This is a genomic window from Pedobacter sp. KBW06, assembly GCF_003852525.1.
Lineage (GTDB): Bacteria > Bacteroidota > Bacteroidia > Sphingobacteriales > Sphingobacteriaceae > Pedobacter.
On the sequence record NZ_QAJL01000006.1, the window covers coordinates 1,501 to 59,171 of the forward strand.

General features: G+C 42.0%; 42 protein-coding genes (1 of these 42 running past the window's edge). 7 read left to right on the forward strand and 35 right to left on the reverse strand.

Annotation, left to right across the window (positions count from 1 at the left end):
* The 3 genes from DBR43_RS30010 to DBR43_RS30020 all read left to right on the forward strand — a co-directional run.
* Positions 1 to 3,384, forward strand: a 3,384-nt coding sequence (locus tag DBR43_RS30010) for a condensation domain-containing protein (RefSeq protein WP_158622634.1), incomplete at its 5' end; no start/stop codon positions are given.
* Positions 3,381 to 4,259, forward strand: a complete 879-nt coding sequence (locus DBR43_RS30015; protein WP_124587044.1) for a glycosyltransferase family 10 domain-containing protein — start codon at positions 3,381 to 3,383, stop codon at positions 4,257 to 4,259. The genes DBR43_RS30010 and DBR43_RS30015, both read left to right, overlap by 4 nt.
* A gap of 46 nt (positions 4,260 to 4,305) precedes the next feature.
* Entirely contained in the window at positions 4,306 to 5,055 is a 750-nt protein-coding gene (locus DBR43_RS30020; protein ID WP_124587045.1) for a glycosyltransferase family 2 protein, read from the forward strand.
* Here the strand turns inward: DBR43_RS30020 and DBR43_RS30025 are convergent.
* The 13 genes from DBR43_RS30025 to DBR43_RS30085 all read right to left on the reverse strand — a co-directional run bounded on the left by DBR43_RS30025 (position 5,023) and on the right by DBR43_RS30085 (position 23,614).
* Positions 5,023 to 5,754, reverse strand: a complete 732-nt coding sequence (locus tag DBR43_RS30025) for a thioesterase II family protein (RefSeq protein WP_124587046.1) — start codon at positions 5,752 to 5,754, stop codon at positions 5,023 to 5,025. The two genes, DBR43_RS30020 and DBR43_RS30025, sit on opposite strands and share 33 nt — an antisense overlap.
* A gap of 21 nt (positions 5,755 to 5,775) precedes the next feature.
* Positions 5,776 to 6,555, reverse strand: a complete 780-nt coding sequence (locus DBR43_RS30030) for a glycosyltransferase family 2 protein (protein WP_124587047.1) — start codon at positions 6,553 to 6,555, stop codon at positions 5,776 to 5,778.
* A gap of 12 nt (positions 6,556 to 6,567) precedes the next feature.
* The gene (locus DBR43_RS30035; RefSeq protein WP_124587048.1) at positions 6,568 to 13,608 is read right to left on the reverse strand and encodes a non-ribosomal peptide synthetase; all 7,041 of its coding nucleotides are present in this window, start codon (positions 13,606 to 13,608) and stop codon (positions 6,568 to 6,570) included.
* Between the two features lie 3 nt (positions 13,609 to 13,611).
* Positions 13,612 to 14,802, reverse strand: coding sequence for a nucleotide disphospho-sugar-binding domain-containing protein (locus tag DBR43_RS30040; RefSeq protein WP_124587049.1), 1,191 nt, complete (start codon positions 14,800 to 14,802; stop codon positions 13,612 to 13,614).
* A gap of 2 nt (positions 14,803 to 14,804) precedes the next feature.
* Positions 14,805 to 15,086 (reverse strand): phosphopantetheine-binding protein, encoded by a 282-nt coding sequence (locus DBR43_RS30045; RefSeq protein WP_124587050.1) that lies wholly within the window; start codon positions 15,084 to 15,086, stop codon positions 14,805 to 14,807.
* Positions 15,052 to 16,458, reverse strand: coding sequence for a class I adenylate-forming enzyme family protein (locus tag DBR43_RS30050; protein ID WP_124587051.1), 1,407 nt, complete (start codon positions 16,456 to 16,458; stop codon positions 15,052 to 15,054). The genes DBR43_RS30045 and DBR43_RS30050 overlap by 35 nt, the downstream gene beginning before the upstream one ends.
* Before the next feature lie 427 nt (positions 16,459 to 16,885).
* Positions 16,886 to 17,530 (reverse strand): hypothetical protein, encoded by a 645-nt coding sequence (locus tag DBR43_RS30055; RefSeq protein WP_124587052.1) that lies wholly within the window; start codon positions 17,528 to 17,530, stop codon positions 16,886 to 16,888.
* A gap of 140 nt (positions 17,531 to 17,670) precedes the next feature.
* The gene (gwsS, locus tag DBR43_RS30060; protein WP_124587053.1) at positions 17,671 to 18,786 is read right to left on the reverse strand and encodes a grasp-with-spasm system SPASM domain peptide maturase; all 1,116 of its coding nucleotides are present in this window, start codon (positions 18,784 to 18,786) and stop codon (positions 17,671 to 17,673) included.
* 213 nt (positions 18,787 to 18,999) lie between these two features.
* Positions 19,000 to 19,983: a grasp-with-spasm system ATP-grasp peptide maturase gene (gwsG, locus tag DBR43_RS30065; protein ID WP_124587054.1), complete on the reverse strand. Its 984-nt coding sequence runs from the start codon at positions 19,981 to 19,983 to the stop codon at positions 19,000 to 19,002.
* 82 nt (positions 19,984 to 20,065) lie between these two features.
* Positions 20,066 to 20,251 (reverse strand): hypothetical protein, encoded by a 186-nt coding sequence (locus DBR43_RS30070; RefSeq protein ID WP_124587055.1) that lies wholly within the window; start codon positions 20,249 to 20,251, stop codon positions 20,066 to 20,068.
* Between the two features lie 261 nt (positions 20,252 to 20,512).
* Positions 20,513 to 21,568, reverse strand: coding sequence for a hypothetical protein (locus DBR43_RS30075; RefSeq protein WP_124587056.1), 1,056 nt, complete (start codon positions 21,566 to 21,568; stop codon positions 20,513 to 20,515).
* A 69-nt stretch (positions 21,569 to 21,637) separates the two neighbouring features.
* Positions 21,638 to 22,516: an AraC family transcriptional regulator gene (locus DBR43_RS30080; protein ID WP_124587057.1), complete on the reverse strand. Its 879-nt coding sequence runs from the start codon at positions 22,514 to 22,516 to the stop codon at positions 21,638 to 21,640.
* Positions 22,517 to 22,636: 120 nt separating this feature from the next.
* The gene (locus DBR43_RS30085) at positions 22,637 to 23,614 is read right to left on the reverse strand and encodes an NmrA/HSCARG family protein (RefSeq protein WP_199757171.1); all 978 of its coding nucleotides are present in this window, start codon (positions 23,612 to 23,614) and stop codon (positions 22,637 to 22,639) included.
* Positions 23,615 to 23,725: 111 nt separating this feature from the next.
* Here DBR43_RS30085 and DBR43_RS30090 point away from each other — a divergent pair, with 111 nt between their 5' ends.
* A complete protein-coding gene (locus DBR43_RS30090; protein WP_124587058.1) occupies positions 23,726 to 24,079 on the forward strand; it encodes a winged helix-turn-helix transcriptional regulator in 354 nt (117 codons plus the stop codon).
* Between the two features lie 33 nt (positions 24,080 to 24,112).
* Here the strand turns inward: DBR43_RS30090 and DBR43_RS30095 are convergent, their stop codons facing one another.
* From DBR43_RS30095 to DBR43_RS33095, 12 genes are all read right to left on the reverse strand, one after another.
* Entirely contained in the window at positions 24,113 to 24,418 is a 306-nt protein-coding gene (locus DBR43_RS30095) for a hypothetical protein (protein ID WP_124587059.1), read from the reverse strand.
* Positions 24,419 to 24,445: 27 nt separating this feature from the next.
* Positions 24,446 to 24,961, reverse strand: a complete 516-nt coding sequence (locus DBR43_RS30100) for a hypothetical protein (RefSeq protein ID WP_124587060.1) — start codon at positions 24,959 to 24,961, stop codon at positions 24,446 to 24,448.
* 64 nt (positions 24,962 to 25,025) lie between these two features.
* Positions 25,026 to 26,441 (reverse strand): hypothetical protein, encoded by a 1,416-nt coding sequence (locus DBR43_RS30105; protein ID WP_124587061.1) that lies wholly within the window; start codon positions 26,439 to 26,441, stop codon positions 25,026 to 25,028.
* Between the two features lie 145 nt (positions 26,442 to 26,586).
* Positions 26,587 to 27,072 carry a CAP domain-containing protein gene (locus DBR43_RS30110; RefSeq protein WP_124587062.1) on the reverse strand — a complete coding sequence of 162 codons (486 nt, stop codon included), beginning with the start codon at positions 27,070 to 27,072 and terminating at the stop codon, positions 26,587 to 26,589.
* A 78-nt stretch (positions 27,073 to 27,150) separates the two neighbouring features.
* On the reverse strand, positions 27,151 to 27,951 hold the full coding sequence (locus tag DBR43_RS30115; protein WP_233603281.1) for a glycoside hydrolase: 801 nt from the start codon (positions 27,949 to 27,951) through the stop codon (positions 27,151 to 27,153).
* Between the two features lie 335 nt (positions 27,952 to 28,286).
* Positions 28,287 to 28,733 carry a hypothetical protein gene (locus DBR43_RS30125; RefSeq protein WP_124587064.1) on the reverse strand — a complete coding sequence of 149 codons (447 nt, stop codon included), beginning with the start codon at positions 28,731 to 28,733 and terminating at the stop codon, positions 28,287 to 28,289.
* A gap of 246 nt (positions 28,734 to 28,979) precedes the next feature.
* Positions 28,980 to 39,908, reverse strand: coding sequence for a LysM peptidoglycan-binding domain-containing protein (locus DBR43_RS30130; RefSeq protein ID WP_124587065.1), 10,929 nt, complete (start codon positions 39,906 to 39,908; stop codon positions 28,980 to 28,982).
* 21 nt (positions 39,909 to 39,929) lie between these two features.
* On the reverse strand, positions 39,930 to 41,264 hold the full coding sequence (locus DBR43_RS30135; protein WP_124587066.1) for a hypothetical protein: 1,335 nt from the start codon (positions 41,262 to 41,264) through the stop codon (positions 39,930 to 39,932).
* 31 nt (positions 41,265 to 41,295) lie between these two features.
* A complete protein-coding gene (locus DBR43_RS30140; protein ID WP_124587067.1) occupies positions 41,296 to 45,015 on the reverse strand; it encodes a hypothetical protein in 3,720 nt (1,239 codons plus the stop codon).
* 30 nt (positions 45,016 to 45,045) lie between these two features.
* Positions 45,046 to 45,450, reverse strand: a complete 405-nt coding sequence (locus DBR43_RS30145) for a hypothetical protein (protein ID WP_124587068.1) — start codon at positions 45,448 to 45,450, stop codon at positions 45,046 to 45,048.
* A gap of 17 nt (positions 45,451 to 45,467) precedes the next feature.
* Positions 45,468 to 45,809: a hypothetical protein gene (locus tag DBR43_RS30150; protein ID WP_124587069.1), complete on the reverse strand. Its 342-nt coding sequence runs from the start codon at positions 45,807 to 45,809 to the stop codon at positions 45,468 to 45,470.
* A 28-nt stretch (positions 45,810 to 45,837) separates the two neighbouring features.
* Positions 45,838 to 46,053: a hypothetical protein gene (locus tag DBR43_RS33095; protein WP_158622637.1), complete on the reverse strand. Its 216-nt coding sequence runs from the start codon at positions 46,051 to 46,053 to the stop codon at positions 45,838 to 45,840.
* Between the two features lie 209 nt (positions 46,054 to 46,262).
* Between DBR43_RS33095 and DBR43_RS30160 the strand changes: the two genes are divergently transcribed.
* Together DBR43_RS30160 and DBR43_RS30165 are read left to right on the forward strand one after the other, a co-directional pair.
* Positions 46,263 to 46,790 carry a hypothetical protein gene (locus tag DBR43_RS30160; RefSeq protein ID WP_124587071.1) on the forward strand — a complete coding sequence of 176 codons (528 nt, stop codon included), beginning with the start codon at positions 46,263 to 46,265 and terminating at the stop codon, positions 46,788 to 46,790.
* 235 nt (positions 46,791 to 47,025) lie between these two features.
* The gene (locus tag DBR43_RS30165; RefSeq protein WP_124587072.1) at positions 47,026 to 47,847 is read left to right on the forward strand and encodes a hypothetical protein; all 822 of its coding nucleotides are present in this window, start codon (positions 47,026 to 47,028) and stop codon (positions 47,845 to 47,847) included.
* Positions 47,848 to 47,870: 23 nt separating this feature from the next.
* Here the strand turns inward: DBR43_RS30165 and DBR43_RS30170 are convergent, their stop codons facing one another.
* The 7 genes from DBR43_RS30170 to DBR43_RS30205 form a co-directional block, all read right to left on the reverse strand.
* The gene (locus tag DBR43_RS30170) at positions 47,871 to 48,857 is read right to left on the reverse strand and encodes a DUF4407 domain-containing protein (RefSeq protein ID WP_124587073.1); all 987 of its coding nucleotides are present in this window, start codon (positions 48,855 to 48,857) and stop codon (positions 47,871 to 47,873) included.
* Entirely contained in the window at positions 48,858 to 49,433 is a 576-nt protein-coding gene (locus DBR43_RS30175; protein ID WP_124587074.1) for a hypothetical protein, read from the reverse strand. It lies immediately after the preceding gene.
* 408 nt (positions 49,434 to 49,841) lie between these two features.
* Entirely contained in the window at positions 49,842 to 51,395 is a 1,554-nt protein-coding gene (locus DBR43_RS30185) for an ATP-binding protein (protein ID WP_124587075.1), read from the reverse strand.
* Positions 51,396 to 51,397: 2 nt separating this feature from the next.
* The gene (locus DBR43_RS30190) at positions 51,398 to 51,919 is read right to left on the reverse strand and encodes a hypothetical protein (protein ID WP_124587076.1); all 522 of its coding nucleotides are present in this window, start codon (positions 51,917 to 51,919) and stop codon (positions 51,398 to 51,400) included.
* A complete protein-coding gene (locus DBR43_RS30195; RefSeq protein ID WP_124587077.1) occupies positions 51,919 to 52,110 on the reverse strand; it encodes a hypothetical protein in 192 nt (63 codons plus the stop codon). The genes DBR43_RS30190 and DBR43_RS30195 overlap by 1 nt, the downstream gene beginning before the upstream one ends.
* 18 nt (positions 52,111 to 52,128) lie before the next feature.
* Positions 52,129 to 53,829 carry a hypothetical protein gene (locus tag DBR43_RS30200; RefSeq protein ID WP_124587078.1) on the reverse strand — a complete coding sequence of 567 codons (1,701 nt, stop codon included), beginning with the start codon at positions 53,827 to 53,829 and terminating at the stop codon, positions 52,129 to 52,131.
* A gap of 21 nt (positions 53,830 to 53,850) precedes the next feature.
* On the reverse strand, positions 53,851 to 54,303 hold the full coding sequence (locus DBR43_RS30205; RefSeq protein ID WP_124587079.1) for a hypothetical protein: 453 nt from the start codon (positions 54,301 to 54,303) through the stop codon (positions 53,851 to 53,853).
* 160 nt (positions 54,304 to 54,463) lie between these two features.
* On the opposite strand from DBR43_RS30205, the gene DBR43_RS30210 reads away from it, so the two are divergent.
* Positions 54,464 to 56,053, forward strand: a complete 1,590-nt coding sequence (locus tag DBR43_RS30210) for a DUF6119 family protein (RefSeq protein WP_124587080.1) — start codon at positions 54,464 to 54,466, stop codon at positions 56,051 to 56,053.
* Between the two features lie 103 nt (positions 56,054 to 56,156).
* On the opposite strand, the gene DBR43_RS33555 is transcribed toward DBR43_RS30210, so the two are convergent.
* The 3 genes from DBR43_RS33555 to DBR43_RS30225 all read right to left on the reverse strand — a co-directional run.
* Positions 56,157 to 56,372 carry a SymE family type I addiction module toxin gene (locus DBR43_RS33555; RefSeq protein WP_124587081.1) on the reverse strand — a complete coding sequence of 72 codons (216 nt, stop codon included), beginning with the start codon at positions 56,370 to 56,372 and terminating at the stop codon, positions 56,157 to 56,159.
* Positions 56,373 to 56,862: 490 nt separating this feature from the next.
* A complete protein-coding gene (locus DBR43_RS30220; RefSeq protein ID WP_317126015.1) occupies positions 56,863 to 57,198 on the reverse strand; it encodes a type I restriction enzyme endonuclease domain-containing protein in 336 nt (111 codons plus the stop codon).
* Positions 57,199 to 57,375: 177 nt separating this feature from the next.
* On the reverse strand, positions 57,376 to 57,671 hold the 3' end of the coding sequence (locus DBR43_RS30225; protein ID WP_124587082.1) for a hypothetical protein. It continues 1,549 nt past the right edge of the window; 296 of the gene's 1,845 nt are visible here — the last part of the coding sequence; its start codon lies off the right edge, out of view; it ends in the stop codon at positions 57,376 to 57,378.

The window sequence follows — 57,671 nt, forward strand, 5'->3', positions numbered from 1 at the left end:
CTCTCCTCGCCTGTTTTTGATGCAGCTACGCTGGAAATATGGACACCGCTGTTGAAGGGTGCCCTTCTGGCAATACATCAGGATGTGAGAACACTGGTCTCCAATCCTCAATACTTCGCCAGGTTCCTTGCAGAAAACCAGGTATCCGTTCTGTGGCTTACAAAAACACTTTTCGACGGACTCTTCCTCCTTGATCAAACCCTCTTTGCCAGGCTCAGGTACCTCATCATCGGAGGAGAAGCACTGGACAAGACCGTGGTCAACAGGATGCTGGCCAGTCCGCATAAACCGGCCATATTCCTCAACGGATATGGCCCCACAGAAAGCACCACCTTCACCTGCACCTATGTCCTTGAACATCAGGTAACCGGCAGTACCGTGCCCATCGGCAAGCCCATCACCAACAGGAAGGTCTATGTGCTGGACAGCAGTCAACAACCTGTTCCCGTTGGTGTACCCGGAGAACTCCACATTGCCGGTGCAGGACTGGCAAGAGGTTACCTCAATGACCCTGAACTGACCGCAGAGCGGTTTATCCGCAGTCCTTTTGCCTCTGAAACTGAAAAACAAACGGGCGCTGACCGGATGTACAAAACCGGAGACCTGGTCAGGTGGCTGCCCGACGGAAACATTGCCTTTATCGGCAGGAATGACGAGCAGGTAAAGATCCGCGGATACAGGATTGAGCTGCCGGAAATTGAACATGCAATCGTTCAGATCCCCGGTGTCGCTCAGGCCAGCGTGCTGGTCAGGGAAAGGCAGACTTCCTCCGGCCTCTCCAAATTCCTAACCGGATATTATGTCCTGGATCCGGGCCATACCCCTAAAAATGATGCAGGAATCCTCGATGGATGGGAAGACCTTTATGATATAGAATACGGAAAACATCCTGAAGCCGCCAATACAGAAACAGATTTCTCCGGATGGAACAGTTACATCACTGCTGAGCCCATACCCTTACAAGAGATGCAGGCATGGAGAAAAGACATCCTGGAGATCATCCATTCCCTTGAACCTAAAAACGTTCTGGAAATAGGTGTCGGTTCCGGATTGCTCATGTATCCCCTCTTGGATACCGTACAGCAGTACACGGGTCTAGATATATCCAAAACCGTAATCAACAGGCACATCCGTTACCTGGAAGGTAAAAACACCAACCTGCAGCTCTTTCACCTGAAAGCAGACCAGGTCGATCAGGTACCGGCAGAACAACCCTTTGATACGGTCATTGTCAACTCTGTATCCCAGTATTTTCCGGGCATTGCCTATTTCGAAGACATGCTCCTGAAAGCATTTGACAAACTGGGTGAAAACGGGGTCATCTTCCTTGGCGACATCCGGAACTATGACCTGCAGAAACAACTGATTACAGAAAAACTACAATATGCAGGAAAAACATACCAGCAGCAGGACATCGACAGAATTGCCCTGAGAGACAACGAATTCCTGCTCTCGCCAACCTATTTTACCCGCCTGCCCGAGCGTTATGCGGATATGGAAGTCAGCCTGCTCCTAAGAAATGGCAGTTATGACAATGAGTTGAGCAGATACAGGTACGATGTACTCATTACCAGAAGAACAACAAATAAAACGACAATAAACAAAAGCCAGGCACCGCCTCAGGGAACCTACAACCTCCCATTCCTCAACCAGCTCACCAACGAAGACATCCTCTCGGCAGTCAGAAAGGTATTGCCTGATTATATGGTGCCCACAGCACTGGTTCAGATGGACAGTTTCCCGCTAACCACCAACGGCAAACTGGACAGAAGAGCACTGCCTGACCCGGAAACCGGAGATGGCGATAAATATGTGGCGCCACAAAACGAAACTCAGACCGGCATCTGTAACATCTGGCAGGAAGTTCTGGGCATCTCAAATGTCGGTATTGACGACGATTTCTTCCAGGTTGGAGGAAATTCAATCCTGGCCATTCAAACCATATCCAGGATCAAAAAAGAATTCTCCGTGCTATTGAGCCCTAAAGACCTGTTTCAAAATACAACGGTAAGGCAAATTGCAGCGCTCCTGCTGACCTCAGCTGTTCAGGAACAGGCGATCTCAGAGGAGGAATCACCCAATAGCCAACACCATGCAGCTATAGACAGTGACCATATCGTGGCCGATGTCTTAAAAAGCCAGGCCTGGCGGTATCTGGACTATAAAGCAGGAATCCGCGTCCCTAAAAATGCGGTGTTGTACATCAGCTATCATCAGCTGGATAAAAAAGCTTTAAACAGCGCAATGGACAGCCTGGTGATGAGACACGACAACCTCAGGGCACGGTTCTTTGACTGCGAGGACGGAAAGGTCCGGCAGCAGATCAAAGTCAGCAATATCATGCCAACCGACATTCAGGTACAGGACCTGTCAGACCTTGCAGATGTAGATGCTGGCATTCGGGACAACATTATGGAAATGTCGAAATCTGTGTTTGATTTCCGGAACGAACCCGCTTTCAAATACAGACTGCTCCAGCTAAACGAAAACAAACACCTCCTTGTGTTCGTGATTGACCATATCATCTACGATGCACATTCCCTTAAGCTCATCAAAGAGGAATTGTCCATACTGTACGATGCCTACGCTGCCCAACAACCCAATCCTTTAATCCCGTTGAAACTGCAGTTCAAAGATTATGTAAAGGACCACAACAGTCATTATACCGGAGAAAAATTACAATACCATCAGGCATATTACGACAACATCTTCAGCCATCCTCCGGCAAAACCAACCCTAAAAAGGGAACAAAATGAATCCGGATCAGCGCCGGAAACTGCTGGAGCAGCCTATACCTTTTTTATTGAAAAAGAACTGCTCGATGAGATCGTTTTACTGACCACGCAACTCAAGTTAAGCTTCTTTAATTATATGCTGGCCACTTATAGCGTTTTGCTCAGCGAAATCAGCGATCAAAATGATTTCCTCATCGATTCCCCAATGTCTACACGTCTGGGCGAAGACTATGCTAAAATTGTCGGCTGGCTCACCGGAGCGCTTGTTACCCGGATTAAAACCCGGGAAGACAGCGATTTTAAAGCACTGCTGTTCAAATGCCGGGAGGCGGTTGTCGATGCCATGGATCACATTTATTACCAGAGTCTCCACTTACATCTGCCCAAACAATGGAACGAGCTGGCTACTCAATTAAATGTCATTAACGACATCCATACTGCAGATGGCTACATCGAAGACTTCAGCGATTTCCATTCCGGGCTTGACTATATTTATTTTGATATCGCATTTGCAGTAAGGGTCTATCAGAATGGCATTTCCGTAGAAATCATTTATAAACCAGAGGTATTGGACAAAAACGATCTGCCATTGATCGCCCAAAAATTTACAGCTATTTTAAAAGAAAATATAAATTCAGTAGCGATATGACCCGACGCAAAATACTTTTATACAACAGACCCTGGGGGCAGGAAAACGACGAAGATTATACCGTTCCGATTACAGACGAATTTGAGCTTACAGTAAAACGGGAGAATCTGGACGAAGCTGTTGCCGTCATATTTCATATGCCCACCTTAGAAAGGGAGGACGAATTGTTAAATAAAGGCAGGAAGAAAGGTCAAATCTGGATTTACTGGTCAAGAGAATGTGAAGAACACTATACCTGGCATCGTGCCCCTGAAATCACCCGTTTATTCGATTTAACCGTTTCATACCGGTTAGATTCCGATGTTCCGTATCCTTATTTTGAAACAGGCTATAAGGCGCTTTTAACGGCTCCCCCAAAACCAAAACATCACTTTACCAATGCTTTTATATCCAGCAATTTTAACCACAGCAAACGGATTGAATACCTGCAGGAACTCATGTCCTATATCAAAGTCGACTCTTATGGGAAGTTATTCAAAAATACCGGCCTGCCCGACGACGAAGGAGAAAAGACAAAAAACGATTTCATTTCTACTTACAAGTTCACATTAGCTTTTGAAAATGCGATAGCTCCCGACTATGTTACCGAGAAATTCTTTCAGCCCCTGATCGCCGGCTCAGTTCCCATCTACCTTGGGGCACCCAATATAGAAGATTTTGCGCCGGCCGATCATTCCTACATCAACGTGAATTCATTCGCTTCGGTGAGCGACCTCGCTGGCTACTTGAAACACCTTGACCAGAATGAAAATGAATATCAAAAATACCTGAACTGGAAAGAACGTACGTTAAGAGCGTCCTTTGTGTCCATGCTCAATTCTGTGGAAATTCATCCGCTTATCCGGCTTTGCGAAAAGCTAAAACCCTTATTGTAACCATTTTAATATCACACAGCGTTTTTATTTACTTATTTTTATCCATATGAATGTTCAAGATCCCTTAATTTCATGCCTATGCATCTCAAAAGGCAATCCCTCTTTTTTAAAAACCATCATAGATTGCTTCATCAGTCAGACCTATCCCCGCAAAGAGTTGATCATCATATATGAAGGCAGTAACGATTTTCTTGAAACACTGGATCATTCGGAGCATAACATAAAAACATACCAGGTGGCGCTGACGCCTAAAAAAACGCTTGGGGATTTAAGAAACATGGCCGTATCAAATGCCGAAGGCGAATATGTATGCCAGTGGGACGACGACGACTGGTACCATAAAGACCGCTTGCTCAATCAATACAATTATTCGAAAACAGACAATTGTGCCGGCTCCATTCTAAACAGATGGCTGGTATACGATAAAAGTGAAGAAGTGGCTTACTTATCTAATGAGCGGCTTTGGGAAGGAAGCATCCTCTGCCAAAAAGAACCCATGCTACAAAGTAAATATGAAAGTTTGTCCATAGGCGAAGATACTTCCGTAATTGAGTATTTAGACAGCAACAAGCTATTGCAGCACATGCCTTCCAGTGCACATCTTTACATCTATACCTATCATGGAAAAAACACCTGGGACCATCAGCACTGGAGCCGGATATTTGACTACAGTACGCGTCTTAGTGAAACCCAGTCGGAGATCGTTGAAAAGATTCTGAACGGTCAGTTAAACTGCAGCGAAGGCTCCCTGATCCTTGATGATTTATTCAGCGATGTTTACACGCTGATACTTTGATTTAGTGACCACACTTTCGATGATCGAACAAATTTCGTCAACATGGTCAAAAATAAAAAAGTGATTTCCGGCAAATTCAAATAGCTGAATCATTTCGGTAGTTTCCAGTTGCCAAAGGTCCATATCATCCGAAACCAGTTCATCTGCAGTCCCATAAAGCCCAACAATTGGCAGGTTTAATTTTTTGTGGCTTTTATATTGAAAAGTTTCCGCAGCCTGAAAATCAGCCCGCATAATTGGTTCAAAGAATTGCATAAAATCATCGTTTTCCAACACCTCTTTTGGCGTACCACCCAACGTTTTCAGCGCTTCCCTGAATTCCGAAGGTGGTAACAGATAGGTAGCCCTGTTGATCGGTTTTGACGGTCCTCCTTTTCCAGAAACAAAAAACGTAGCTGGAAGGGGGATCCCCGCAGCAGCCATTTTTCTGATCAGCAATAAGCCTACCTGTGTACCCATGCTATGGCCAAAAATATAATACCTGCGGTAATTACCCAGAATGGGTGTGATCACATCATACAGATCATCTGCTATTGCCGCACAATCATTTAACAAGGCTTCGTCAAAACGTCTGCCCCGGCCCGGATATTCCAGGACCTTCACGTCACTGAATTTGCTGATCTCCTTTTCCAGCGGCGCAAAATGATACGCGCTGCCCCCTGCAAATGGTATTAGAATTACTAAATCTTCCTTTCTCATGTCAATCGATAATATGATGCTTTAATTTAATATTTTTTCAATAGGTCCTTTTACCCAGTCCATATAACGGACTTCCGCCAGCAAGGCTTCTGCAGAAAGCAGACGGGACCCTTCCTCAAGGGAATAACCACCTTCCAGGATCATTTTTATACAGGAACTAAAATCTTCCGAGAGTTTCTGACTCTTTAGAAAAAAGGCCCGGAAGTGGCTGTGATTGCCAGTATTCTCCCCGTTATAAATATAAATGTACAAGGTGGGGTTAACCACGGGATATATTTCATCCAGAATATTTGCAATCAGCTGCGTGTCCTCTCCTTTATTTTTGTCCAGATACTGGTACTCCCTCAGTTTATCTTTCTTACACAGCAAAGTACCTTCCCATACCCAATTGAAAGACATATAAGCCCTGTTAGCGGTCGCATCATATAAAATAAGATTCGTGAGGATACTCGCGTTTTTTGCATTCCTTTTCATTTCAAGGTACTGCGTCTCGACCCGGAGCTCATGGTACCAGTCGTCATCATCCCACAAGCAAATGTACTCCCCATTACACCTGTCGATGGATATATTTCTTTTGGCACCCAGGCTCAATTCCAGACTGGATTCAATTTCTATGAACACCAGGTTTTTTTCTTCATAACGATGAAGGAGTTCCTTCGTTGAAACATCATCATCCAGGTATACAATGACCAATTCCTTATTGGGATAGCGCTGCCCCTGAAAACAACGGATGGCACGAACTAAAGCTTCCGGCCGCTTATAGGTTACGCATAAGCACGATATTAAAGGATATCTGTTCATTTAAATATATTTTTAGACAATTTTAGCAACAGGCTCTTCTTCAAACAGCCTGGCATATTTCTCAATTGTACTGTTCCTGTAGATCACACCCGGACCTGAAGACAGTTTACTCTGGGAGTAAACCTTTAATGCCTTGAAGGAATTCCCACCCAGATCAAAGAAGTCGTCGGTTACACTGATCTTATCCGCCTTGATTCCCAGTACCTCACTCCATATATCCACCAGCCGTTCTTCTATCTCGTTCCTCGGCGCGATATACGCTTCCGCGGTTCCTAATTCCTCTCCTTCTATGGCCAGCAGGGCTTTTTTATCCACCTTTCCATTTTTAGTCAGCGGAATTTCATCCACCTTCACAAATGCGGCCGGGACCATATAGGCAGGCAATCTTTCCCTAAGGAATTTACGCAATGTTCCCAGGTCAGCATCGTATTGTCCGAAGATATAGGCTACAAGTTCCAGCTCATGGTCTTTCCCCGCTTTGGCCAGAACGGCTACCTTTTCTATTCCCGGATATTGCCGCAATACCGCTTCTATTTCTCCCGGTTCAATTCTGTAGCCTCTGATCTTTACCTGTTCATCTACCCGTCCAAGGTATTCCAGCTCAAAATTATCCAATACCCTTACCCGGTCTCCGGAATCATACAAACGCTCCCCTTTCCTGAAAGGGTTGTCCATAAACCGGACCTTAGTCAGGTCTTCCCGGTTCAGGTAACCTCTTCCCACGCCGGGGCCGCCGATATACAGCACACCCGGAATACCAATAGGCGTCCTATTCATCTCCTTATCAAGAATATAACAACTCGTCAGCGGGATAGACTTTCCGATATTGCTCACATCCGACTCCATTTCTTCTGCCCCAATCTCTTTGTAGGTCGAAAAGACGCTGGTTTCTGTGATGCCATACATATTGATCAATCTCGCATCAGGATAGCGTTTACTGAATCCTTTCAGCTTTCCCGCAGCCAATGATTCACCGCCACAGATCACATACCTGAGTTTCAAATCACAGTCGTCACGGCTTTCAATTTCTGCGATGATGTTATAAAAAGAGGAAGGCGTCTGATTCAATACCGTCACGCTTTCTTCGATCAGCAAATCCACAAATGACGAAGGATTTTTTGCCACCATAGCAGGTACAACGACAAGCGTTGCACCCCACAGCAATGCGCCATAGATCTCCCATACGGAGATGTCAAAACAGCAGGAATGGAACAAGGTCCAGGCATCTCCGGGATTGATATCATAGAAGAACGCATCATTTTTGAGCAGGCAAACCACATTCCTGTGTTCAATTAAAGCACCTTTCGGATTACCTGTTGTACCCGAAGTATAGATCACATAGCACAGGTCATCCGGACCATTCAGCTTCGGTAAATTATCGCTGCTGTACTGATCTGCCTCAGCAGCAAACTTCAGCAAGGCCTCGTCATCGATCATGACACGGCATTTGCTGTCGGCCACAATAAACGCAATGCGATCCTCCGGATAATCCGGATCGATTGGTACGTATGCCCCTCCGCTCTTCATCACCGCAAGCATGGAAATGATAATTTCTATAGAGCGGCCCAGCCTGATGCTAACGAGATCGTCGGGTACAATATCATAATTTGTCCTCAGGTAATTTGCCAGCTGGTTGGCTCTTGCGTTCAGTTCTCTGTAGCTGAGTTGTTCCTTTCCGATGGCAACAGCTATCTCATCAGGGCTCAGCAGAACCTGTGCTTCGAACAGGTCAACCAGGGTTTTATCTTCAGGATAGGCAACAGCTGTTGTGTCCATATTTCGTGTCAGCTGAGCGAGGTCACTTTCTGTAATAAACTGACATTCTTTGATGGGAGCCTCAGGAGCATACAGCAGAAAATCTAAGGTCTGCTTACATAACCTCACTACCCGCTCTGCAGAAAAACCACACTTTAGTTCTTTCTTCAGCACTACGGTTAAACTCAGCGCTCCTCCGGTTGTATTTACGGTAAGGTCTAACCAGGTATTTGTTCGTTCCCGGCTCGCCAAATGATCAATTGTCCTGCCCGTCTTTACTGCTCCAGCTTCCTGCTGATATCCCGCATAGAAATCCACAAAATTGAAGATCACATCAAAGAAAGGATTCTCTGTGCGCCTGCTGCTTTTATGCAAATCTGCTATTTCAGAAACAGACAGTTTTTCATTGTATTTCAACTCGCTTAGCCTGGTCTGAACAGCTTTTAACAGTTCTTCAAAATTAAGAACCCTGCCCATCTCCATTCTGAATGGAACGGAATTTAGAAAACATCCCAGGATCTTGTCGCTATCAGCAGCATTATGCCGGTTATTCGTGATGAGGCCTATCAGCAGATCATCCGATTGAGAAAGCAGGCCAAGGGTATATAAATAAGCAGTCAAACTGATCTCCTTCACTGATGCACCCAGCTGCGTCGCTTTTTTCTTCAGCAGGCTTAAATATTCGCTTCCAAAAGAGGCAGAATATTCGTCGTCAGTTTCTTTCCAGGTAAAAAGGTCAAGCCGCTCCCATTTATCGAGTTTTTTGAGCCAGAATGACTTTACTTTCTCGTTTCTCCTGACCAGCAATTGATCTATTACAAATTCTTTATAATCAGAGCTCAGCTTTGCCGGCCTGTAGGCATTGTTGATTAGAAGTTCCTCATAGACCTTTTTCAATTCTGCGATGAATAAAGAATTGCTCCAGCCGTCGAATATCGCATGATGGAATTGCCAAACCAGAATGATTTCGGTCTCACTAACCTGAAATACTTTCATTCTCCACAGCGGAGCCGTCGAAATATCAAAGTAAGTACCCAGTTCCAATTCCATATAAGCGGAAACAAGTTGCGGGTGCTCCTCCTCCGGAACAGCAGACAGCTCTTCAAAGTCAACCTTAACCTCAACCTCCTTTTCAACGATCTGTACATCACCAAAAGGCGTATCCAAATTGAAAGAGGTCCTTAGTATCGCATGCTTGCTCACCAGCAACTCCATCGCCTGCTGATAGATTTCCTGATCAAAGCGAGCAAGGGCCATCTGATAGGCAAACTGGTCATGATACACACCCAGGTCCTTATTCAGGATAGATTCGAACACCATTCCCCTTTCTATATCGCTCATCGGGAATACGTCTTCCGTACTTTCCTCCGCTATTAGTCCACTGGAAATAAACTGTTTTCTGATTTCCTCAAACTCCATTCTTACCGCAATTCTCTGCTCATTTTCGAGCGTAGTTTCCAAGTAGATATCATGCCTGTTCTCAATAATATAATTTGAAATCTTCTCAATCGTGTGATTCTTATAAACCACATCTATTGGGATAGAAACATTCAGTTTCGCCTTTAGCTTTGCCACTACCGGCAATACCTTTATAGAATCACCACCCAAATCAAAAAAGTCGTCCGTTATGCTGATTCTGCTCTTATCGATTCTCAGAATCTCCGCCCAGATGTTGAGTAACGCTTCTTCTATCTGGTTTTTTGGTGCCACATATTCCGCTCCTGTTCCAATCTCTTCTCCTGCTATGGCCATCAGGCTTTTTTTATCAATCTTGCCGTTTCTGGTGAGTGGAATTTCGTCAGTCCTGACCAGTTTGGCCGGAATCATGTAAGCCGGCAAACGGCTTCCAAGGAATGTCCGCAGCTCGCCCAGGTCGTCATTATTTTGTCCCACAAGGTAGGCCACAAGTTCTTTAAGCCCCTGTTCATCCTCCTTTGCCAGTACCACTACATTTTCTATTCCCGGATACTGTCTCAATACGGCTTCTATTTCGCCCAGTTCTATCCGATATCCCCGAACCTTCACCTGTTCATCGATTCTTCCCAGGTATTCCAGTTCGAAATTTTCCAGCACTCGTACCTGATCTCCGGAATAATACAAACGTCCGCCGGTCGTGAATGGGTCGGTGATGAACCTTTCCTTTGTCAGTTCTTCCCGGTTCAGGTATCCTCTTCCAACTCCCGGGCCTCCCACATATAAAACGCCTGGAACACCAAGGGGTACAAAATTCATTTCTGCATCCAGGACATAACAACTGGTTACCGGAAGTGGCACTCCGATATTGCTGATCCCGGATTCCATTTCCGTCCTGCCTATTTCTTTGTACGTGACATGAACTGTCGTTTCTGTGATTCCGTACATGTTGATCAGCCGCGTATCGGGATAACGCTCGTTAAATTGTTTCAGTCTGGCTGGAGCCAACGCTTCTCCACCAAATATGACATACCGGAGCTTCAATTCACAATCCGCCCTTGACGCAACTTCCTCTATAAGGTTATAGAAAGAGGACGGTGTTTGATTCAATACACTTACCCCTTCTTTTACCAGCAGGTCTACATAAGCAGCAGGGCTTTTGGTGACCAAAGCAGGTACCATGATCAATTTTCCACCAAACAGCAATGCCCCATAAATTTCCCATACGGAGAAATCAAAACATGCAGAATGGAACATGGTCCAGACATCCCGATCATCAAAATCAAACCGACTGGCCTCATTCTTCAACAGGCAAACCACGTTTCTATGTTCTATCAGCACCCCTTTCGGCCTGCCTGTTGTACCTGAGGTGTAGATCACATAACAAAGATCTTCAGGTTTATTTACAGGAGACGGATTCTCAATGCTATATTGATCTGCTGCAGCTTCAAACGCCGCGAAGAACTTCTTATCGATCAGAACACGACAGGCACTGTCTTCAGCAATAAAATCAATGCGTTCCTGTGGATAGTCCGGATCGATTGGCACATATGCCCCTCCGCTTTTCAGAACTCCCAGCATGGCAATGATCATTTCTACAGAACGTTCCAGCATCACAGCCACCAGGTCATCAGGCCGGATCTTATAATTTACCCTCAGATAATCAGCCAGCTGATTGGATCTTTTGTTCAATTCCCTATAACTCAGCTGCTCCTCCCCAAATACCAGCGCAATATGATCTGCGTTTAGCTGCAGCTGTTCTTCGAACAGATTAACCAGGGTTTTACGCTCCGGATAGACCACATCGGTATTGTCCAGCTGCGCGATCAATTGCTTCCTGTCAGCATCAGTGAGCAAGCTATGTTCTTTTAGTCTTTGTTCAGGAAAAGTCATCACCTGATGAAACAAAGTACGCAGATCGACCATAAATTTTTCCAGGATCTTCTCTGAAAACAATCCGGGATTATAATCAATCTGACAACTTAAAATATCCTTCGAAATATCACCGAATGACAAGATAAAATCCCTCTGACTACTTTCATCAGTAAGCAAATCAGGTCTGAAGGCAGGTTCTCTAAGATCGGTTTCGGGATCAAAAGACAAAACCAAGTTGACCTTAGCCTTTCTATCTTTATCAAGCAATGCAAAAGCAGCATCCGGATTGTTCACAATAGGAAGGAGTAATCCACACAGTCTGGTAAACAGCTGTCCGAAGGTTTCCTGCTCAGTGCTGTCGATCCGAACCGGCAAAACCATGTTTTGCCCCAGTTGTAATCCCATCACATAGTCCTCCTGTTCCGTATAACGCTCTAAGAGCACTGCTACCATTGCAGTGATGGCAATGATGCCTGAGGCTTTAGATGAGCCATACCGGCCGCTGAAAGGGCTATAGTATTCCGCATCAACTTCCCCCTTAACAGCGCTCCTGGCCATCTCTCCCCTGGCAGCATAAGACTGCCCCTGAAAAGAATGTAATTTTGTAAAGGGCCGGGAAATAGAATGGAGCCAGCGGGCCTGGCTGCTTAATGCCTGGTATTGCACTGAGGCAGCAAACAAATCTATATCTTCTATTTTATTACCGGGAGCGCTCAGGAGCTCGCCCAGAATATGTACATAACTATCCAGCAGGAACTGACAGGCATCAGCAAAAACACCATCGCAAGCCAGGGTTAATTTAATCCGGATCTCGTCTATGGAGTCAACAACCATCAGTTTAAGGTCAAACTGAATTTCCTGATGCTGCGTTTCTCCATCGAATTCCAATGGCAGGGATTTCATCCCATCCAGGGAATCACCTTTGTCCACAACTTTCATGAAGTTAAAAAGGATTCTGATCAGCGATTCCGAATAACTCTTATCATTGAATTTCAGCTCTCTTACCAACTCATCATAAGGCAAGTCCTGGTCTGCTTTTAAATTGGCCATTAACTCATGATTCACCTGATCCAGGAAAGCCCCAAGCTCTTCTTTTTCATTCACATCCTGATGATGGATGATCCGGTTGGCAAAAGTACCGATTACCTCTTCGTCTCTTCTTCTTTCCCTTCCGCTTGTTACATTTCCAATAGAAACCTGTTGCTGACCGCTGTACTTATGAAGCAGAATAAAATAAGCAGTCAGAAATATGGAAGAAAAGACTTTCTTATTTTTCATGGCGTAGAGCCTGGCCGCAGTGGCCAGTTCCGCAGGAAGCAACAATTCTATTTCCTTTGAAAGTGCTTTTGATCTGGTAAGATAATGTAATGCCTCAAGTTCATTAAAATTCAAGCGCATCTCATTCATCCAGACCTGTTTTGTCTTTTTGAATTTATCCGACGACAAATACGCTGCCTGATCGGTCGAAAATTCGTGGTACTGTCTCCGTTCTTTTTCTCCGGCCGGCTGCATTACCTCAGAAGATTTGATCAGGTTGTAATACTTTATCAGATCTTTCCAGAAAATATTGATGGCAGTAGCGTCCACAATCAAATGATTAAAGACCCCAATCAGGTAATACTCCTCTTTTGAAACCAATACCTTCAGCCTGAACAAGAGGTCATGCTCCGTATCGAAAGCAGTGCTCAGTAAATCCTGAGCTTTTTCTGCTAAACGCCCATGCAAAAGCACACCGTCCACATGCTCCACATTAAACAAATTGTTGTCAACCTTAATATTGTCGTTAATTACCTGGAACAATTCTCCATCATTGCTGGTAAAGGTGGTCCTGAGTGAACTATGTAATTTCAGCACCTGATCCAATGCATCCTTCAAAACAGCAAGGTCCATTTCCCCGGCAAATCTTTTAACACTCATGTAATTCCAGTAACTTACGGAATGAAACATAGAATGGAACCAGATGTTTCTTTGCTGAGGGCTTGCAGGTACGCTATACAATATCGTTCTCATATTTTAGGTATGATTCAGTTTTAATTCTTTATCCAAATAGGTGCTGATCAGTTTGATTGTCTTATCGGTTACCTGCATAGCAGACATTTCATCTGAGAGCGCAGTGATCTTTTCCTTGTACGACGGATCATTCATCAGCTGTAAAATGCGTTCAGATAAATTGGGCATTGTAAGTGCGGATCTATCCAGGTGAACTCCCAGTCCAAGATCTGCGATTCGCTCTGCCGTAATCTTTTGCTCTGTTGTTTGGGGTATCACGATCATCGGTGTTTTCGCGGCCACAGCTTCACTGACGCTGGCCATTCCGCCGCTGGTCACAAACACTGCAGCTTCCAGTAGTGTAGCATTCTGATCAACAGATTCCGCCAGCGTAATCTCATTTCCCACCGGATCCAGACTTTCCTTTTTCAGCGATTTTCCCAGAGATATTATGCCTTCCAGCTGAAGGGAACTTATGGCCTGGATACAGATATTATAAAACGCAGTATCAACGTTCAAAATCGTACCTAATGATACATATACCAGCTTTCTTTCCGAAGTCTTGGCCGGGAGAATTGTAGGAAATCCAATAAATTTATAGCTCTCATCCAGGAGGTTGATATCCGGCTGAAATTCTTCAGGGATGAGTACCAGGTTCAGATTTCCGCTATTGATATAGGCATCCCAGATGTCCACCCGTTCGGTGATATTCAATCTCTTATAAAGTTGTTTTGCCTTCGACAGGAAATTAAAAGCCTGATCAACTTTCTCTGTCCCGGCACCTGTTGCCGTTCTGAATTTCCTGAAATAAGGAATCATGATCCGTTGATCCATCACAAAGGTAGTCGAACACATAATTGCCGGCAGTTTAAAATACCTGGCGATCAGCTTGGCCCAAATTGACAGGTGCGGATAAATGATAAAGTCCGGTTGCTCCCGTTCCACTTCAGCAATCAGGAAATCCATTAAATGAATGGTCGTATCCATCAAAACCTCCGTCAAACGGTAATAGGAAGAGTCGCTGTGGATCCAGGGGCTGTCGTAACCGGAATCAAATGCCGGATAGGTTTTGAACTTAAAAGAATTATTTCCTTTAAGTGCATGGTTATTATACCAGATGATCTCGTAACCATTGTTTGCCAGTCCGTTCATCACAGGCACTAATGAACTATTGATACTTTCGGACGGGAGACTTAAAAATAAACCCTTCCACATGGTCAGACTTTTCTTGCGCTGATGTATTCGGCCAGGCTTTTAAGATTCGAAAATACGGAGGTATTGATGTCGTCCCCATCAAAGCTGAGCTCAAATTTTTCTTCAACTGCAACGATAAAGGAAACTACGTTTATCGAATCCAAACCAATTCCATCCTCATATAAAGAAGCGTTTTCATCTATATCATCAGCTGAAACGTCCGTTTCAAGGTTTTCCGCGGCAATCATTTTCAAGGTTGACATTACCTCGTCAGTTTTCTGTTCTAATACTGTTTTGTCTATCATGTGAAATTCTTTTTAATGATAATCGATCCGGCTTACCATTCCCCAAAAGTGGAAGTTGCTCGAGCAGGAAGAACTGCTCAGGTACCAGATGCCGCTCCATGGATTGCAGGCAAATCCGTTTAATGCGATCAGCATCAATAATATCCTGATCTGTCACTTTACAAAATACAGTCAGGCTCTTACCCAACACATTCTCAGCTTCATCAATTACTACAATCACTTGTTCCACTTCTTCAACCAACCCCTCAATAGCAGACTCAATTTCTTTCACAGAAGTAAGAAACCCAGACCTGTTCACAAATTGATCTACCCTGTCCAAAACACTAAATTTATTTTGTGGATGTATTTGTCCCATATCCTTGGTACGATACCACGAATCTCTCTCATATATGGTCACATTTCTTCCCGAGCTATCTATGTAGCCATCGAAACCAGCATCCTGCTTACATAAAAGCTCTCCTTTAGTCCCATTCTCCACCATAATCTCAACGTTTTCTATCGCTTGCATAGACCCGTCCATTCGCTCTTCTATGGTCCCGTTTACCGGGCTTGTTGCAATGGTGCCCAGTTCAGTGCAACCATATAAATTGATCATTTTCGCGACATTTCTTTCAAATTCCAGATACAGGTCCTGGCCTAATTTGTCGCCGGCACATATAAATAAGGGTTTAAAAGGAAGATTTTTGTTCAGCTTAATCAGCATTTTCCCTATCGTTGGAACGATCAGTGCCAAATCGGGTTTGAAAGACTTTATGGCCTCGTTGATGTTAACCACATTGCTGTTTCCAAGCAGGTATATTGATGATCCTGCTATTATTGCCGGTAAAAAACCTACACCCAACCCAAACATATGGTTGATCGGCACCGGAACCAAAATTCTGGTTTCCGGCCCCATGGAGAAGGTATTTGCTACTTTACCTGCATTCAGCATCATTGCCGGGAGCTGATATTTAACAAATTTTGGACTGCCCGTTGTGCCGGACGACTTAAGTATTACGATTCCATGATCAGGAATCAGCACCTGAGCATTTACCTCATCATGGTGATCGGACACCTCGATGGCGTCCGGAATTTCATCCTGGAAAGTTGAACCGGAAAAGCGTATGACTTTATCGCAGAAACCCGGCACTTCCTTTTCAGTTTCCTTCCCAATGAAAAAATTAATATTTCTGGAAATGAAGTACAGGAAAAGTACAGCACTATTGATGCTATTACTCACCGGAAAAAAATAGCATTGGACCTTTTTCGGAAGAACCTTGTCCAATGACTCAAAAATGTTTAGGATTTGCTCAGCAGAAACAGCAGTTTTACTGTCTCTACACACCCAGTCTTTTCCCAGGTGGTTGATTATTTCTCTAGCTGAATGGCTCATAAGCGGGCTAAGGACTTTTCATTATTGAAAGCAATACGCAATTTGTCTATATGGCAATAACATTATTGATTTCTGAGCGATAATACCCGGAAACCGGCTCACCAATTTAGCATTTTTTTTGTCTTCTAATATATTTTATTTTTTATTTGATAATAAATATTAAATATTGTGATTATGTAACATAACCTGCGCTAAGGCTACTAGAACGTTAAAAAATACTATAAGCATAGATTTTCATAACATAAGAATAATATAAAGTTCAAAATTCTCCTTACTGAAATATTTATTTTGTAAAACGCTATACTTCGCAGGTTCCACATAAGAAAGCACTGCTTTAGAATTAAGCTATCTTAAATTAACTTTACAAAAACAAGATGAGAAATTTGCGAAAGTAGCAAATGCGGTTTTCATAGCCCCTGACAAACTTTTATATGTTACCTTTTGCGGAAAAGAAAGAAACAACCTCTTGTTGAGTCAAGAGGTTTTTAATATAAAGCTTAACCTCTTTAGATGGCAGTATGGTTGATTTTAACTGCATAGATCTTAGAGACCCGTCTTTTTGAGGTGCAATCAGGACTACCCTCCCCAAATTCAAATCAAAAAGACGAAAGTTTACAACCGCATAGTTATTTCTGTCTGCTGTAAGAAATGAAATAAAATCAATTTTATTATTTTTAGTTTTAATGCTTCCCTGCCCGATATAATCCGGGTAATTTCTTGAACTAACACTCGACTCCATGTGTGCATAACCATCTTCAGCTATATAATCCGTCAGGGCAACAACAAGAAAGAAAACTTCATTTGGATTTACCCCAAGATAGTCTTGATTAATAAAAGACTTATTGACGTAAAACCCATTGTAAACAATCTTTTTGTCGTTCAAACTAATCCCGGAATAATTTGCGACAGTACCATTTCCCACAAAGGCAGAATCTCCGATAAGACTGTATTTTGGTCCCGGGAAAATCCCCTCCACCATAGGTTTACCTGAAAACTCTATGTCCTTTAAGTCAATTTCAAAATTACGTTTAGACCAGGTTGTCGAATCTTCTCTATTCTTCAGGTGTTGCATCTTTTTACTCAAATCCCACCTGAACCTATTTTTCTTTTGTTTCTGAGCATTTGCAGACATAGATAATAAGACCAATGGTGAAACTAAAAAAACACATAAAATTATTTTGCGAAAAGTGAATGCCATCCTATTCAAATAAATCAAATATCAATTCCATAATGTGCTATTGCATGTTGCCTGCCTACCGTCCAATCGGTCCAGGTACCATCGTTAGGATTATAACCGCATTTTAATGGCTTGGATAAAAAGTCATCCGGAGACTCAATATACGCACGACAATCCGTACATACTGCCCTAAATTCGCAGGACTGACAAACATTTATCAAATCCTTATTTATCCCCCAAACACGCCTGAAACTTTCAGCGTCTACAACATCTCTCAGGACAATATCGTCAATAGATCCAAAATCATGAATCATGGACGGACAGTTCTTTATTAAACCCTCTTCGTCTATTGAAATTTTCTTATTCAAACAACTATTATAAGAAATATTGTGCATAAAACTCTGAACGTCACCGATGGAAAAATACTTAGCGTCAATAATGCCACAATGACTTGCACCCGTGATTGGCGTAGTATAAAAATGAATTTCTCTATGAATCTCTTGTTTGAGGATCTGATCTTCACCTTTATATCCAAAATCTGCAATAAGAACCTTATTCTCCGGGGCAGAATGTACAAAAAGAGAAGAAATTAAAACATGGTCATTATATAGATCAACATAATCCTGATCGGTAAAAGAAGCATGGTATTTAATGATTAACTCTATACTTTGTATCGACTTATTCTCGGCTAATTTAATCACATCCGACAACTCCTTTATCGTGTAAAGACTTTCAAAACACCTCAACTGAACATAAATACAACCCAAACTATTCAGCTGATCAAATATGCCCCCAAAATCATGCTTTCGCAAACGGACGTCAACAATAGCATTATTAATTAACTCCGGAGATTCCCACCTTTTCTCTAATTCCGGAAATAATTCTAAATCATCCACAAACATCCCATATTCCTTTTCGAGTAAAAAGTCAAGGAACTTTGTGAATTCAATATGACTTTCCAATTCCAGGTCATTATATATCTCCTTAACAGTGCTTTGTTTGAAAATCTCAAAAAACGGATAAAACGAACTGGGAAAGACTTCCAACGTGGTACGTGTCAAATCGCAAATTGTTGAGTTTTTCGCACCCCTGGTTGGAATACAATCTGCAAAAACAAGAAAATAACTATCGCAATCTATATAAGATGACATAAATTATTAAAGCTTAATTATTTTTGAAATAGGCCTGTTTAAATTTTCTCTGCTATAAAGCACAGAGCCGTTCTTTAGCGAACGTTGAAATAGCTTCTTTTCAACTTCCAGTGGAATCATTTTATTAAAATATATATATCTGAAATATATGGGACACTTTTCCATCTGTAAGGGATCAATGTGCAGCGGCTCTTTCGACAGCATAATTTGGATTTAATTGATTAAAAATTTCGCAACCTCTTTCTCCAGATAGTAATTACAAGGGTATGAAACCATAGAAAACTGACCCACCGGATTTATCTCCAAAAAAAAGTACTCGTTATTTTTATCGACAACAAAGTCAGCTGACCCGGTATTCAAATCAAGCGCTTTAAAAAGTGCCGCCAATTTTAACTCCACTTCAGCAGGCAACCTGAAAGGTAAAAACCTATTGGGTTTACGCTCGTCATACTTTCTAAAGTCAACCTCAGTCTGTTTATTTCTCTGCGATAAAATCACCATTGAATAAAACCGATCACTCAGAAAAAACACCCTTATCTCAAATTTTTTATCTACTTTCTTCTGAAACAGGGAAGGAAAAAACACATCTGAAATGTTAACCAAATCAGACTCATTAATTTCTTCGGTATAGGAATAATAGCTATGATTGACATTATATATACTTACCCCTTCCGAAATCGCCTTCGTGATTAAAGGTCCATTTTCTACGAGCTTACGGGAAAGTTCTTTTTTTGTGTTAATTACAAATGTACCGGGCGTTTTTATGCCGAACTGCCTGGCTAGATCCAACACATGCAGCTTATTCAAGCTTGAATTGTGATATGAACCCAAACTAACAGGAGACCTGTGTGCTACAAACTGCTTAATATAATCATTAAGCGCCTGATTTTCAGAAGAGATATTTCCAATTAATTTTTTCTCCAGATTAATGTCCTGGCTCAATTTTATCTCTTTTAATTTCGATTTAGAAAACGAAATCACCCCACCTCTTCTATACCAATATGACTTTGATTCAAACAGATTTATAGGTATTCCATTTTTAGATATGATAAACGAATCAATACCATTATACCCTACAAACTCAATATCCTCAACATCTGAATCGATCCGGACAAAATCCTTGACACCGAGAGCGATTAACCACCTGATCACTTCGGTTGTTGTATGGTCTTTTGAAATACTATTAATGACAATCATGAATCAATTTTTCTTATAAACTAAAAAACAATCCATTATTAACAGTCGTTAATAATGGATTTAAAATAATCAACTCAATGAATTATGCTTCTTCATTTGGTCTTTCATCCGAGTCGCTGGTTTCAGTATCCGAATCATCACCGGCAGACTTAGTAGTATGACCGTTTGATTTGGTATTGAAAAAAGCAGCACCACCTAAAACATGAAAAAGCTGCTCTTTCTCTAATGTTTTTCCTTCGAATTTTTCTAATGAAATCTTCTTCTTCATAATAAATTAATTTTGGTTGTTAAATAAATTGATTAATTGAATTTACAAAATTCAAATTAATACACTATGAATTAATATAACATGACCAAACAATGACAGTCATTAGATTTACGACAATTAAAGCAGTATTTTTGCAAAATAAACCTTATAAAAGACCTATTTAAGTAAAAATAAAAGCCATAACTTAACATAAAAAATAATACAACATCCTATTTCAGCAAACCGCCTTGGTAAGAACGCGTCAATCGTTAAAAAAATTGGCTACCTATTCCTTTTAAAAAGTCCTGCTTTTAAATCCGCACCAATTGAACCTTCCGCTAACTGAAGGTAATTTCGCTTGCTTTGGTCTTTTTCAATTTGAACGGTACCTGTGGTTCTTATATTTTTCATTTCCAGAAAATCGGCTGAAGTTGCATTGTTGCCACTCAATGGACCGCTTCCAAACCCTGCCAGATTGGTATAATCGGTAAAAAGGCAATCATAAGCTTTATATCTGTTGGTACTTCCTTTTTCTCTTATCCAAACTGTGCTGCTATTGGCAATAACGTTATTATGAAATTCGAAAAAGTCCCCATCGGTACTCCTGGTTGTCCAGACCCCACTAAAATATCCTCCATAAACCAGGCAATAACGCATAGCATTGCGCCTGCCTCTCCCGTTTTCGCTCTGCCAGAAAACCACCGGAATCTTGCAATTGAAAAACACACAGTGATCAATCACCAGACCATAGCCATTTGCAATAACCCCAACATGCAGCGGTAACACATCAACATTGCCGGCAAACAGGCATTGCGTGATGACCAGATCGTCCAGTTTTTTACCATCGCGCCAAATCGGATACGAACGACGAAGATTTTGATCATCGATATAAGCATAATCCGGACTCCCTGTAAATCTTAAGCCCTCAATCGTGACGTGGTCAACCTCCGGTTGCAATCCTCTCGCCTCTTCCCCACCTACACCAGGCTTAAGTGGTACGGCTGTGACCACGACAGGCATTTTCTGAGGCATCCAGTCCGGATCGTCCGGCATAACTTCCGCACAAATCACCAGACGACTTTCGGCGGTATACTTATTATTGCTGAATACAACAGTTTCTGTTAACAGGTGTATGCCTTCTGTAAGCGTGATGGTCGTTGAACCCGGGTGTTCATTGACATTCACCCGCCTTGCCGCTTCAGCAATCGTCTTTAAGGGCTGTGCTTTTGTTCCTGAATTTACATCCTTGCCAATCCGGGGATTCACATATAGTTCTTGTGCTAATGCCCCCATTGCTATCGTAAGCAAGAAAAAGAGGCTGAATAAGTTCCTGATCATTTTAGTTTTTTTTCAAAACTAGCCTTAGCCCGGCTTTTAAAATGGTCATTTTGAACTATAAATGGTCAATTACAATTGATCTTTATATTGTTGTGGGGTACTGCCGGTAAGCTTTTTAAAAAACCGGTTAAAATTGGAAGGATCCGAGAAACCGAACTCATAGGTAATCTCTTTGGCAGATTTATTATAAAATAAGGCTTTCTTTATTTCCGAAATCAACTTCTGATGGATCATCTGCTGAGCAGAGAGTCCACTATATTGCTTACAGAGCTTTCTAAGGTTTACGGGACTGATATTCAGCATTTTTGTGTAACTCAGCACATCGTGATGGACAGTAAATTCCTTTTCCAATAATGCCCTGAACCTGTAAAAATCCGCAGGTACAGAGGTGTCGCTTTGCAAATGGTAGGTATTGGCATAGTAACGGTTAAGGACAACCAGCAACTGGTACAAAACTGCTCTTATCAAATGACTACTGTCGTTCTGAAGACTGGAAAACTCCTGTTCTATGGTATGCACAAGTTTCAGACAGCGGGCAAAATCTGTTTCCGGCATCTGCATTTCTGCAGGCCGGGAATATTGATGAAAGTATTGAAACCGGTATAAAAACAGATGGTCTGAAAAAAACAGATGAAGAAATTCTTTTTCAAAGAATAAGGTATAACCCTTTACCACTTCTTCAATATCCCAATGCCGTACTTGTCCGGGACTGGTAAAAATGATGGTGCCGGGACTGATCGACATTTTGTGCTCATCCAATGAAAAAATACCTTTACCCTGCTCTATAAACAGAATTTCATAAAAACTAAGCTGATGTAAGGTGGAATCACGCACATAGTGATTTAACATTTCCACCCGGCCAATATCCAGCAACAATTCCCTGCCATATTTATTAGGTAGAAAATGGTAGGTTTTGATCTTCGCCGTTTGTATATTCTCTCTTTTCATTCAGACCTTAATCTGTTAAATTTCCTGTTGGAAGAAACGTAATGTAACTGAACATATGATTTAATCCATCATAAAAGTAATGCTTAAACTCCAATTTTGTCCTATCTGATGGCACCACTATTAATAGGAACGTTTTTCTCCTTGCCAACCTGTACTGCGCAAAAATTCTTCCCAATTAAGAGCATCCGGGTTCCGCTCGCGGCTCCATAACAAATCACGGCCTTTTCCGAAATAACCATATTCAACTGCGTATTCTGCCATCCCCAAAATTTCATCGACCAAAAGGTCGTTTGAGGCAAATTCCGGAAAATGATGAAGCATATTCTCCCTTGTATATGCGGAGCTATACCTGGCTTTCCTGCCTGTTACCCGAATAAAAGTATCTACGATTTCCTGAGCTGAAATGATATCGCCAATTACCGGCAGAGACTGACCCGCATATCGACCTGGGTTCGAAAAAATCTCCAAAACAGCTGGGCCGGTAGCGGTAAGGGGATCAACAAATGGCGCGGAAAAATCTTTAGGTAAATAAATCGGAAACACCAGCGTATCACCTTCTAAATGGGGCGTGTAAAACTCCATAAAATTAGTATAAAAAAAAGCCATATAGATAAACGAGCTTGTGAGTGGAAGCGTACGAATATATGCTTCAATCATAGCCTTGTCCGTAAAATGAGGAGCAAACTTTTTCCCTTCCGTAATTTTATCTACATTTTCCAAACTGCTAAAGATGATGTGCTGAACCCCTGCTTCAAGCGCTGCATCCGCCAATTGTTTACCTAACTCCATCTCGTGAGTTTGCGGAGGGGCAATACCTGGCGTCATCATGAAAACACCCTGCGAACCACGAAACGCTTCTACAAACTCTTTTTTGTATCCCAGACCAAGAGGCAGACTCACAAGTTCAACTCCCTGTCTGGCCAAACCAAGCGCCTCTGGTGAATCAACACGCCGGGTAATTCCACGTACACGATAACGTCCGCTTTGTATCAGCGTACGTGCGGCACTACTGCCCTGCTTACCCAAAATACCGACGATTGTGATCAGCGGTTTATCTTCCTGGTTCATAGCTTCATTTGCTTTTAAATTCGATACCATTCGTTTAATATTTATGTGAAGTTTAATACTATAATAATTATAGTTGCAAAACTAATTTTAGCCCTGTACATTTACAATAACTATCCAAACAGATAGGTTAAGAAATGCAGAATGAAAACAGAATGTATTAGTGATTACGTAACACTGAACGGTAAAGTTTATCCGTGTACGATAAGTCTTGCGATGGATTTGATAGGCGGAAAATGGAAGGCGGTAATTTTATATCATTTAAAAGATGCAGAAAAACGGTATAACGAGCTTCGGAAAGAGGTACCAACTATTACTGAAATGACATTGAGTTTACAATTGAAACAGTTAGAAAAGGACGGCTTAGTGCTAAGGAAAGTATACGGCAAAAAACCTCCTATTAAAGTGATTTACAGCTTAACGGACTTTGGAAAAACATTTACGCCCGTATTAGAAACAATTACTAACTGGGGAAATCAGATCGTTTCAGAACAATAGTACTTTATCGTTTTTTCACTGTGATCATCATATTTAAGGGTTCTTAAGAGCCCTCATCTTATCTGCCAGCAATTCTAATACCTCTGGTTTCGCAACCACATCAAAGCTCCAGATATCGTCAGTGATAAAGACATAACTATCCTCAAAACTATAAATATAATCTCCTCCTTCTATTCCTATCAACCAATCCTCTTTTTTCAGATCAGAATAGGTCCTGAGTACCATCCAGCAATACGCTCTGATTTCGTTTTCATCCTTAAAATCATCCAGCATAGTTAAAAGACTCCCCTCTTCACTGAGTCCGTAAGCTGATCGCATTTCTTCGACTTTATTTTTCATACCGGATTAATGATCATGAATCATAATCTATGGAGCCTTCTTATGGAAAACCGGAGCAGTTTGCGGCAAAATCTGCATTCCATCCGGCAATTCAGGAAACAGGGTCTTCAGTTTGTCCCGACCAATATTACCGGCCGACACAAATTTCCAGGTTTTACCTTGATCCGGGCTAATGCCCAACACGGAAGAGAGACTGCTCAAATAACCGCCTTCCGTATTTATTGTAATATCATGAGGAATAACACAATACACTTTATTGCCCTTAGTATAAAATTTACCGATTTTCCCAATCGAAGCACTTCGAAAACTCATCCCCTTGCTTTTTATCTCCGACAGCCCCGTATTCATGGTTTCGATCGCTTTTTCCCTACCTCCCATGGATGCTAAGATTTTAGGATGAGTATAATCTGCCAATATACTCATGCTATTTTTCAACATCGCGTTGAGCATAATATTGACGTCATTTCTTACGATTAATGTATCCTGAGCATTAACGTTACAAGTAAATATTACAAATAAAATAAAAAGCAGTATAGGTCTCATTTAGCGAATATACACTAAAAACAGAGACCCTGGTGCCCCTAACCGGCACCAGGGCTCGTAATTATCAGAGTGCGATGACTTTGATTGACGATGCTTTATCGTTAAAAGTAGAAACAAAGCTACTGGACGAAGTCATCTCTATGCTACTACCAGTAAAATTATCACCGTCATATAGGATTACTTTTATACCAAAACCCAGTGTCAACGAGGATACATCGTTATCACTGATACCCAGACTGGCCAGATTTGCAGTGGTATAGTTACCTACCGGAAGCGATACGCCATATCCGCCATAACTGCCATGCTGGAAAAACTTTGCCGATCCATTGGCCCCTATTTGCGGTACTCCATTCAAAAATGAGAAAGAATAGGCTTTGGAAATGGTGTTACCGTTATTGAGCAATAGTTTCACCCTTACGTCGTAAGGCTCGTTGTTTTTAAAGTTAAGCTCATTGAGTGCCATTGCACCTGTCAGGGTATTACCTGCGCCGGGGTTAAAGCGCCAGGTTACCGCGTTATAATCAGCATCGCTGCTGCTTGTTTTTGGATCCATGTACACCAGGATGTCGCTTACGGTTTTGTCGCTGGTAAAATTCCCTATCAGGTTAAGGGTTTGCAGACCGCTGTCGTAGGTCAGGTTGGCATTAATGGTTGTTACTGCGCTGGCATATGGTGTTTCAACTGGCAAAGGGCTTTGAAAAACCTCATTCCTATTCAATATCGCGGCATCAACCGGAGTAAGGAAAGTGGGCTGACCTTTACTAAAAGTTACGTTTCCGCTTCCCATTAATGAGGTTCCATAAACAGGTTGCTCAGAAGTGTATTTTGCATGATCGTGTGGCAAATTTAATCCATGACCAAGTTCGTGCAACATCCCTCCAAGGTAATTCGAAGTGCTTGGAATTTTGTCTACCGCCATATTACTGTTGTCTAGGGCAAAACAATATTTTCCCCAACCATAAAAAGGCTGACCGTCGCTGCTGCCATCGGTACGCTGAGGCATCAGAATAAGCATGTGCGAAGAATTCGAAAATTCGCTGGGATGTGTCGTTTTGTAAGCATTAATTTCATTGATGATTTTAGTGGCCGATACGCTCGCCGTGTAAGGATAATCAGCCTGCGGGCCCTGAGCGGGAATTTGAATGAATTTTACCAGGCCTCCGGTATCCAGTGGCAGTCCCATGTACTTATCGTAGCCATAGCGGAGCATTTCGGTATGTAGCCAGCTCTGGAAATGAACCATCAGCGTGGTTAAACGGGTTCTGTAATCACTCAAGGCCGGGTTGTCTGTGGGAACAAACATCACAATGTTAAGATTTTTCGGATTGCTGGTAAAAGTTGATGTAGTAATTGAACTGGCTGAGACTTTCATACTTTTTACTGCTTGTTCGACAGGAAGTACTTTAGCCTTTTCGCAGGAGCTCAGAAATACAGTAATCGCAATGAATACTGCGAAGATGTTTGTTTTTTTGTTAGTCATGTTTTGGTGGGTTTGATTAGTTTAGATTGTTTTCGTTATCACCTAAAATTGACTTATTATTCGTTTAAAAAAGATGAAAAATGGTAAAGAAAGGGTAGAAAATTCAGCAGAACACGATGATATCACTGATTGCGGGACTGGATGATCAATTCAGAGGGCTGCCAAAGGTGACCACCCAGTAATTTTGAACCATACCTACCCCTGCTTCTTTACTGTTGGCATCCATCATTGCTCTACAGTGGCTTATACTCTTTTTCCAGGCCGCTACGACCTGATCTGCGTGGAGATATCCCCTACCTAGGTTTTCTGAGATAAAACGGCCTTTGTAACCGGCATTTGATACCCGTTCGGCAGGTGTGCCGCCTTCAGGAGACAAATGATCGAAATAGTTTTTCTTAACCATATCCCTGGCATGGCCGGTTGCAGCATTTTGCAATTGGCTATTTAAAGACAAGACAGGTACAGGAGGCATATAGTCATTACCACATTGACATCCACTTTTTCTTAGCAAGTTAATGCTGTTGATTACCAGGCTTACCTCATTCTCCGGGATTGTCAATTTTTCCTTCTTGCATTGCATCAATAAAATACAAAGTAATGCACCCGCAAATATGATCAGACGTTTTTTCATTGGAATATAATTGTCTTTTAATGGTTATGAAGGAGGCAGCTGTAAAGCCACCTCCTATGGGGAATCTGGTTTTATAATTTAAAAGGCCCTTTCTCTGCCCAAATAGATATTTTTGCCGGCGTAAAATGTATCGCCGGAAGGGCCGGGACCGCCGCTATCCCCCTCCATCTGCATGTTGATGATCAGCCACATTGGTTTATTCACCGAATTGCTCAAAACGTGCCTGGCTGTCCACACATTATCGATATAATAATGGCATTCCACATCTGTAGCATTTATTTTATTGTACCAACATTTGTAATTGTGATAGGAACCAGCGTTAGAAACCCCGGTAAGTTTATTCTCCCAGCCTCCATCATAGGTATTCTGCCAGTTTGTATTATTACCTTTAAATTCCATGATATCACTTTCAGGTGGCCAGGAATTCACACCGGTAATCCAAAAGGCAGGCCAGGTTCCTTTGCCTGTAGGTACAGCAAAATCGCCAGATATGGTATAGCTTGGAAACTGATCATTAATGATCACCTTTTCCTTCGCATAACAAGCACCTGAATTGTACCAGATGGGCATATGAGTAAAGCCATTGGCAGTACTGTTTCCGGGAGATGTTGTCAATCTGGTCGCCTTAATGGTCAATACACTTCCACTAAGCGAAATCTGGTTATGGTTTGTTGAACTCCCTACCATACGGGCAGTACCATTGTGATCTGCACCCCAGGGATAATTATAATTCCAGGCCGCCTCGAAATTGGTGTAGTTGGCAAAAGAAGTTCCATCTATCAGGGTCTCCCAGGCTTTAACCTGGCCATTTTTTGATGTAGCTTCTATCTTATCTTTTTTACAAGATAAAAAGGCTACCCACATACACGCAAATAGCATGTAGCATTTCATTTTTTCATTTCTCATTTTTTTAGGGATTTGGTTAATATTTAGTTAATTGTAAAGCTGTTACACAGACCTTCTAAGTAAAAATATATAGCAACTACCTAAACATTAAGGGGATAAATGGTAAAATAAAGGGGACAAAATGAGCGTTTGGCTTATACATTAACGTCTTGGCCAGATGTGATTAGAAATTAATACTTATTTTAGCTTATGGCTAAAAGAATTGTTGCAAATATTCACATCGAAAATATTGCTAAAGCCGAAGCGTTTTATGAAGATATACCGGACTTGGAAATCGCAAAATGTTATCAGGACTTAAACAGCCCCCACTAATCCTTCCTTTCGGTTAAAGCATCTTTATTCACGTCATACAAATATTCATGAGTATCGTAATTTCTATAAATTATAACACTTTTTAAATTCTTGTTCTTATTCAGGATAACATCTTTAACATGCTGAGCAATCATGAAGAGGGAGTCTTTTTGAATGACCCTTTCTAAAGGAAAATCAATAGACAAATAATATTCGAAAGGAACCTTATTGTAATCTTCATACAATGTATCGGTCCCTTTCTTTGTATAATTATAATAAAACCTTTCTGATTTACAATTATATGTCTTCTCTAACTCTTTAAAATACAGTTGTTCCTGTGATGACAATGCCGGCTGCTCTATGATTTGTCCGGGTTGCATCAGCCAGTAAAAAGGATTAAAAATAAATGCCATTATGATGACCAGTGCAATGGCAGCTATAATTATTTTGATTGATCTGTTCATATTCATCTTTAATTTACCTAAACAGTTACGCTACTTCAGTCGTAAAAACTTATTTAAATAAATTTATTTTGATAAGCTAAATATAAATAATTAAAGCCTCTTCATGATCAGAATATATGAACTACCAAACATTTGAAGCACATAAGGACTTAACATCGCTGGTAAAAGTTAACAAATATTTTCATAGATGACGTACATCTCCCCTGCCTCAGCAAGGGAGATGTAATTCCTAAAAACAAGCTCGGCTTAGCTCAAGTCATTGATGTCGCTATAAAATAGAATAACATTCTTCAACTCAATCAATGGCAGTTTAACCTCCGTTAATGAAGAGAAAACAGACACATCCAATTGAATCCAGGCATTGGCTGTAGTCGGATTATTCTGCTCATACCAGGTCTTAATAGCAGCAGACAACTTACATACGAAGGAGTCTGTCGGACTTACCGTAGCCGAACAACCTCCCGCCGGAATTGTAAAATCTGCCGGGATGGCAAAATTAAACGGCGGTGCCAGCAATATTGGCAATTGGATCGCTGCCGGTAATACCAATGGGTTCGTCTGGATCGACTCACTCTGCAATATCGGATAGTTCCAGGTCGCACTCAATTTAATCAGCTGCTGATCCAGTTCGTCTTTCGCAAAAAACACCGCAAAGAAATTAGCCAGCAACTCCCCAAGCGAATGTTGTACCGTTGGTACCGTCATCAGCTCTGCAATGTCAAAGATATAATCATTGTTCAGGATCGGCACCAGCTTATTGGAGAACTTCACCAATGGACTACGGTATATAAATTGAGGATTAGTAGGATTGTACGGGATCAGGTCTTCGTTTCTGATGATCGACAATCCAGCCCAGGCATATTGGAACTCCAAAATATTCAACTCATTTACATTCACTTTTCTTGAAGCCACCGACAAAGAATCCAACCAGGACAGATAAACCGGGTTTTCACCTATCGTTTGATACCAATACGCATTAGGAATCACCTCCCCCCCCTCATCAGTTGCCGGAACAGTCGTATAGTCAGGGATACTCACCACAGGCATATTTGGCAGCGTCACCGCGATATCCTGATTATTCCCGGTATAGCTCAGCTTATCCTGCTCAGAGATCTCGTCTGGCGGAACAATAGTCACCAGCAATCGGTTATCATTGTCCTTATCATCCGATTGAACGATCATGAAATCAAAAGCACGTTTCGTATCGGTATCACCACCGGAAGTTAAAAGTACGCTCGTATACTCACTCCAGGCAATTGCCAGATTATTGGTTAAGGTCACTAAGGCCTGCAATGCATAATAAGCACTGTCCAGATTAGGATCTGAAGAAGTAGAAGCAGCCGTAATCGCAGTAAGGTATTTGTTAAAATCATCCAATATCTGCGGCCAAACCGTCACCAGTTGTGCCATGTCGTTAAACAGATCACGCGAAGGACCGGCCATCATTTTTAGCTGAGGCGCTGGTACCAGGTTAAACTCAATCTCAGAGAATATCCGGTCTTGTGCAGCCTGATCTTCCGTGTAAGAATAGGTATAATCCCATTGCGAAGCCTTCTCTAACTTCGCGTTTTCCGTATCTCCCGAAACATCAACCGGAGTTCCGGTCTGGGTGGTCAGTGTGGGCGGAGTCGGATAATTACGCAGCACGATAGGAATATCTACCAATCCCAGGTTTTGTTGTAAAACCTGAAGATCTGATCCCGGACTCACCGGGGTATTCACATCGGCTGGAATAATAAAGGTCAGCCAGTTAGAACCTTTGTACCCTTCAATCCCCTGAACATCACTGATTTGGAACTCTATATGCGTCACCACATAAGAAAGGTTGAGTTCCACACTGCTGTATTCTTTCGCATTCTTTGTAGAGAAGCTAAACGTTAAATAAGAATCCTCCGAACTTGCATCTTTCGCATTCAGCTGTATTTTTGCCGTCGAAATGCTATACATGCTTTTCAGGTTATCATCCAGGCTAACCATATCCTGATTCAAAGAGGATACCCCCTGGAATGCCGGATTGTCTACCATAGGAACACCATACAACCTTGGAGGAGTGGTATTATTGGTAAAGCCTGTAAAATCAGATGTCGCCGTCACTTTCGTCTGTACCAGAGCGCTCACATTGTAAGCATTTCCCAGCTGATTCAGCAATTGCTGTTTAAACTGTTCTTTCGCATTCGCCAGGCTCTCCGGATCATTACTGATCACCGGAGCGGTTAAAACAGATTCAATTTCATTGGAAATCGTATCCGCAAGGCTCTTCTTCGCATTGGTAATGGCTTCTACAAAAGTATCGGCATCAATCTGCTGTTCTCCCAGCCAAACCTTTTCATCAGCTGCTTTTAGCTGGTCCACCAGGAATCCAGGTACGGAGAAATCTGAAGTCAGGAATACATCAATCACATTAAGCGATTGCGCAGCCCAGTTGTCCATATCAATCCCTGCAAAATTCTTCAATTCTACAGAACTGTCTACAAGACCTTTACCGGTTACATATTTCTGAATCGGAACTCCGTTTTTAGAAACCAGACTGGTATTTAATGGTTTAGGTGCATAAAATACCGGAAGCAAACTGTACACATAAATGGTATAATGGTACTGCTCAAATTCTGCCTCCGTAAGTACCGTTTTCAGCTGGACATCAAAATCTGTCCGGTTGTTATACACTACATTCAGTAATGGCGTCAATTTATCCGTCACCTCTGCAGGTACATTACCTTTGGTATCCAGGTTTTCAATAGATTGAGGCGTCAGCTGATAAAAACAAGCTTCTGAAGCCGACCAATAGATCCCCTGTCCTTCCTCCTGGCCCATACGCACCACATATACCGCCTGATTGCTGCTGCTGCTTCCTGCCTGCTCTGGGTTTGTACCAATTGCAATTTTCAATTGATAAACACCGGGATTGCTGAACGCCAGCTCAAATTTCGCTGCAAATTCATTCAGGCCATTCGGACTCGTTTGTGTATCCTGAGTACCTGATGGTGTGGTTGGACCATTTTCTGTTAGCGCAATGATTGTTTGAGGCCTTATCGCAGTAACGGAATTGGTCACCAGGTCACTATCCTTAAAGTCATTATTTACAAAGTCCAGATCCCTGGCAAATTCAACATCAACCGTCAACAGTAAAATAGATGCCGTATCAATATCCGCCGCATTGATCGGATTCACAATAGGATTCATCACCGGAGCAGTTGCGTCCTGCTCATTTGACCTGGCCAGTAAATAAGTATAAGCATCTTTTACAAACTGAAGCAACTGGTTAAACTGCGCTCCTGCAATTGCATAATCCTTATTCGGCGTCAGCGAAGTGCTCAGGTTGATGCTTAGCGTATTGTGTCCATCCTTAGGGCTCAACTGCGTGATCTGGTAATAAATATTGGTATAAATGATCAGGTCGTTCCTGGCATTGGCTTTCCAGTCTTGCTGCTGATCAGCAGGGACATCCAGCGGCACATACCTTTGGGAATTAAAGTTGAAGTTCAAAGCCAGCTCAGCGCCTTTACCCTGATCATTATCAAACAAATAACTCATTTCCAGACTCGGCCATTTACCCAGTCCTTTTAACTCATCCGTATAAGCAATCTGCACTGGTGGATTGTTTAATGGCGTTTGCGGATCCAGACTTGGATCACTAAATGGCGTAATCGTGTTGTTGCCATAGTAATCTACCCAGTCAAAATGCACCTGCGCCTGTCCGCCAATCCCCAGATAAGGGTTGTCCTCTTTTTGAGGATAACCTGCCGGATAACCCACCGGATTTTCCAGAGGAAGCTCCATATAAGGGTTCGGTTTGGCAAATTGCGCCAATGGAATCACCGGATTATACACCCATAATTCTTCTTCTATTGGAGTAGCCTCTGCTTTTCCTAACAGCTGATCCTGACTCTGAGAAGTCCCCGGACCAGCAGGCAATCCAATTTCACTCGGCTCAAAACCGGCGTTCTCAATCACATTGTAGCTGAGCAGATTGTATAAGTTTTCCAGGTATATTTTCGCGTAATCTGGATCTGTCACTTTATAATTCTCCGGCAACACAGGATTTGTACGGTTCAGCTCAAATGAAGCCGCTCCTTGTGGCACATTCGATACCTTGTGTAAAATCTGGTCATTGATGGTCAATGCCGTACTGGTACTGAAGAAATTGGCCACATTACGTACCGCCCATCCCAATACAGACATATCTATAAAGTAATAAGCCGCAATGCTTCCAAAAGTATTGCCCGGGGTTCCGGCAGCACCAGAAACCGTGTATTTCAGCTCTGGAATGCTCACCAATTGCCACAATGGCAAATTGTTCCAATCTGTGATCTGTGGGTTTAAGGCCTGAAGATCTGTAGCACTTACACTGTAATAAGCCGAAATCGTTGCAAGGTTGTTCACTGTACTGATTCTGCCTACCTCATATACCAATCCGCTAAAAGTAATCACAGGTACCGGTGCTATAGTCGTGTTTAAGACCACACCGGCATTGATCTCTGCAAACGCACTGAGCAGGATATTATACCTCGAACTGATGATCAATGGGGTATCCAGCGCATTTTGCGCATAAACTGTCAGCCCGGTTTGCTCTGCACTTTCCGCATAAACCACACAAGAAGAAACATCAATTTTATCGCCCGTCACTGCGCAGTTCATGTAATTGGCCGGTTTATTGGCAAAGACATCACTATAAGTCACCATCAGACGGATGGTAGCAGTATCTCCTTTACCAAATATGCTGTCAGGGAAACCTTTTTTGCTTTCTATTTCATTGTAAAGTAAGTAATAACCTCCCGAACGGGTAATGCTGCATTCCCATAACAAGCGGATAAAATCGTAAGTGCTGTTCAGGATTCCGGTGTCTAAAGTAGTTTCCTCAACCGCCATCAGCGCCATTCTCATCGCCTGATTGGAAGGATTCGTTTCTGTAGAAAGGTTGGCCTGCACAATAAATGATTTCATGCTGTCCATTCCCACCGACATCAATCCCCCATCCGCTTCATACAACCACTGAATATCCGTGATCGTACCTTTATTATTGTTGGCGGAATTCGGATCCAGCGCCTGCAGCAATCTTTGCAAGATCGTCGCACCCGCCTCATCGGCCCCCATCAACTCGTAAGTATACGCATTCACCACAGCGGTGGATTCTCCTGTCAGCCTCTTCAGATCGATCTCTACAATGGTATTCCAGCCGTAGTAAGAAGAAGAACGATAATCCATCATGCCTTTAGCAGCATCATATTGTCCAATCTGAGCGCCAAACATAGATCCCGCCAGTTTTGGCAAGGCCAGCTGGGCTAGCATTCCTGAAGGGAACATCCAGATCAATGGAGAGATATCGTTCTGGTTGCCCATACTACCATACGGCAAGACTACTTTTCCGGACGACTGCCATTTGGTAACCGTCTGGAAGGTATATTGTAATGGCAATAAATCATAAGGCTTCATTGGCGTCAATGAAAGCACCTCTGGTTTGATGCCCGTCTGCTGTGCATAATTCAGCAAAGTACTGATCTGCTCAATATCCGGATCATCCAGTATCACCGAAAGCATATTTCCTCCCGGTTCATTCATCGATTTTCCATCAATCTGCAGCCAGCTCAGCGAAGAATTGATCAGCTGGATCTCAAAACCTTTGGCCACATCTGCTGGCAATACAAACTCCTGTCCGGTTAAAGAGAACAGCGCACAATCACTGTCTGTTGGACATGGTGATCCTGCTGACAAGGTCAATCCCGGTAAATTAGTAGGCAAACGCATGCCATGCAGCTGATACCTGGATGCCATACCAGACAATTGTCCGTAGCAACCATTTTCAGTGAAATAAGCCAGAATACTGCTCACATCCAGAATCTCTAAGCCCGGAATATTGGCACTGCTGTAACCTTCTCCATTGTAAAACAGGTCAGTGATGTTCTGATTTGAATAATTGGAAGCCATCAATGCCACAGTAGTACTGTAAGTCACAGAAAGGTTCAGCAAAGTATCGGCCTGTGCCGGATCCTCAAAAGCAACAGTGCTGTAAAGGAAAGGTGGAATTAACAGCTGACCAAGAGGTTGAATACTCTGCGACTGTACAACAGGACTTGCGGCCAGGTTTTCCGGAGTAACCGTAGTTTTAGTTGCCTCGGTAAGGCTCTTTGCCATACTGGTCAGGGTATCTCCCGGAACAATCTTATACAGCACCGAATCATACACAAAAGTATTCCCGCTGATGAACAAGCCCGGTGTCACCTGATTTTGCATCAATAGTCCTGCAACATCCACATTTTTATAAATGTTGGTCACTACCGAAGTAAAGGTATCCTCGTTTTTAGCGGTATAAACTACTGCGCCAATAATCAACCATCCGCCAGGCTGTGTTACCGCTGTTTTCTGGAAATCCAGATCCGCAGAAAGTAAGGCCAGCGTAGTACCTAACCCGGCTGCCACTGCTTCCAGGGTATCTCCTGCCTTTACGGTATAAGAATTATTATTGTATTTGACTACCTGTCCGGGCGCGAGTAAACCGGGTACCGTACCATTCTGAACGATCAGCATAGCCGATGTAACCGCATAAAGCAGCGCCACCGAACTAAAGGTATCACCACTTGCAATCAGGTGCATATGACCCGTGACCTGAAGGGAAACACCAGCTGTAAGCGGATGGTTCTGGTTGGCAACCGCAATGTCTTGCAAGATCACATGGTTGGAATAACCATTTGCGGTAAGGCCATTTGCCCATGTCGTCATGGTCTGCAAACTGCGATCTACCGCCACCTGATCATCTGCACTGTCAATTTTGTAAGTAAAATTATCCATCGCATCAGATCCATATCCGGCCAGTTGTTTTCCGATCAACACAAAGTAATCTTCAAAAACAAAGGTCGACATGCTATAGCTTGGGTCTGCCCCAGCCGCCATTTTCGCTTGTGGTGCCGAATTACTTTCTTCCGAAACGCTGACTTCCAGTTCAGCAAACCATTTCTTCACCTCATCCAGGTACTCGGCAGTCGCCATATTGTATTGGCTGAAATCAATGTTTAAAGGAATCCCCGGTACATTTAAACTCAGGTCATAGAACATCGGGAAAATTGCCGCAGAAGGAAGATCTTCGCCCAGATTCTGAAGGTTAACCGCCGCAAATGAACTTTGCAGGAAGCTTAGTATATCAGCTGTAGGAATCGGGAAAGGATTGTCTTCGTTAGACAGCAAGGCGATTAAATTGTCCAGATCCAGTTTTGAAATCCCCTGTGCATCAATTGCTGCACGGGTAGTCAGACCTGCATTCGGATCGATGTAATTGGCCACCAGCCAGCGGAAGAAATCACTGCTCAACCGTTCAAATGAAGTCGTACCATCACTCGGACCATTCGGATCCGGTGCATCAATAAACAGCGTAGCTACATACTGTGCCTGCTGACTGTTCAGGTTGGTACTTCCTTTAGGCGCAGATACCGTTAGGTGTGGTACGAAGTATAAATTAAGTACCGGCAATGCATCTTCAGATCCGGTTGCCAGCATGGTGTTAAACTGAAGCCTTGGCCTGCTACCTGTCATACCGGCCATCATCCTATACTGTGGCATGGCCAATGCGGAGGCTGCTGATACCGCAGTGAGGTCTTTGTTCCATGGCGCAGCTGCACGGTTGTCTGTACCGATGGTCAGGTCTTGTCTGATCGTTGCAGTGAAACTGAAATGAATGGTGATTTTGAAGAAGCCCAGGTTCAGACGTGCCGACACCTTGACATCAACAGAAGCCACAATGGCCAGCGGAATTTTGTTATAGGCCTCAAAGATCGCCTGTACGTAAATCGTGATCGTAATATTTACACTGGCAGAGATAATTCCAAAGTCGATAGAACCATATAATTTACCAATGATCCCCACCGTACCTTTCAGGTAATAGTAGTAAGAAGTTTCGACCGTCTGCAGGTTTTTCTCCTGACCTTCCAGTGTACCCTGATATGGGTGGTAACTGGCAATTACCCCTTCAATGATCCCAAATAAAGTGAGGCTGAAACCTGCGCTCAGGAGACCATAATTGACACTATAGCCCACGCCAACCTGTAACCCTATTCCAAACACCAGGACCGGATTAAAGTTACCATAGCTCGTTGCCGGCACCAGAGTGGTGGTGGCACTGCTCAGCTTGCCAAAATACAATCCACCCGAACCCATTGCAGGGATTCCCGGTGGCACAATGGCCTGAAGGGTAAAGGACCTTGAAAAATCCATGTTGTGCGGAAATCCAATGTCGACTTTAAAATCGCCATTGGTATAGATTTCCAGGCTGATGCAGGGAAGGGTAATGTTAACCGCCCCAAATTGCAGGTTGCGCAATTTATCCGGCAGCGTCAGGTCCATCTGGTATACCCCGATAGAATCGGAGATCTTTTTATACATGATCTCAAATACGAGTCCTTTCAGCACTTTCGCTTTATCACCACTTAAGGCAATACGAAGCCCGTAAAGGTTCGGATCGTTGAACACAATCTGCGCATCAACGGTCCAGACCGGTTTATCCTTGGTGCCTACATTTAACACCCCGAAACTGGTTGCAATCAGCCAATTGCTGTCTTCATTAAAATTAAGCAGCGTATTGCCCGAACCTGGTCCTATCGGAATAGTTCCCGCTTCAGGTTCCGTAAATGCCTTTTGCATGGCATCGGTCACCTCTTTAATGGACTGATAAGACGCACTGTTGGTCAGTTCCACATGTTGTCCCATGGCCAGCAGGTAAAGTCCGAAATATTCTGAGCCCTGTCCAGGTACTTCAGGCATTTTGTTAATGTCCTGTCCACCTTTCTCCGGTTTAAATAAATTACTGTCGTTCACACCAGGAACCGGTGATGATCCATCAAATGAGATGAATACACCGGTTGAATTTTTGGTCAGGCGGATGCCATTGATGGTAATAAATATCAAATTGAGGCTCTTTCCGAATTTGTAGTTCACCGTGATGTCTTTTGTATCCAGATCATAGGTCACAGAGAAGCCGTCCAAACTCAGGTCATTCAGTAAATCCCATGGCGAATCCAGTTCAAAAGTAGGATCCCCAATCATTTTCATAAATGAGGTAATCAAGCTCCCTACAGACCATTTTTCAATGCGGAAAGTGATGGTTTTGTCTTCCTTGGTAACGTTATATTCGGTGATGAACCCCTCCCATTGGATCGAGAGCAATTGATCATTTTTTGAAAAGTCGTAGCCAATATTCACCTCTGCATTGAAATACTCCAAGGTCACGGTTCCGGCAATGGCACCCTCATAAGTGGTTACCGCCGGACCGCTTGCGGAAGGCGTACTTGTATATTTCAAGCGTAAATTAGCCAGGATATTAATCGGCTGATTGATGATCGGGAAGATAAATTTCCAGACAATCGCTGTTTTCACCTCATAAGTACTCGTTCCTGTGGCCGCATTTGGCACATAAGACACCAGGGAGAACTGAGTGATTTTAAGGTAGTCTGGCAGGAAGCTATCCGGCAAATCAATGTTATTAAACAACTGTTTGATCAGCGCGCCCAGATCCAGGTCTTTCCCTGCAGGCATGGCAATGCTCAGGTTCCATCCACCGGCAGCTGCAGAGCTGTAATTCACATCCACATTGAGCTGCAGCGCTCCTATCGCAAACAAACCATTCACTGATGCAGTAAACACACTTTCGCCGGTTCCGCTGGTTGGCGTAGAAGAAGTGATTTTCAGACTGCCATTGGTAACGGAAATATTGGTGATGAAATTGAGGTCGATATTGGTATTGGCATAGAACTCATAATACTTATTGTTGATGTCCATCGCCATCCCAAAGCTGGTAAACTCTACCAGCAGCAGCGTTGGAGGGATATCTATAGCCCCATTGGTGATCGCCTTAACTAAATCATTAAAGGTAACAGAACCTGCAAATGAAGCGGATAAAGTAAGGTCGGAAGTAATTTCCACATCAAATCCGCCTTTAAATAGGGTTGGAAAGAAATCCACATTGGCATTCAGGTGGATCAGTTGCGAGTTGATCTGCCCTGGTCCTGGTCCGATGATCAGCCAGGTCACATCAAATTCATTGATGATAAAATTTTCGAACAACACCCATGGCTTCGTAGAACCTACTGTTGCAGAAGCACTTTCAATGGTAAAACCATTATTGAAACTCACCGTAGTGGCAAAACCTTTAAAAGCAATTGCGTTTAAGTACTGTTGAAGTGTAGGTGGCAAAATGGTAAACCAGTTATTGCCTGCCATCAAAGAAAACAGGTTCAGCGGTGTCAGGGGTGTGGAGGGATCAGGAGTTACCCCAAGGAAATAAGTATTCTGATCAGGGGTAACACTGGTACTGAAATCCATCTGGATTGTTGTTCCCAATAAAAGCTGCAATTCAAAATAAAGACTCGAGAGCTGTACGATGTCATCATCTTCATCGTCTTCCTCTTCTTCATACAACACAAGCGCAGATTCAACACCATTGAGTGCAATCATCTCGGCTTCAGTTTCTGTATCGTCGACCGTTTCAATTTTAAAGCCTATCGCCGGACTTTTCACGGTCAGAAAGCTAAAGGGAATCACCTGCACATCCAGCTCCACTTTTAAATCCATCTCCGGATAAAGAATGGTATCATTATCTACTTTTGATGGATCCAGCCAGCCTGATAAGGCAATTTGCTTACCATTAACCCAGCCAATCAGGAAATTTACGATCGGCGCAAGGATTCCTGTCAGCTGAATCAGACTGGCAAAGTTTTGACCAGCCACTAAGCTGATCTCGTTTTGCTGCCATACATATACGCTTTGTGGCGCTGATGAAAAAATAAGGGTCGGATGGGTATAAGGTAAATCGGTATAAATACCGCCCACCATAAATGGCCAGCTCGTGGCAAAAGTCCAGTTGCTTAAGGTGATGACAATTACGAATTGTACATTGCCCTGGCCGTCCTCTGTGATGACAAAGGAGACTGCCGTATTGGAAGCCTCCACCTGGAGCACACCTGCAACCCCGGTAATGGTCAGGGTGTTCCCTACCGGGTCATTTATCGTGGTACCACTGGTGTCAATTAACAGACTGCTGTCTGCAGCAAGCTGATAGCCGGCAGTCAGCATAAGGTCTAAATCTGCAGGGACACTAAGTCCTGCTTTGGTAAATGAAGCTGCATTTACCGTGATATTACCGTTATTCTGGCTGGCTTGTTGCTTAAATTCGTCGGCAAGTGGTTGTAAACTCATAATCGTATCGCTTAAAAAAAACTAAAAGTCAATAATTAGGCCCATGTGGTCGCTGGTGCTTCTTACCACACCGTAGCTGTCCCAATCCCGGAATTTTGTTCCAACACCTTTTGTCCTTGGCGCATATCCACCATTTCCATTGGGTGTTGGATTTGGGGGTAACAGCAAGGCAACCGGTGCTAAAGGATCTGTAGCTTTGCTATCCTTTGCCATTGCAGTAGTATAAGTCAATGTTCCTTTTGCACCGGCATAAGCAGGTGTAACCGGTTTAGTATAAGGAGAACCTGTAACCAGATTCACGATCGTGATCTTACTTGAACCGGGAGCCCTCTTGGTATCCCCATAACGGGTTAGCATATTGTCGTAACTGCTTGGTGTCATATATCCATATGCGGGATAACCCCTGGTATTCGTAGGCTCTGCTTTATTCTTTCCGGAAACACCATATAAAGTGGTACAGATATAGCCTACATCAGGAAAATCGGAGTCCGTAGTCGGATTAATCTGCCTGGTATAACTATCAGCAATAAGCTTATCATAAGCCTGACCCGCTAAAACTTTGTCTGATAGATCGACATTAAAATCGCCCATGATGATCGCATCATCCTGCGTCGTAAGCAGGCTGGTAATTTCTCTGATCTGGCTTAAGGAATCCACTCCTGCAGCAGAAATTTTCGATTCTGGTGGAGGGGCATGATAAGCCACCAATTTTATGTTTCTTTTGCTGCCGGCATCCCAGAATGTGGTCAGGTAAGGCGGACGTTCACCAGTGCTCGGAAATTCCAGTTTTACTGCAGGTGAAGCCCCATCATCATATAGCCATTGTCCGGCAAGTTTATTTTGTGCCAGTCCTCCATTAATAATCCCAGCTGTTGTTGGGGTATCGACAGCAGGTAAAGCTTTATCCCAGGGCGAAGCATAGGCAACAGTAGTACCACTTCCTATTACATTCGCCGGACTAACTCCACCTTCCCAGCCAAAAGGCCCCGTAAAAAACAGATTACTACTAGTGTTAAAAAATACGCAAACTCCCTCTATATAAGTACCTTGACCAACAATTAAAGGAGGGACCAACATCCAGGTTGCACCAAATTTGGTGCGTATTTTCTGCAACAAATCCAATGCCGCCTGACCGCCTCCTGCGTTGATTAAAGTACCCTCTGCACCGGCACCAGTTGTCGTCTCAACGATAACAAATATATCGGGCGTATTTGCCTGCATCGCATTTAAAATCAAATTACTACGGTTCCCTGAGGCAATTACACCACTGGGGAGTTTAGGTTTTCTTTTCGTACTAGGATCGTTGATCTTATTTATTGAAAAGTTTTCTATGTTCCAAAACAGTATTTTTGTCATAAAGTATATCTTTTGGCTGCATTCTGATTGATTAAGGCGTTTTATTGTAGGAGGCATACCATCCCAGACTGCTGGAAGTAGCGCCCTTCTTTGGGTTCCCAAAAAGCAGGAAATTTGTGCTGCCACCTGGTGGAAGCTTCAATATGCCCAGGAATTTCAAGGCGATGTTCGATAAAGTAAGCAGGTAAGAACCCTGAGCATCGACACTCGTAGCCGGAATGTATTGCAGGCGCAGCTTGTCGATGGTTAATTTTAACAGGCCCTGGATACTGAGCAATTTCGCATTGCTGGAAGTTCCTGGCAATTTTATGCCGATCAGGATGTTGTACTTGTCAGAATCTTTTTGCTCCCCTGGGCTCCAGGCTAGTAAAAGGCTGGCATTGAATCCCAGATTGCCTGCCAGTTCCCCCGGACTCCCCAGGTTGAGGTTCATCTGCAAGCCAAACCAGTCGCCGGACAGCCCATTCGCATTTACACCAGGTAAACCAAGGGTAAGGAAACCCTGACTGGAAGGCGCTGAATCATCATTGCCACTCATTAATTTAGAGATCGACAAAGCGAAATTTGGATATAAACTACTATCCCGGGTATTGCTTTGCGAAGAGTTAAAAGAAATCTGGCTCGCATCAAAAGCATAACTCACTACCGAAGGATTGTTCAGGTTAAAGCCCATTTCAATATAGAGATCAGCATAACTCAGGCCTTTCTGATAAATAGGGTTCTTGTCCTTATCTTCTCCGGATTCCATTCCGAAAGACCAGGCATCGAAAATATAAGGCGTTAAAGTATCCGGATCCACTTCTGGTGGTGGCGGTGGTTGTGGTGGCACACAACTGATGATCTCAAAATTCAGGAACCCCCACATCAAAAAGCGTGTTTCAATATCAACCGCTAAAGGATCAGTGGTTAAGGTATTGAATTGTATTTTGGTGATCTCTACATTCTGCAGTAAGTTACTGTCAAAGTAGAACAGGTTATCATCTTTATTGTCAAACACATATACCGCTATCCCATTGTGATCCTGATAGGTCCCATTCAGCACCACGGTATTCAGTTTTGTGGCACCGTACGGGTTATTGGTAAAGGCCACTTTGTCAGAAAACAGGTTGTTCATCGTGAGCTGGATCTTGCTGGAGAAGCTTTTAATGGCCGTATTCTCGAACAATACCTGTAAGGAAAGTACTTTAAAATCATAAGTCGCATTCACCAAAGGCGGGATCGGCTTGTCTACACTTAATCCTTGCGCCACCTGTACGCCATAAGCCGGATCGATGTAATTGATCAGCCCGAAAATAGAACTGACTGGTCCCATGGTGATCGTACCGGTTGCATCTACCCTGTTTACTTCTACGCCCACATGGTGTGCATTGAAATTTTTAAGGTTGATTCCGCTGATCAGCCCTTTTAACTGCTGCGGGAATTCCTGCAGATTGATGTCCGCTTTCAGGGCAAGGATGCCATTCCAATTGGGATCGTTAATGATCTGGTGGAATTTTTCATAATAATTCACCTCATCAGCGCTTTGTATTGCATTTGCGGCATAATAAGCGTCTTCGGCAGATTGCAGGTAAGTTTGCAGCCAGGAAGAAATGGCCACCAATTGCGTATAGGAGCCATCTAAGGCATCCGGAGCAATATTGAAAGCATTGGCCTGCGTCCAGTCTTTCGGGTTCTTCACCCTATCTAAAACGGTCCCCTGACAAAATTTAAAGAGGAGTACGTTGTTGTAATCTGCGTAAGTATTGTTGGTGCCTACATTAAAATCAAATGGCCAGTCTTCAATTGACATTTTGTTGTTGAAGATCGCTTCAGCACTTGTGCCTCCCTCCTGATCCTGGATCGTAGAAAACAAGGTGCCCAGGTGTTGATTGTTCGTCATCACCACAAATTGCTGGTTGGTGAGAAAGGCCGACTGCAGTTCGGAACTCAGGTTGATAAAGCTCAGCTGATATTCAGGTGCAGGATCAGGGACCTGACCAACCGGACTCACATACCAATGTGCAGCCGGGTTTTCGTCTATGGTATTCTGGGCAAGGTTGAGCAAGCTCCAGCTCCCCGTATCCATTACATTGGCCACCAGGCCCTGAGGAGTGGTCGATGGCGTATAACCTGAACCATTTGCCCCTGCAGAAAGCATCGCCCTTTTCGCCCTGCTTTTACTGGCATTGGGCGCTGAAAAGCTGTTTGTAATCTTGGTTTTCCTTTCGGCACTCAGCACTTTTGATTCAAAGGACTTTATGTCCCCTGTTCCGGGAGGCAAAATTGCCGGAATTCCCAGGTAAGGAACCATAGGCACATAAAAACTGTCAGCTTGAGGCATGTCAACTGAGGGCTCAAAGAAACCAAGGAAACTTGAATTGCTGTCTTCTGAAGCAATCCCATGCCCTTTCGCATATAAAGAAGCACCTTGCGGCTGACAGGCATATTGAACATTTCCAGTGCTGGCAGAAACAATGTTGGCCCAGGAAGTCAGGTATTCGGAAGTTAAGACCGGGTTATCGGTACCCGGTTGTGCCAGGGAAACCGGCTCACTTGGAAAATTGGGCGCATATGCGGGCTGCCGGCTAATAAAGCGCAAGCGATCCCCGGCGGCACTTCCCCCGGTATTTACATATGGACTGAAGGTGATCACCTCCGTGCCCGATAGCCCCGGCAGAAAATCAAACTGTCCGTTCTCATCAGGAATGGCAGTCGGACTGCCGCTCATGTCCAGGTAGAAGTCTCCTTCAGGAACCATATAATACACCTGATCTTTTGTGTTACGGGGCGATGGAGAAATGACAAATCTTGCCGTATAGGTAGTAGGAAACAGATTATTAATCAGTTCCGTAGTTGTTGTTAAGTCTATAAAAGGGACCAATCCAATCGGATATCCCGTATTAATGGCATTATAACTTGGGAATTTAGCGTCCCTGTTATTGCCCGAATCGCTGTTGTATATTTTACCGGTAAGGGCAAAATAGGTATTGAGCTGAGCAGCATTGCCGATGTCCAGCAAGTCTATCTGAGTCTGTGTAATTGCATATTCACTCACGTTATTACCAGGCTGAAGTATTGGATAGGTAAAAATGTTCAATACACTTCCACTGAGGTAGTAATAGTTGTTTTGAAGTCCATATCCCTGGAAATCCATTTTGAGGTTAAATCCAAGGGAAAACCTGAAACTTCCGGTCCCCACAACACCAAATGGAATGGTCATACTGCTGTTGAAAAGGGATTGGGTACCAATAGTTTTATTCGCGAAACTGATGTTCGGATACCTGCTGTCGTAAGCAAATTCTATGTTTGTAGGTGCATCCAGCGGACTGTAGGTCACCACCGTGTTGTTGTTGATGTTTAATGTGGCGAAGTTGTTCCCGATGGAGAGATTGGTTGTTTTGGCTACTACGAAACTACCTCCGGCTGTATATTGAACCAGATTGATAACCGTAGTGTTGCTGGTAGAAAGTGGCAAAGTAGTATCCAGAATCCAGGCGAGGCCGAGAAAACCTGCAATGCCTGTCCCTGTTCTAAAAGTCGATAAATACTTTTGGTAGTCGGCGATGACGGTATTCGACAGTTCTACCCTGCTAAAAAGAAAATATACCTGCTGCTGAAAAGCAGTGGGCAAATCAATGAGTGTTTCTGTATATGTTGAGCCAGCAGGTAACAATACTGCGGCAAATTCGCTGCCTTGCGCTTCGGCAACATATAGACTTCCTCCTCCGAATTTTGCATTACTAAAAGTAACGCCACTGGTGATCTGGCTCAAAATAGGTTGATTTAATAGGGATAATAAAAATCAATTCCCAGGACAAAAGAGCATCGTGGTAATTGCTACATTTTGTGCAGACAGGTTAATGGTATTTAGCTGTTTTCCTTTGAAATCTCCAACTACTATGATTTGTTGCCCTGGTGCTAAAGTATGAATGCCGTTAAAAAGTGTCCCATTGTCGTATTTAATGGAATCGGGTGCTCCGGTATTCACGGCGACTGCAATATTGGAAAGGCTTGCATTTCGCATATAATACACACAAGAGGTACCATTATTGGTCTTCAGTTGGGTGTATTCAAAGGGCAATAGCGTAATTGTTTTCTGAATTTGTTTTGTTGGACTCTGGCTTGATACCAGGGTCCAACTCAACATCGTCAGAAAGAAAACAAGGATACATACTCCTCCTCTTACCGTCTTTCTTGAAAAGTTCAACTACTAAAGTTTAATCCTTAAGCAGTTACACAGGTAATTAGCGCGCTGGCAGGCACCGCTGAACTGGTGTTGTTCTGGATCGTGATCACAGCTCCGCCCATGTTACCAAATGCGACAATCGCAAATCCAGGTGAATTTGCAGGAATCGTAAACAGGCCATTTAAATATGGAGAAGGTTGACCATTCACAAATACGGATGCACCAGTTGGTATACCCGAAATTACCACCATAAGGTTATTTGAATTTGAAGTATTTACCGTGTTAATGGTACTCGAAGCTCCGTTAGAAGTTGTAATTGTACAATTCTGTGTAGGTGTAATGGTTGCAGTACCATTCTGGTTGATTGTTGGATTTGCCATGATGATTTGTTTTTAAGTTTTAAGTGTTTTATGATTGGTTTGATTTGAAATAGGCGCATTCCTGAGGTATTGGCCCGCATAAAAAACCGTTAAAAACAAATGACAAATAAAAGCTTGCTAGCATCTGCTCCTTGCAAAGACAATTAGCCGATCCGGGAAAAACCGGATGAACTGTTTTAATAGATGTCTGAGAAAAAGCAAAAATAGAATCACCACCATAAATGGCTGAGAGAGGCGTTTTCATTTTTTGAGATTTATGCGTTAATACTTCTAATGAGTCGTTAACTCTCATTAGATCTATCGTAAAGCTATGGAAATAAAAATGAACTTTTGTGGGTAAAAATCCTCCTTTTTGAAAAACAGGTATTTTTACCTATATCTAATGATGGCAAATTATTTTAAAACATGAACATTTACCGCTACTTTGCCATTAGGAACACCTAAAAATTAACCATGAGAAACTTAGTCATTTTTTTAGCTTTGATGTGTCTTCACTTCAGCAGCTACAGTCAAAAGAAAAAAACAAGGCCTATTCCACCTCCCCTGCCCAAATCAAGTATGATAGAATTTTCCAGGGATACACTGTCACTGCAGCAATACGCATTACCGATTTTATTCCAATGGAAAATGAATGCAGATACCACCCTTAAGCCCGGCACCGTTTTTAAAGAATTGATTAAGCTTACTTACGGACAGACCGAAGTTAATGGTGATTATAGCCTGCAGCCATTGACACTAAAAAAAACAAAGCCAGGCAAGGCTGTTTTGGAAAACAAAATTCCGAAGATGATCACCAGGATTGGTTACTACGATGCAGAAATTTTAAATGGCGTTGTAATACTCAAGGGAGAGAAAACCATGTCTTTAAAAATTATCTATGATAAAAACAAACAACTGAGCCATTTGAAGGATTTAGGTAATGGAGCAATATACAGGCACATCCCGTCAGAGGAGCAACCAGTTGCTCTCCCTGCTCAATAAATTACAACTAATTACATAAATCAAAGGTGGATAGATCCTGGAATTAATTTCATCAGCGATAACTCATTGGTATAATGAGTAGCGGGAGACTGTGAGGTAAACCTCAGTCAGCATGATGCCCGCATTGCTGCTCTATTAGTAAAACACCGTCTGTAAAAACAGTATAAAACATAAAAATTAAAACTTTAAAGAAATTAATTATACTTATAATATTAAATATCTGTATGTTTGGTTGATGTCAAAACAAAATAGCCACAGAGCACAAGCTAATCAGTATGATAAGATCATCAAGGAAAATCTTGAAGTTACACTACCTGTAATTGTCAGAGATGTGCTAAAATTGGATATTCGGATTAGTGAAGAACTGCCAGATGATATTCAACATACAAAAGAAAGAAAACCGGATGCACTTAAAAAGGTCACAGATACTGAAGGTAATATCTATGTATTGCAGATAGAATTTCAGCTTGAAGATGAGAAAGAAATGGTTTATCGGATGGCAGAATACAGTATTATGCTGATGCGGAAATATAGGCTTCCCATTAAACAATATGTTATTTTTTTAAAAGACATAAAGCCGGCTATGACTACATATCTGGATACCCTCAATCATAAATACAATTACAATCTTATTCTAATCACCGAAACTAATTATAAATTATTTCTTGAGTCAGACAATCCGGAAGTGAAAATGCTGGGTATTTTAGCTAACTTTGGAAAAGATGATAATCAAAAGGCAATAAATTCTATTATAAATGAACTACAATTCTTTTCAAAGGGAGATTTGGACAGAAGTAGATATTTTAAACAATTACGTATTCTCGCACAATTACGGAGTAGTATTAAACAACAATTTGAAAACACTATGCAGTCAGTAAGTACATTTTTTAAGGAAGAAAACGATTTCTTTTATCGCAGAGGTAAAGAAAAAAATAGCCAGGAAGTAGTAAAGAAACTTATTCTGGTGCTTAATTTATCTGATGAACAAACAGCATACATTGCAGATGCCGAACTGGACTATGTTAAAAAGGTACGTGCTGAATTGGAAAGCCTTTAAGTTCACCTTAGGACTCATTATGTTCACAATAACTCTATTTTTCTAAAATGTATAGCCATTTGTTTCTGAATGGTTTTATCATAATCAGAATCATCCTCGTTTGATTTCCCAATTAGAATAAGTAATTCCAGAAGCAAGAGAAATAAGAGCCATATGACATATACAATTGCTGCAATGAAAGACTCGCTTAGAATATTAAACATAATTTGAAGTTCATCTAAGAATCCGACCTTACTATCTACCTCTTTTTCCAGCAGCGTTTTTAGCCCCAGCTGCATAGTTTCTTTTATCATTTTCTGATCTGCCAGCACTTTTAATTGGTCGTCGATTGGTTGAAGCTGATTAATCTTAGGGTTAGGTACTACTTTTATACTTCTTGAGATTGTTGTTTTGAGTGCGGTACTGGTAGTTGTCGTTTTTGAGCTATCGGTTGTTATTTTGGTTACAGGAACCTGGCTCGAGGAGGTTTCAACAATCTGTTGATTAGGATTTCTACTGATATCATCCAGGAGTTCTTTTCGTTCCAGCTCCTTAATTGCTATCGACGCATTCAATTGTGTAATCTGTTCCGTTATTTGTTTCGTTCTGGCAGGCAATAAAGCCTCTACCTGCTCCTGATTGCTTTTTATTTTGGCTTTATCAATATCATCCTTAAAAATAATCTGATCAATGATAAGGGAGCCAATTATAGCCATTAGAATCGCCAATCCGATACGAGTGGCCTTCAACCAGCTATTAGTTCTATCTGCCAGTAATATCTGACGCTCAATCTGAATAATTATCAGTACCGATATGATTGCACCGAATATACTTCCGGTTGGACCAAGCTTCATATATCTATCACAAAAGCAATAACCAACAAAAGCCCATACAGTTGATACAATGAGTAGAGCTGCTGTATATTTTTTCACTTTCCGGGTCGAGACTTCGCTGCAGTTACTGAGAATATAAAAATTATATCCGGTTAAAAAGCAACTGAACTTCATCCACCAATTCTGAAATTTTCTCATCTAAAATCTTCTTAATATGCTGTGGTGCGTAATTGCAGACAGTCCGTTCATAAAGCCACGGATATAACTAAGGGTCATTCCCTGACTATCCCCCGTGTTGTTCCTATGCTCTGTTTCTATTTCTAAAACTTTTTGGACATGGCTTTCAGCGATGCTCTTTTTCATTTTGAGCTCATCAACTACATCCACCATTCCACTTCTTCCTCTGCTTTCAATATGAAAATCTATTTCCTTGTTAAAATCTTCGTAAAAGGTTTTCACTCTTCTTATCGTTCGTTCCAACTCATTTTTCAGTGCGTCAACATTCTGCTCCATATGTTTTACATCAGGGTTCATTAAAGCGTCATCGTATCCCTTTGTTTCATGGTTTCTATCCAGAAAATCAAATAGCAATTCGATATTATTCTCTCCCCTTTTCACTGAAGTTTCATCATTTTTTACTGAAAAATCACTTTCGTTCTCAATAAAGACGTTTTCAGGAATATCTATTGAGTTCAATCCCTCTACCGGTTCAGCGATTTTCAATGGATTTGAAGGTGTTTCTTCAGAACCTCTTTTTCTTAAAAAATCAAACATATTAAATATAAATTATAGGTACTTTGAATTTAGAATGACCACGTTGGTGGCATGAACTACACAGCGTTATTAATGTTTTATTGGAATATTCCCATGGAGATTTGAATTTTTTCAAGGCTTTCACATATAGGTACTGCCTGTGATGTACTTGTAAACCCTCGTCAAATCCACAGATCACGCATTTATTATTGTCTCTGGTTAAAATCAAACTTCGTTTATCTTTCCATCTTCTATCAAACAATAATGCTCCATAGGAACCATGCTTATCAGGTATAGGTTCGGCCTTTTTTTTAGGCTGATCTTTTGCATTAATGTATCTACGGTAAAGTTTCATGAGCGTTTCAATATTAAGCTATTCAAAAATAGATAGACTACGAATGATTTATTTACGGGAAACCATAAACCTGACTAAATGATAATGGACCTCGTACCAGTTACACTATCATATGAAGTAACGTTCCAGGAAACACCTGATGCAGGAACCGCTCTTTCTCTTCCCCAGGTTCTGATGGCGTCAATTTTCTCGGGTGCGGTTTTACTTAATGGAACGACATTTCTAAAACACTTCTCGAACAACTCATCGTCAACAATAGCATCTCCATGTATTACCGCCTGAATGGCGACATCTCTAACTGCACCTTCAAGATCAGATCCGGCAAAGCCCTCTGAAATCTCAACAAGTCTGGCCAATACAATTTCAGAAGGTCGGGTTAATAAGTTACGTTTGATATAAAGGTTGATAATATCCCTCCGTTCTTCCTGAGCAGGCAAATCAATGAAAAACAATTCATCAAAGCGTCCTCTGCGTAAAAGTTCAGGAGGGAGCTTACTCACATCATTTGCCGTTGAAACGACGAACACTTTCGCCTCACTTTCCTGGAGCCAGAAAAGAAACTGGCCCACCATTCTATTGGACGTACCACCATCATTTGAAGAAATTGCTCCCGCCAAGCCCTTCTCGATTTCGTCTATCCACAAAATACAGGGAGCCGCATGATCAGCCGAAGCTAATGCTTCCTTTAACCTGTTTTCAGATTGCCCCAGATATTGCCCCTGAATGGCTGCCAGATCAAGGCGGTATAAAGGCAGATTCCAGTTGGCTGCAATAAATTTTGCAGATAATGATTTGCCACAGCCAGGAACACCAACCAAAAGAACGCCTCTTGGAGGTCTCATCTTCCTTGCTTTAAGATCGGCAGTTAAAAGTTGTTTTTGATGATCTAGCCAATTTTGAAGTCCCGTTAAACCGGCTACAGAGAGTGTAGAAGGATCAATCTTTACTTTTTCCAATCCGGAAATATCGCTGAATAATTTATCCTTTGCATTACTTAGCTCCCGGATATCATCTTTGGTTAGCGATCCTTTGGCCATCTGGGTTGCCAAAACATTTTCAGCCTCGATTTTAGTCATATTTGCCAGGATCGTTGCCGCCATTTTATAATCAATTTCGTCCCATTCTAATGGAATAGACCCTTTATAAGGCATGACACAATCTTTCACCACTTCCAGCATTTCCTCCTCGTTTGGGGCATCAAGTGCAATGGTCATCCCCATTCGCTGTAATTGAGGCCAGATGCTTTTTGTGGTAATTAAACAGATGCTTCCTCCCCTTTCAATGGCCTGAACAACACAATCATAAATATGCCTGGAGACCAGATTGTCATCTTCAATGTCGCTGACTTCATTAAAAACAAAAGTCAGGTTCTGCCTTTGCGAAATATGCTGAACTGCATAATCCAAACCACCTGCAACAGACCGATCATCGTTTACACTTTTCCTTGTTCTAATGTCTATTGTTCCATGTGACAGGCTGTGCACATAAATTGGGATATTGATTTCCTCAGCCAATTGCTGGATAACCTCCAGAACTCTGGCTCTTTCGATACTTCTTATCGATATAAAAGGTATTCGGGCTCTGAACATCCGCAAAAGCGAAGTTTTGAATTCTACTTTGTTTGCCATTTTTAGAATATTATTTTTCTACCTGTAGCAGCTATGATTTCATTTACCTTCCCATCGATTACTTTGGTGTTTTCAGAAATACCATTTATTCCGAACGAATTCAACAGGATCAGCATCTTTTCCCTTTCATTCGAAGACTTTGAAACATTCTCCTTTAAAGATTTCTTAATTTCTGCAACAAATCCTTCAATATCCTTTTTCAGCGTTTTTCTTAAATCTTCAGGCAGTCCTTTCAAGGCAATAAACGCGGTTAATGGATACAGGTTCTGTTTTCCATTTCTTAAAAGCATCTCAAAATCATCTATTTTCCCAAAACTTTGCAATCGAAATGAATGTTGAAATCGATCAAGCCAATGCTGCTTTCTTTTTTTATAGACCTCTTCAACCTTCCGGTAGAACCTGGAAGCAGTTCCCGCATCTATTGTGAAGGTCCCTGTCTTTAGCTTTTCTAAACTGATGTCATTTCCATCTCCGAATTGCGTAAGCAAATCAGTCCATTCTGAGTAAGTTGTTACTGATGGCATTACTGTGGTTTAATTCTCGGATTGATGAACTGACTGGGCGGAACAATGTCCCATTCCGGAAATTTGGCTGCGCCAATTTTGGCTTCAGTATTGCCTTGAAACAGATTAGGGCTTACGATCTTCTCTTTACTGGCCTGGCTATTGCCGTTTTCAGATGGTAGTGAATCGTCGGCTAATATAATATTTACCATTTTTTGTAGGATTAAAAGTTAAATAATACTTCGTGCAGTCTCTCTGGATACACTGGAAAAATCTTCTGGTATAATTGATGCAAGCAGTTGTAAAACCAGTTCGGCCTTGCAATCTTCTGCGGCATGTTCAATTCTATAATCTACAGTTTCAGCGATGCAACCTCTCAATACTTCTTTTGCTTTACGCGCCCGCTCCTCCAGATCATCGGTAATTTTCTTCTTTGCTTTACGATACTTATCAATCCTATTCCAGGTCAAAACACTTCCTATTCCAAGTCCGATTAATCCCGCAATAACACTTGATGTAAATGCCCAAATGCCACCCAGGAAAATTAAGGCTCCGATAATAACGTCGCCATATGGAAATGAAAGTTTTCCAAGTTCTATGGTCAGGACATTTTGATAGTATGTATTTTGCTTTTCAATGAGCTCAGTTTCATCACTTCCATTACTGGTACTGACTTTAAAACCATCAATATGAAGTTCGATAGTTTGTGGTATCCCATTTCTGCTCTCTGCTGTATAGGTGTCATAAGCCTCTATAATCCATGGTTGACTAATGGAAACAGCGAGTGATTGCGTTACCTTTGTTACCCCGGAAAGCTCCGGATTAAAAGAGGCATTTGTAAGCAGTTGAAGGAAATCTACCTGTTCGCTAAAAATATTTTTCTCAGCGTCCATTACTGCCTGTGCGGCACTTTTATCTCCATCCATTTGAATGATGAGTTGGTTTAGTCTCACCTGTTCCTGTAGTGGCAACTCTTCATCATCGAAATTTGTGACCAGGAGCGACAAGATTTCATCTAACTGGACTTTTGTGCTTTTTGAAAAATCGGCGGAGGCAGCAACAATACTCTTGAAATGAGCGCATATGACCTCATGTGCTTTAGCCTCCCGTAAAGAGGCTTCGAGTAATTCCCAATTCGTTGAAAATTTTTCTAGCAAAGGATATTTATCATTTGACAGCGGCCCCATTGCTTTGAAGAAACGTATCCATTGAATTTTTTGTTCATTGATAAACAGGTCGCCCTGTGTCAGTTGATCCAACCAGCTCTTTACATTCGTCATCATAAATTGCCTTGCCGCCGGAGGGAATACACCAGTAGTTACCGCTTCCAGTATGATGATAAATTCTCTATCAAGATGATGAGGGTTTTGGTGCATAAAATAACGCTCCAACCATTTCAGGCTCGCATCATTTCTTTGAAGCCTCCTCATTAACAACAGAAAGAAAAGTGTGGTCTTGTAATCGTCTCTTTTCAGGGCTTCCGTAAGCGCTTTCTCATTGTTGTCACGATCGTCTCTAATCCAGGCGGCTAATGCGACCAATGCCGGTGCTAACCAATAACCAGGTGCTTTGATCATGACCTCTTCAGTACTGAATCTCAAGGTGTCATCGCTAACTATACCAACATCAACACCCTGTAAAATGCCGGTTGCCATTCTCCGCAATTCAGCATAGTACCCAAATTTAATTTGTAAATCCTGCTTTAGATTTCCCTGTCGGGTTTCCGCAAGTTGCAGTGCCTTATGTTTCAAATCGGCATTCACAAATCTGGCGAAAGAATCGGCTAACTTTGTGAGATCATCTTCTATCTGGTCCTGTTTGAAATTTAACGTTCCCAATTCAGAATGTACCCCCGACATATCTGACGAGATTGACCGTAACGCACTGTTAATGATGGAAAGGTCGGCGTAAGAGATTACTTGTTGTGACATATTATCAGAGATTAATTTAAATTATAATTTTGTAGCGGTTCCGTCTTCACGGATTAAAATCATTTTATCCTTATAGATTTCTACCATTGAATAAGCATTATGCTTTGCCAGCGTCCTAGCCTTTTCAAAATCAGCCTCCATGGGTTCATTTTTCTTGTAATGTCTGATGATTTGACTACCGCTTAAATCAAGCGTATGCACTTCATAAGGATGCCCTAAAAAGCATTTCGACACGATACCCAAAGGCAGGCCAGCTAATTCCGCTGTACCAAACTCCTCACGAATTGCATTCATAAGCTCTTCCATTCCTTTTGTATCGGTTAAGGATTTGGCATCTAGTCCTGCGATAAAGTCAAGATATTTCCCTGAACGTTTTTTTAGTAAATCTCTATCACTTACGAATCCCATGGATAACGTTTGTTTTTTAGCCGTGTCTGGAGCGAACTCGCTATTTTGAAGAATAATTCTTGCCATAAAAACCGGATTTCTTTTATCAAAAATACAGTTAGATGACTTCTGAACCTTACGGGAAACCGTAACCCTCCGTATCACTTTACCTAATGGCTACGGTTTACCGTAAGAAAGGCCGGAAATGACTAAATACCTTTAAGTTTTCGAACAAAAACAATCTAAGATGACTGCGATCAAACCAACAATTTATCTAATCAAAGACCATGTTAAAGATCCAAAACAGATTTTTAAGAAGGGTAAAAGACTTCACACAGAAGAACAGGATGGGGTATCCGTTTATTACATATTCAGTAAAAACAATACTCCCGATTGGGCTAACTATTTGAATGAGGCATTTAAAATGAGTACAACTCCTTTCAAAAACTCCTCTTCGCAAGCTGTTCTCATTCTTAAAGTTGCTGATCGACTTTTGGCCATACCATTGGGTTCTGGAATTCATTTGATGGATTTAACTAAAACCGATTACAATTTTGGGCTGAAGACCGCGCTAAACTGCATTGAGAAATCGGAGATCAGGCAGATTGATACCACAACACCGGAGATCAACTCTCAAAAGACAAAAAAGAAGGCGCCAATTGGTTCCACACCTGAAGAGTTCGGAATTAATAAGCAAAAGGATATACTAAGAGGGATTACAGGCAAGCTGCCAAAAGATCATCCACTTGGCGAATCCATGGATGGCAAAGATAGCTTACGACTGGTTAAAGGCATAGAGGGGCTTTTGAAGCTAAAAAGCTTATGCACCGAGGTTTTAAAACACTACCTATCTGACAATTATAAACAGGACTATCCATGGATCGATAATATAGCCATGATTCGTGACAAATCCCTCATTAGTGAACTTGTCAAACAGCTCGCTAAAAACTTAAAGACGGCCAGGTTTGAAAACATGCTTTTTGCACCACCTGAATACTATGAATTAATCTTTGATTGCAACGGTTTTGTATTCTCTACCGGGGATCGTAGCAGATTAAGTAAGAAAGATTCTTTCGAAATGCCTGATATGTTGAATTGGAAAAACTCAGTTGGAGAAGCCAGAAAAGAAATCACTCCTGAAAATATCGATAGCTACAAAGTAAACCTGCTCAAAGATAATGGCACAAATCTAAATTGGCCACTTCAACGTTGCCTTTCATGGGAAACAGAGTATAATGGAAATAAGTATATTCTTTCGGAGGGTAGCTGGTATGCGGTTGCGCCGGATTTTTTCAGTCTGGTCAATAAGTTCTATTCTGAAAGGATACTGGATCCACATGATATGCCAACACGTACTGATGCAGAAGCCAAGGAGAGTGATTACAATGCAGTACTCAGCAAGAGTCGAAAAAGCAGATATCTGTTCGATTTAGGGCATGCTGCTGCAAAATCCAAATCTATTGGGAAGGATCGCAATGAAGTATGTGACGTATATGACAGCGACACGAGGACCTTTTTTCATGTTAAAATGGGAAAAAGCTCTACAGAAATAAGTCATCTATTCAGGCAGGGTGCATTCAGCGGTCAAATTCTTACACAAGACGAAGAAATGCGCAAAGAATTCCTCAAACATCTAGTCGATTATGGGTGTAAAGCGAATATACTTCCTGAGCCGTACAATCCCCATCAATATCAAATTGTATTTGCTTTAGTTATTGGAAAGACGCAAAAAAAAGACATTCCTTTTTTTAGTAAGGTATCATTTAGAGATACCATTAATAATGGTCTTGGTCTCATGGGTTATAGTTGTAAAATCGCTTATGTACTTGGTCCATAAAGCCATTGTTGGCATTCATCCATTATTAACCTATTTATCTGTTTTTTAGAATATATCTCTATGAAATATTACTCCATAGAGATACATCCTGGAAAAAATTTCATCAGCGATAACTCATCGGTATAATGACTAGTTTCCTGTTACTGGTGGTTATCCATACATGTGAATTGGGAGCAAAGCCTAAACTATTCAACCAATTTCCGGAGAGTATGATTTGAGGATAGATGGTTCTGCTGTTACGATTGAAACGGATTTGTGGTTGGACTTTTAATGACCGAACGACTTTTTGTGTTCTGACTTTGCTTTTAGTGTACTTCATAACTATTTGTTAAAAAAACCTGATGGTGGCACAACCAAACAATCCGCATTGTATTGCCCGGGACTTTCACCCGATCTCCACCAGGTCTTATTTTGAATAGTAGTTAGTTATATAAAACATATGGACATTTAGTTGTACGTCAAATATAGATATTATCAGGGCTTTATGTTAATTATAAAGACAATATTTATTAACATTATTAATTTAATAGAAATATCATGACTAATATGTTCTTTATCCAATATACTCTAGCATATTCTGGGGATAGCGAAACTGTGGTCAAATCCTAACAAAGGGCCAGCCAGTTTTAATGATTTGATTCAACTAGAAACAAGAAGGCAAAGAAGCTTTTGGCCTTACAACAAAGCACTATTCCAAAAGACATCTATTATTGACACTACCATGACCATAGGCACTACTCTGCTTTGTTCTAGTTTTTATAGAATTCGTACTAAGCCATCATCGGCCAGTCCTTATACTGGCCTTCTGCTTACTCCTGTACTTCTTTCAATAGATTATCTAATTCAGAAAATGGAACTTTCCCTTTCAATTCCTTTTTAACAGCTAAACGAATAGCAGAGCGGGCATCTTCTTTTTTAGTCCAATCCAGCTGGAGGTTTTTCTTGACCAAAGCCACTACTTTATGCACCAAATCCAGAATAGATCCGGCTTGATTGATAATTTTTTCATTGGCCGAAAGCAAATCGTAAAAAGCAAGTTTGTCCTCCGTTAAGCCAAGTTTCTTGGTACGGATATCATCGTTTTTAAACTCGGTGGCAACATCCAATAAATGTTTAATAGTAGCGATTGAAAACCTGCATCCAATGTAGCGTTAAACTAGAGTTCGTTTGTATTGTTTTCCATGACTATTCATTTTAGTTAGAACAAAAGTGAATAGCTTGCATAGGAAAGATTGGGTACTCCTAATTACTACCGTAAATTAAACTTAAGAGCATTTAAATCGTGAGCGCAATTCAAAATCAAACCTACATAGGAATATATACTATTTCGACCTACCGTGCTTTCTAAAAGCCTGAATCAGCTGGTAAACAAAATAAGCAATAAAGATTCTTGCAATTCCATCAATAAACCTTGTTGAGGCTCGAAATTCCTTAATTCCATTAAGATCTTCGAACGTATCTAATTTATGAAGTGGATTAATAAAATCCAGAAAAAATGAACTTGTATGAAAAAACAATGATAAATTTCCTTTATCGAGTGGATCTGCCAGAGTATAATCCATGCTTTTAAGAAATATCATATAAAAAATGACTGAAATAATTAATGTCGTACTTAGCG

Coding starts and splice junctions, on each gene's coding strand:
- DBR43_RS30015 (WP_124587044.1), top strand. CDS start 3,381: ATGACCCGACGCAAAATACTTTTATACAACAGACCCTGGGGGCAGGAA.
- DBR43_RS30020 (WP_124587045.1), top strand. CDS start 4,306: ATGAATGTTCAAGATCCCTTAATTTCATGCCTATGCATCTCAAAAGGC.
- DBR43_RS30025 (WP_124587046.1), bottom strand. CDS start 5,754: ATGAGAAAGGAAGATTTAGTAATTCTAATACCATTTGCAGGGGGCAGC.
- DBR43_RS30030 (WP_124587047.1), bottom strand. CDS start 6,555: ATGAACAGATATCCTTTAATATCGTGCTTATGCGTAACCTATAAGCGG.
- DBR43_RS30035 (WP_124587048.1), bottom strand. CDS start 13,608: ATGAGAACGATATTGTATAGCGTACCTGCAAGCCCTCAGCAAAGAAAC.
- DBR43_RS30040 (WP_124587049.1), bottom strand. CDS start 14,802: ATGTGGAAGGGTTTATTTTTAAGTCTCCCGTCCGAAAGTATCAATAGT.
- DBR43_RS30045 (WP_124587050.1), bottom strand. CDS start 15,086: ATGATAGACAAAACAGTATTAGAACAGAAAACTGACGAGGTAATGTCA.
- DBR43_RS30050 (WP_124587051.1), bottom strand. CDS start 16,458: ATGAGCCATTCAGCTAGAGAAATAATCAACCACCTGGGAAAAGACTGG.
- DBR43_RS30055 (WP_124587052.1), bottom strand. CDS start 17,530: ATGCAACACCTGAAGAATAGAGAAGATTCGACAACCTGGTCTAAACGT.
- gwsS (WP_124587053.1), bottom strand. CDS start 18,786: ATGTCATCTTATATAGATTGCGATAGTTATTTTCTTGTTTTTGCAGAT.
- gwsG (WP_124587054.1), bottom strand. CDS start 19,983: ATGATTGTCATTAATAGTATTTCAAAAGACCATACAACAACCGAAGTG.
- DBR43_RS30070 (WP_124587055.1), bottom strand. CDS start 20,251: ATGAAGAAGAAGATTTCATTAGAAAAATTCGAAGGAAAAACATTAGAG.
- DBR43_RS30075 (WP_124587056.1), bottom strand. CDS start 21,568: ATGATCAGGAACTTATTCAGCCTCTTTTTCTTGCTTACGATAGCAATG.
- DBR43_RS30080 (WP_124587057.1), bottom strand. CDS start 22,516: ATGAAAAGAGAGAATATACAAACGGCGAAGATCAAAACCTACCATTTT.
- DBR43_RS30085 (WP_199757171.1), bottom strand. CDS start 23,614: ATGGTATCGAATTTAAAAGCAAATGAAGCTATGAACCAGGAAGATAAA.
- DBR43_RS30090 (WP_124587058.1), top strand. CDS start 23,726: ATGAAAACAGAATGTATTAGTGATTACGTAACACTGAACGGTAAAGTT.
- DBR43_RS30095 (WP_124587059.1), bottom strand. CDS start 24,418: ATGAAAAATAAAGTCGAAGAAATGCGATCAGCTTACGGACTCAGTGAA.
- DBR43_RS30100 (WP_124587060.1), bottom strand. CDS start 24,961: ATGAGACCTATACTGCTTTTTATTTTATTTGTAATATTTACTTGTAAC.
- DBR43_RS30105 (WP_124587061.1), bottom strand. CDS start 26,441: ATGACTAACAAAAAAACAAACATCTTCGCAGTATTCATTGCGATTACT.
- DBR43_RS30110 (WP_124587062.1), bottom strand. CDS start 27,072: ATGAAAAAACGTCTGATCATATTTGCGGGTGCATTACTTTGTATTTTA.
- DBR43_RS30115 (WP_233603281.1), bottom strand. CDS start 27,951: ATGCTATTTGCGTGTATGTGGGTAGCCTTTTTATCTTGTAAAAAAGAT.
- DBR43_RS30125 (WP_124587064.1), bottom strand. CDS start 28,733: ATGAACAGATCAATCAAAATAATTATAGCTGCCATTGCACTGGTCATC.
- DBR43_RS30130 (WP_124587065.1), bottom strand. CDS start 39,908: ATGAGTTTACAACCACTTGCCGACGAATTTAAGCAACAAGCCAGCCAG.
- DBR43_RS30135 (WP_124587066.1), bottom strand. CDS start 41,264: ATGACAAAAATACTGTTTTGGAACATAGAAAACTTTTCAATAAATAAG.
- DBR43_RS30150 (WP_124587069.1), bottom strand. CDS start 45,809: ATGGCAAATCCAACAATCAACCAGAATGGTACTGCAACCATTACACCT.
- DBR43_RS33095 (WP_158622637.1), bottom strand. CDS start 46,053: ATGAAAACGCCTCTCTCAGCCATTTATGGTGGTGATTCTATTTTTGCT.
- DBR43_RS30160 (WP_124587071.1), top strand. CDS start 46,263: ATGAGAAACTTAGTCATTTTTTTAGCTTTGATGTGTCTTCACTTCAGC.
- DBR43_RS30165 (WP_124587072.1), top strand. CDS start 47,026: ATGTCAAAACAAAATAGCCACAGAGCACAAGCTAATCAGTATGATAAG.
- DBR43_RS30170 (WP_124587073.1), bottom strand. CDS start 48,857: ATGAGAAAATTTCAGAATTGGTGGATGAAGTTCAGTTGCTTTTTAACC.
- DBR43_RS30175 (WP_124587074.1), bottom strand. CDS start 49,433: ATGTTTGATTTTTTAAGAAAAAGAGGTTCTGAAGAAACACCTTCAAAT.
- DBR43_RS30185 (WP_124587075.1), bottom strand. CDS start 51,395: ATGGCAAACAAAGTAGAATTCAAAACTTCGCTTTTGCGGATGTTCAGA.
- DBR43_RS30190 (WP_124587076.1), bottom strand. CDS start 51,919: ATGCCATCAGTAACAACTTACTCAGAATGGACTGATTTGCTTACGCAA.
- DBR43_RS30195 (WP_124587077.1), bottom strand. CDS start 52,110: ATGGTAAATATTATATTAGCCGACGATTCACTACCATCTGAAAACGGC.
- DBR43_RS30200 (WP_124587078.1), bottom strand. CDS start 53,829: ATGTCACAACAAGTAATCTCTTACGCCGACCTTTCCATCATTAACAGT.
- DBR43_RS30205 (WP_124587079.1), bottom strand. CDS start 54,303: ATGGCAAGAATTATTCTTCAAAATAGCGAGTTCGCTCCAGACACGGCT.
- DBR43_RS30210 (WP_124587080.1), top strand. CDS start 54,464: ATGACTGCGATCAAACCAACAATTTATCTAATCAAAGACCATGTTAAA.
- DBR43_RS33555 (WP_124587081.1), bottom strand. CDS start 56,372: ATGAAGTACACTAAAAGCAAAGTCAGAACACAAAAAGTCGTTCGGTCA.